The 56,387-nt window shown below is 60.9% G+C and carries 53 protein-coding genes (2 of these 53 cut by a window edge); 29 read left to right on the forward strand and 24 right to left on the reverse strand.

Translation table 11 applies throughout. The features are described from left to right. The 4 genes in view from trkA to def are tightly spaced (at most 58 nt apart) and all read right to left on the reverse strand, a layout consistent with a single transcriptional unit that may run on beyond the window. A protein-coding gene (gene trkA / locus ACYYKW_RS04225) for a Trk system potassium transporter TrkA (RefSeq protein ID WP_090287869.1) crosses the window boundary here: on the reverse strand, positions 1–84 show its beginning. 1,293 nt of this gene lie to the left of the window's left edge; the window shows 84 of its 1,377 coding nt (coding positions 1–84); the start codon lies at positions 82–84; its stop codon lies off the left edge, out of view. A 22-nt stretch (positions 85–106) separates the two neighbouring features. Then, the gene (gene rsmB / locus ACYYKW_RS04230; RefSeq protein ID WP_464989486.1) at positions 107–1,417 is read right to left on the reverse strand and encodes a 16S rRNA (cytosine(967)-C(5))-methyltransferase RsmB; all 1,311 of its coding nucleotides are present in this window, start codon (positions 1,415–1,417) and stop codon (positions 107–109) included. Then, positions 1,414–2,373 (reverse strand): methionyl-tRNA formyltransferase, encoded by a 960-nt coding sequence (gene fmt, locus ACYYKW_RS04235; protein ID WP_464989487.1) that lies wholly within the window; start codon positions 2,371–2,373, stop codon positions 1,414–1,416. Before fmt ends, rsmB begins: the two co-directional genes overlap by 4 nt. A gap of 58 nt (positions 2,374–2,431) precedes the next feature. Continuing rightward, positions 2,432–2,938 carry a peptide deformylase gene (gene def / locus ACYYKW_RS04240; protein ID WP_090287876.1) on the reverse strand — a complete coding sequence of 169 codons (507 nt, stop codon included), beginning with the start codon at positions 2,936–2,938 and terminating at the stop codon, positions 2,432–2,434. Between the two features lie 161 nt (positions 2,939–3,099). On the opposite strand from def, the gene ACYYKW_RS04245 reads away from it, so the two are divergent. The 4 genes from ACYYKW_RS04245 to ACYYKW_RS04260 all read left to right on the forward strand — a co-directional run bounded on the left by ACYYKW_RS04245 (position 3,100) and on the right by ACYYKW_RS04260 (position 6,833). Further along, a complete protein-coding gene (locus ACYYKW_RS04245) occupies positions 3,100–4,125 on the forward strand; it encodes a LysM peptidoglycan-binding domain-containing protein (protein WP_464989488.1) in 1,026 nt (341 codons plus the stop codon). 80 nt (positions 4,126–4,205) lie between these two features. Continuing rightward, positions 4,206–5,306: a DNA-processing protein DprA gene (dprA, locus tag ACYYKW_RS04250; protein WP_464989489.1), complete on the forward strand. Its 1,101-nt coding sequence runs from the start codon at positions 4,206–4,208 to the stop codon at positions 5,304–5,306. Between the two features lie 54 nt (positions 5,307–5,360). Continuing rightward, positions 5,361–5,918, forward strand: a complete 558-nt coding sequence (gene tsaC, locus ACYYKW_RS04255) for an L-threonylcarbamoyladenylate synthase type 1 TsaC (RefSeq protein WP_090287880.1) — start codon at positions 5,361–5,363, stop codon at positions 5,916–5,918. Positions 5,919–6,158: 240 nt separating this feature from the next. Further along, positions 6,159–6,833, forward strand: coding sequence for a hypothetical protein (locus tag ACYYKW_RS04260; protein WP_464989490.1), 675 nt, complete (start codon positions 6,159–6,161; stop codon positions 6,831–6,833). A 64-nt stretch (positions 6,834–6,897) separates the two neighbouring features. On the opposite strand, the gene ACYYKW_RS04265 is transcribed toward ACYYKW_RS04260, so the two are convergent. Continuing rightward, entirely contained in the window at positions 6,898–7,875 is a 978-nt protein-coding gene (locus tag ACYYKW_RS04265) for an NADPH:quinone reductase (RefSeq protein WP_093096410.1), read from the reverse strand. Between the two features lie 153 nt (positions 7,876–8,028). On the opposite strand from ACYYKW_RS04265, the gene hemF reads away from it, so the two are divergent. Both hemF and aroE read left to right on the forward strand, forming a co-directional pair. After that, positions 8,029–8,943, forward strand: coding sequence for an oxygen-dependent coproporphyrinogen oxidase (gene hemF / locus ACYYKW_RS04270; RefSeq protein ID WP_090287884.1), 915 nt, complete (start codon positions 8,029–8,031; stop codon positions 8,941–8,943). A gap of 9 nt (positions 8,944–8,952) precedes the next feature. Then, entirely contained in the window at positions 8,953–9,774 is an 822-nt protein-coding gene (gene aroE / locus ACYYKW_RS04275) for a shikimate dehydrogenase (RefSeq protein ID WP_464989491.1), read from the forward strand. Between the two features lie 115 nt (positions 9,775–9,889). On the opposite strand, the gene ACYYKW_RS04280 is transcribed toward aroE, so the two are convergent. The 3 genes from ACYYKW_RS04280 to betC all read right to left on the reverse strand — a co-directional run bounded on the left by ACYYKW_RS04280 (position 9,890) and on the right by betC (position 14,177). Next, a complete protein-coding gene (locus tag ACYYKW_RS04280) occupies positions 9,890–11,458 on the reverse strand; it encodes a SulP family inorganic anion transporter (RefSeq protein WP_464989492.1) in 1,569 nt (522 codons plus the stop codon). Positions 11,459–11,726: 268 nt separating this feature from the next. Further along, positions 11,727–12,647: a choline ABC transporter substrate-binding protein gene (gene choX / locus ACYYKW_RS04285; RefSeq protein WP_090287891.1), complete on the reverse strand. Its 921-nt coding sequence runs from the start codon at positions 12,645–12,647 to the stop codon at positions 11,727–11,729. 15 nt (positions 12,648–12,662) lie between these two features. After that, entirely contained in the window at positions 12,663–14,177 is a 1,515-nt protein-coding gene (gene betC / locus ACYYKW_RS04290; RefSeq protein WP_464989493.1) for a choline-sulfatase, read from the reverse strand. A 114-nt stretch (positions 14,178–14,291) separates the two neighbouring features. Here betC and ACYYKW_RS04295 point away from each other — a divergent pair, with 114 nt between their 5' ends. Beyond that, positions 14,292–15,242 carry a choline sulfate utilization transcriptional regulator gene (locus tag ACYYKW_RS04295; protein WP_090287895.1) on the forward strand — a complete coding sequence of 317 codons (951 nt, stop codon included), beginning with the start codon at positions 14,292–14,294 and terminating at the stop codon, positions 15,240–15,242. A 4-nt stretch (positions 15,243–15,246) separates the two neighbouring features. On the opposite strand, the gene ACYYKW_RS04300 is transcribed toward ACYYKW_RS04295, so the two are convergent. After that, on the reverse strand, positions 15,247–15,909 hold the full coding sequence (locus tag ACYYKW_RS04300) for an NAD(P)-dependent oxidoreductase (protein WP_093096382.1): 663 nt from the start codon (positions 15,907–15,909) through the stop codon (positions 15,247–15,249). Between the two features lie 80 nt (positions 15,910–15,989). On the opposite strand from ACYYKW_RS04300, the gene ACYYKW_RS04305 reads away from it, so the two are divergent. The 13 genes from ACYYKW_RS04305 (at position 15,990) to ACYYKW_RS04365 (ending at position 29,729) form a co-directional block, all read left to right on the forward strand. Next, complete coding sequence (locus ACYYKW_RS04305; RefSeq protein WP_464989494.1) at positions 15,990–16,316, forward strand: DOPA 4,5-dioxygenase family protein; 327 nt, start codon at positions 15,990–15,992, stop codon at positions 16,314–16,316. Between the two features lie 397 nt (positions 16,317–16,713). Further along, complete coding sequence (locus ACYYKW_RS04310; protein WP_093096375.1) at positions 16,714–18,021, forward strand: CitMHS family transporter; 1,308 nt, start codon at positions 16,714–16,716, stop codon at positions 18,019–18,021. A gap of 85 nt (positions 18,022–18,106) precedes the next feature. Then, positions 18,107–18,856: a TerC family protein gene (locus ACYYKW_RS04315; protein ID WP_090287902.1), complete on the forward strand. Its 750-nt coding sequence runs from the start codon at positions 18,107–18,109 to the stop codon at positions 18,854–18,856. Between the two features lie 262 nt (positions 18,857–19,118). Further along, a complete protein-coding gene (locus ACYYKW_RS04320) occupies positions 19,119–19,616 on the forward strand; it encodes a PAAR domain-containing protein (protein ID WP_093096372.1) in 498 nt (165 codons plus the stop codon). A gap of 17 nt (positions 19,617–19,633) precedes the next feature. Continuing rightward, positions 19,634–20,791 carry a DUF2515 family protein gene (locus tag ACYYKW_RS04325; protein WP_464989495.1) on the forward strand — a complete coding sequence of 386 codons (1,158 nt, stop codon included), beginning with the start codon at positions 19,634–19,636 and terminating at the stop codon, positions 20,789–20,791. Beyond that, positions 20,788–21,426 carry a hypothetical protein gene (locus ACYYKW_RS04330; protein ID WP_239007536.1) on the forward strand — a complete coding sequence of 213 codons (639 nt, stop codon included), beginning with the start codon at positions 20,788–20,790 and terminating at the stop codon, positions 21,424–21,426. Before ACYYKW_RS04325 ends, ACYYKW_RS04330 begins: the two co-directional genes overlap by 4 nt. A 300-nt stretch (positions 21,427–21,726) precedes the next feature. After that, positions 21,727–23,385 carry a Na/Pi cotransporter family protein gene (locus tag ACYYKW_RS04335; RefSeq protein WP_464989496.1) on the forward strand — a complete coding sequence of 553 codons (1,659 nt, stop codon included), beginning with the start codon at positions 21,727–21,729 and terminating at the stop codon, positions 23,383–23,385. 168 nt (positions 23,386–23,553) lie between these two features. Continuing rightward, positions 23,554–24,945 (forward strand): M16 family metallopeptidase, encoded by a 1,392-nt coding sequence (locus tag ACYYKW_RS04340; RefSeq protein WP_464989497.1) that lies wholly within the window; start codon positions 23,554–23,556, stop codon positions 24,943–24,945. 192 nt (positions 24,946–25,137) lie between these two features. Beyond that, positions 25,138–26,166, forward strand: coding sequence for a DUF5924 family protein (locus ACYYKW_RS04345; RefSeq protein ID WP_464989498.1), 1,029 nt, complete (start codon positions 25,138–25,140; stop codon positions 26,164–26,166). Positions 26,167–26,220: 54 nt separating this feature from the next. Further along, positions 26,221–27,369, forward strand: coding sequence for an ABC transporter permease (locus tag ACYYKW_RS04350; RefSeq protein ID WP_464989499.1), 1,149 nt, complete (start codon positions 26,221–26,223; stop codon positions 27,367–27,369). Continuing rightward, positions 27,366–28,169, forward strand: coding sequence for an ABC transporter ATP-binding protein (locus ACYYKW_RS04355; protein ID WP_464989500.1), 804 nt, complete (start codon positions 27,366–27,368; stop codon positions 28,167–28,169). The genes ACYYKW_RS04350 and ACYYKW_RS04355 overlap by 4 nt, the downstream gene beginning before the upstream one ends. A 1-nt stretch (position 28,170) precedes the next feature. Beyond that, positions 28,171–29,109, forward strand: a complete 939-nt coding sequence (locus ACYYKW_RS04360; RefSeq protein ID WP_090287914.1) for an MlaD family protein — start codon at positions 28,171–28,173, stop codon at positions 29,107–29,109. Then, a complete protein-coding gene (locus tag ACYYKW_RS04365; RefSeq protein WP_464989501.1) occupies positions 29,106–29,729 on the forward strand; it encodes an ABC-type transport auxiliary lipoprotein family protein in 624 nt (207 codons plus the stop codon). Before ACYYKW_RS04360 ends, ACYYKW_RS04365 begins: the two co-directional genes overlap by 4 nt. A gap of 115 nt (positions 29,730–29,844) precedes the next feature. On the opposite strand, the gene ACYYKW_RS04370 is transcribed toward ACYYKW_RS04365, so the two are convergent. From ACYYKW_RS04370 to ACYYKW_RS04390, 5 genes are all read right to left on the reverse strand, one after another. Then, a complete protein-coding gene (locus ACYYKW_RS04370; protein WP_464989502.1) occupies positions 29,845–31,074 on the reverse strand; it encodes a nucleoside recognition domain-containing protein in 1,230 nt (409 codons plus the stop codon). Between the two features lie 202 nt (positions 31,075–31,276). Then, positions 31,277–32,608, reverse strand: a complete 1,332-nt coding sequence (gltP, locus tag ACYYKW_RS04375; RefSeq protein ID WP_090287919.1) for a glutamate/aspartate:proton symporter GltP — start codon at positions 32,606–32,608, stop codon at positions 31,277–31,279. A 706-nt stretch (positions 32,609–33,314) separates the two neighbouring features. Beyond that, the gene (locus tag ACYYKW_RS04380; protein ID WP_090287921.1) at positions 33,315–33,779 is read right to left on the reverse strand and encodes an inhibitor of vertebrate lysozyme family protein; all 465 of its coding nucleotides are present in this window, start codon (positions 33,777–33,779) and stop codon (positions 33,315–33,317) included. Positions 33,780–33,781: 2 nt separating this feature from the next. After that, positions 33,782–33,946: a DUF1328 domain-containing protein gene (locus ACYYKW_RS04385; protein WP_003177151.1), complete on the reverse strand. Its 165-nt coding sequence runs from the start codon at positions 33,944–33,946 to the stop codon at positions 33,782–33,784. A 74-nt stretch (positions 33,947–34,020) separates the two neighbouring features. Further along, on the reverse strand, positions 34,021–34,308 hold the full coding sequence (locus ACYYKW_RS04390; protein ID WP_464989503.1) for a hypothetical protein: 288 nt from the start codon (positions 34,306–34,308) through the stop codon (positions 34,021–34,023). A 429-nt stretch (positions 34,309–34,737) separates the two neighbouring features. Here ACYYKW_RS04390 and algB point away from each other — a divergent pair, with 429 nt between their 5' ends. Both algB and ACYYKW_RS04400 read left to right on the forward strand, forming a co-directional pair. Further along, positions 34,738–36,084 carry a sigma-54-dependent response regulator transcription factor AlgB gene (gene algB, locus ACYYKW_RS04395; protein ID WP_093096334.1) on the forward strand — a complete coding sequence of 449 codons (1,347 nt, stop codon included), beginning with the start codon at positions 34,738–34,740 and terminating at the stop codon, positions 36,082–36,084. A 10-nt stretch (positions 36,085–36,094) separates the two neighbouring features. Then, complete coding sequence (locus ACYYKW_RS04400; protein ID WP_093096328.1) at positions 36,095–37,885, forward strand: ATP-binding protein; 1,791 nt, start codon at positions 36,095–36,097, stop codon at positions 37,883–37,885. A 27-nt stretch (positions 37,886–37,912) separates the two neighbouring features. Here ACYYKW_RS04400 and ACYYKW_RS04405 read toward each other — a convergent pair whose 3' ends face one another. The 7 genes from ACYYKW_RS04405 to ACYYKW_RS04435 form a co-directional block, all read right to left on the reverse strand. Further along, entirely contained in the window at positions 37,913–39,526 is a 1,614-nt protein-coding gene (locus ACYYKW_RS04405; RefSeq protein ID WP_464989504.1) for an EAL domain-containing protein, read from the reverse strand. A 76-nt stretch (positions 39,527–39,602) separates the two neighbouring features. Continuing rightward, entirely contained in the window at positions 39,603–40,385 is a 783-nt protein-coding gene (locus tag ACYYKW_RS04410) for an N-acetylmuramoyl-L-alanine amidase (protein ID WP_464989505.1), read from the reverse strand. Positions 40,386–40,486: 101 nt separating this feature from the next. Beyond that, a complete protein-coding gene (locus ACYYKW_RS04415) occupies positions 40,487–42,514 on the reverse strand; it encodes a GGDEF domain-containing protein (RefSeq protein ID WP_464989506.1) in 2,028 nt (675 codons plus the stop codon). After that, positions 42,511–43,389 (reverse strand): endonuclease/exonuclease/phosphatase family protein, encoded by an 879-nt coding sequence (locus ACYYKW_RS04420; protein ID WP_464989507.1) that lies wholly within the window; start codon positions 43,387–43,389, stop codon positions 42,511–42,513. The genes ACYYKW_RS04415 and ACYYKW_RS04420 overlap by 4 nt, the downstream gene beginning before the upstream one ends. A 14-nt stretch (positions 43,390–43,403) precedes the next feature. Then, the gene (locus tag ACYYKW_RS04425; RefSeq protein WP_090287938.1) at positions 43,404–44,045 is read right to left on the reverse strand and encodes a thiol:disulfide interchange protein DsbA/DsbL; all 642 of its coding nucleotides are present in this window, start codon (positions 44,043–44,045) and stop codon (positions 43,404–43,406) included. Positions 44,046–44,244: 199 nt separating this feature from the next. Next, the gene (locus ACYYKW_RS04430; protein WP_090287941.1) at positions 44,245–44,856 is read right to left on the reverse strand and encodes a c-type cytochrome; all 612 of its coding nucleotides are present in this window, start codon (positions 44,854–44,856) and stop codon (positions 44,245–44,247) included. Between the two features lie 30 nt (positions 44,857–44,886). Then, positions 44,887–45,192, reverse strand: a complete 306-nt coding sequence (locus ACYYKW_RS04435) for a c-type cytochrome (protein WP_016772347.1) — start codon at positions 45,190–45,192, stop codon at positions 44,887–44,889. A gap of 191 nt (positions 45,193–45,383) precedes the next feature. On the opposite strand from ACYYKW_RS04435, the gene yihA reads away from it, so the two are divergent. Continuing rightward, positions 45,384–46,028 carry a ribosome biogenesis GTP-binding protein YihA/YsxC gene (gene yihA, locus ACYYKW_RS04440; protein WP_056791221.1) on the forward strand — a complete coding sequence of 215 codons (645 nt, stop codon included), beginning with the start codon at positions 45,384–45,386 and terminating at the stop codon, positions 46,026–46,028. A gap of 419 nt (positions 46,029–46,447) precedes the next feature. Here the strand turns inward: yihA and polA are convergent, their stop codons facing one another. Then, positions 46,448–49,252, reverse strand: a complete 2,805-nt coding sequence (gene polA / locus ACYYKW_RS04445) for a DNA polymerase I (RefSeq protein ID WP_464989508.1) — start codon at positions 49,250–49,252, stop codon at positions 46,448–46,450. Between the two features lie 74 nt (positions 49,253–49,326). On the opposite strand from polA, the gene ACYYKW_RS04450 reads away from it, so the two are divergent. Beyond that, on the forward strand, positions 49,327–49,617 hold the full coding sequence (locus ACYYKW_RS04450; RefSeq protein WP_090287949.1) for a DUF2782 domain-containing protein: 291 nt from the start codon (positions 49,327–49,329) through the stop codon (positions 49,615–49,617). 58 nt (positions 49,618–49,675) lie between these two features. Beyond that, positions 49,676–50,629 carry a homoserine kinase gene (locus tag ACYYKW_RS04455; protein WP_464989509.1) on the forward strand — a complete coding sequence of 318 codons (954 nt, stop codon included), beginning with the start codon at positions 49,676–49,678 and terminating at the stop codon, positions 50,627–50,629. Between the two features lie 132 nt (positions 50,630–50,761). On the opposite strand, the gene znuA is transcribed toward ACYYKW_RS04455, so the two are convergent. After that, complete coding sequence (znuA, locus tag ACYYKW_RS04460) at positions 50,762–51,682, reverse strand: zinc ABC transporter substrate-binding protein ZnuA (RefSeq protein ID WP_464989510.1); 921 nt, start codon at positions 51,680–51,682, stop codon at positions 50,762–50,764. Positions 51,683–51,748: 66 nt separating this feature from the next. On the opposite strand from znuA, the gene ACYYKW_RS04465 reads away from it, so the two are divergent. The 4 genes from ACYYKW_RS04465 to ACYYKW_RS04480 are packed head-to-tail and all read left to right on the forward strand — an operon-like array spanning position 51,749 to position 54,548. Beyond that, complete coding sequence (locus ACYYKW_RS04465; RefSeq protein WP_090287953.1) at positions 51,749–52,231, forward strand: Fur family transcriptional regulator; 483 nt, start codon at positions 51,749–51,751, stop codon at positions 52,229–52,231. Continuing rightward, positions 52,231–53,016, forward strand: coding sequence for a zinc ABC transporter ATP-binding protein ZnuC (gene znuC / locus ACYYKW_RS04470; protein ID WP_093096270.1), 786 nt, complete (start codon positions 52,231–52,233; stop codon positions 53,014–53,016). The genes ACYYKW_RS04465 and znuC overlap by 1 nt, the downstream gene beginning before the upstream one ends. After that, positions 53,009–53,797 carry a zinc ABC transporter permease subunit ZnuB gene (gene znuB, locus ACYYKW_RS04475; protein ID WP_090287957.1) on the forward strand — a complete coding sequence of 263 codons (789 nt, stop codon included), beginning with the start codon at positions 53,009–53,011 and terminating at the stop codon, positions 53,795–53,797. Before znuC ends, znuB begins: the two co-directional genes overlap by 8 nt. 37 nt (positions 53,798–53,834) lie before the next feature. Further along, the gene (locus ACYYKW_RS04480) at positions 53,835–54,548 is read left to right on the forward strand and encodes a PA5502 family lipoprotein (RefSeq protein ID WP_464989511.1); all 714 of its coding nucleotides are present in this window, start codon (positions 53,835–53,837) and stop codon (positions 54,546–54,548) included. Between the two features lie 94 nt (positions 54,549–54,642). On the opposite strand, the gene katE is transcribed toward ACYYKW_RS04480, so the two are convergent. Beyond that, positions 54,643–56,387: the 3' portion of a catalase HPII gene (katE, locus tag ACYYKW_RS04485; protein WP_464989512.1), read on the reverse strand. Its footprint extends 397 nt past the window's final position; the window shows 1,745 of its 2,142 coding nt (coding positions 398–2,142); its start codon lies beyond the right edge, outside the window; it ends in the stop codon at positions 54,643–54,645.

Here is a 56,387-nt window from a genome sequence, read left to right on the forward strand (position 1 = left end):
CACGGTGATGTCGTTGGCCTCGCTGGCCAGATGTTCTGCCAGCGAACCGCCGACCTGTCCTGCACCGAGGATGATGATTTTCATCCAGTCACTCCGTTGATTCCGTTTAGCCGCGCGCGGCAGCGATCTTGATCAGCTTGGCGTAGTAGAACCCGTCATGCCCGCCTTGCTGGGCCAGCAGTTGGCGACCATGGGGCTGTTTGATGCCGGCCGCAATGGCCAGGTCCAGCTCCCGGGCTCCGGGCGTGCGCTCGAGAAACGCAGCAATCACTTCAGTATTTTCGGTCGGCAGCGTCGAGCAAGTGGCGTACAGCAGGATGCCGCCGACTTCGAGGGTTTGCCACATCGCGTCGAGCAGTTCGCCTTGCAGTTGCGCGAGGGCGGCGATGTCGTCGGCTTGCCGCGTCAGCTTGATGTCCGGATGACGGCGGATCACCCCGGTGGCCGAGCACGGTGCGTCGAGCAGAATGCGCTGGAACGGTTTGCCATCCCACCATTTCGCCGTGTCGCGGCCATCGGCGGCGATCAGCTCAGCGCTGAGGCCGAGGCGTTCAAGGTTTTCCTTCACCCGCACCAGACGCTTGGCTTCCAGATCCACCGCCACCACGCCGGCCAGCGCCGGTTCGGCTTCGAGAATATGGCAAGTCTTGCCGCCGGGCGCGCAGCAGGCGTCGAGCACGCGTTGGCCCGGCGCCAGATCGAGCAGGTCGGCGGCCAGTTGCGCGGCTTCGTCCTGCACGCTGATCCAGCCCTCGGCGAAACCCGGCAGGCTGCGTACATCAGCGGCGGCTTCGAGGACGATGCCGTCGCGGCTGTATACGCAGGGCGTTGCGGCAATCCCGGCCTCAGTCAGTAGGCCAAGATAGGCATCGCGGCTGTGATGACGGCGGTTGACCCGCAGGATCATCGGCGGATGTGCGTTGTTTGCCGCGCAAATCGCTTCCCATTGCTCAGGCCAGAACGCCTTGAGGGATTTTTGCAGCCAGCGCGGGTGAGCTGTGCGCACCACCGGGTCGCGCTCCAGTTCGGCGAAAAACGTTTCGCTTTCGCGCTGGGCATTGCGCAGCACCGCGTTGAGCAGGCCTTTGGCCCAGGGCTTTTTCAGCTTGTCGGCGCAACCCACGGTTTCGCCGATGGCGGCATGGGCTGGCACGCGGGTGTAAAGCAGTTGGTAGAGACCGACCAGCAGCAACGCCTCGACATCGGCGTCGGCGGCCTTGAACGGTTTCTGCAACAGCTTCTCTGCCAATGCCGACAGGCGTGGCTGCCAGCGCGCGGTACCGAAGGCCAGATCCTGAGTGAAACCGCGATCGCGGTCCTCGACCTTGTCCAGTTGCGTGGGCAGCGAACTGTTCAGCGAAGCCTTGCCGCTGAGCACGGCGGCAAGTGCCTTGGCGGCGGCCAGACGCGGGTTCATTGTGCGTCCACCGCAGCACCGAGCACGGTGCCGACGGCGAATTTCTCGCGACGGCTGTTGAACAGGTCACTGAAATTCAGCGCTTTGCCGCCGGGCAGTTGCAGGCGGGTCAGGCAAAGGGCCTGTTCGCCGCAGGCAACGACCAGACCGTCCTTGCTGGCGCTGAGGATTTCACCCGGCGCGCCTTTGCCTTCGGCGAGATTCGCCGCCAGCACTTTCAGCGCTTCACCGTTGAGGGTGCTGTGGGTGATCGGCCATGGATTGAAGGCACGCACCAGACGTTCCAGTTCAACCGCCGGACGGCCCCAGTCGAGGCGTGCCTCATCCTTGTTCAGCTTGTGGGCATAGGTGGCGAGTTCGTCGTTCTGTACTTCGCCTTCCAGGGTGCCGGCAGCGAGACCGGCAATTGTCTGGATCACAGCGGGCGGGCCCATTTCGGCGAGGCGGTCATGCAAAGTGCCGCCGGTGTCTTCGGCGCTGATCGGCGTGACGACCTTGAGCAGCATCGGCCCGGTGTCGAGCCCGGCTTCCATGCGCATCACCGTCACGCCGCTTTCTGCATCACCGTGTTCCACGGCACGTTGAATCGGCGCCGCACCGCGCCAGCGTGGCAGCAGCGAGGCGTGGCTGTTGATGCAGCCCAGACGCGGAATATCCAGCACCGCTTGCGGCAGGATCAGGCCGTAAGCGACTACCACCATCAGGTCCGGCTTCAGCGCAGCCAGTTCAGCCTGAGCATCGGCATTGCGCAAGGTCGGCGGCTGCAACACCTGGATATGGTTTTCCAGGGCGAGCTGTTTGACCGGGCTCGGCATCAGTTTCTGCCCGCGACCGGCCGGACGATCCGGCTGGGTGTACACCGCAACGATCTCGTACGGGCTGTTCAGCAAGGCCTTGAGGTGTTCGGCGGCGAATTCCGGGGTGCCGGCAAAAACGATGCGCAATGGCTCAGTCATGAAGGGCGTCTCATAAAATGAAAAAAGGCTTGCCGCAGCAAGCCTTTGAAGAGGGGCATCAAGCGTTCTGGCGGTGCAGCTTTTCCAGCTTCTTCTTGATCCGGTCGCGTTTGAGCGTGGACAGGTAGTCGACGAACAATTTGCCGTTGAGGTGGTCGCATTCGTGCTGGATGCACACCGCGAGCAGACCTTCGGCGATCAGCTCATAGGGCTTGCCGTCGCGGTCCAGCGCCTTGATCCTGACCTTTTGCGGGCGATCGACGTTTTCGTAGAAACCGGGTACCGAGAGGCAGCCTTCCTGGTACTGGTCCATGTCCTCGGTCAACGGTTCGAACTCGGGGTTGATGAACACCCGTGGTTCGGTCCGGTCTTCGGAAAGGTCCATGACCACGATGCGTTTGTGCACGTTGACCTGGGTCGCGGCAAGGCCGATGCCCGGCGCTTCATACATTGTTTCAAACATGTCATCGACCAACTGACGCACTTCGTCGTCCACTACAGCCACAGGCTTGGCGATAGTGCGCAGACGCGGGTCCGGGAATTCGAGGATGTTTAAAATGGCCATAGGCTTTGATTGCTGCACACGTTGAGTAAAGTCGGGTCGATGGCCTGGCAGGTCCGAAGATGCAGGCTACCGTTGTGAAGCGTAGCTTGTGCAGTTTGCCCAAGCGAGCCACGGGGGCTCTGACGGTTCACGCGAACGCATATGATAAAGGGATTCACGGCATGAGGAAAACACTACTCGCCCTGCTGCTCCTGGCTTCGGCCGGCGCTGCGCAAGGGCAAGTGCAACTCAGGGATGGTTTTCCACAGCAATACACGGTGGTTTCAGGGGATACGCTCTGGGACATTTCCGGCAAATATCTGCGCGAGCCCTGGCAATGGCCGCAACTGTGGCGGGCCAACCCGCAGATCGATAACCCCAACCTGATCTATCCCGGCGACACGCTGACGCTCAGCTACGTCAACGGCCAGCCACAACTGAGCGTCAACCGCGGCGAGTCGCGCGGCACCATCAAGCTCTCGCCACGCATTCGCACCAGCCCGGTGGCCGAGGCGATTCCGAGCATTCCGCTGAAGTCCATCAACAGTTTTCTGTTGAGCAACCGCATCGTCGACAAGGCCGAAGATTTCGACAAGGCACCGTACATCGTCGCCGGCGATGCCGAGCGCGTGCTCAGTGGCACCGGTGACCGCATCTTTGCCCGTGGCCATTTCGACCCGGAACAACCGGTGTACGGCATCTTTCGTCAAGGCAAGGTCTACACCGACCCGCAGACCCAGGAGTTTCTCGGGATCAACGCCGACGACATCGGCGGCGGCGAAATCGTCGCCACCGAGGGTGACGTCGCTACCCTCGCGCTGCAACGCACCACCCAGGAAGTGCGCCTCGGCGACCGTTTGTTCAGCGGCGAAGAGCGCTCGATCAACTCGACTTTCATGCCCAGCGCCCCCGCCCGCGACATCAACGGGGTGATCATCGACGTACCGCGCGGCGTGACGCAGATCGGCGCGATGGACGTGGTCACGTTGAACAAGGGCAAACGCGACGGCCTCGCCGAGGGCAACGTGCTGGTGGTGATGAAAACCGGCGAAACCGTGCGCGACCGCATCACCGGCCAGCCGCTGAAAATTCCCGACGAACGCGCTGGGTTGCTGATGGTGTTCCGCACCTACGACAAACTCAGCTACGGCCTGGTACTCAACGCATCGCGCTCGCTGGCGGTGCTCGACAAGGTGCGTAATCCGTAAGCTTGCTCAACAAGTTACCAACAGAGTTATCCACAGCTTGTGCCGAAAGGTTCGGGCCTTATATCGATCAAGGATGATCCATGATGTCTTCTGTCTGTACACCGGTTTCCCCAGCGGAACTGGAAGCACGCTTGCGCCTGCACCGCTTGCCGGATATCGGCCCCAAGCGCTTCGCAAAATTGCTCGAAGCCTTCGGCTCAGCCTCCAAAGCCATCAGTGCGCCGGCCAGCGCCTGGCGTTCGCTGGGTTTGCCGGCGGCGTGCGCCGAGGCGCGGCGTTGCCCCACGGTTCGCGACGGCGCCAGCCATGCAATGCGCTGGCTAGAGCGGCCGGGCCAGCATTTGCTGATGTGGGACCAGGCCGACTATCCAGCGCTGCTGGCGCAGATCCCTGATCCGCCCCCGTTGTTGTTCGTGGCCGGTGATGCGCTGATTCTGGAAAAACCACAACTGGCGATGGTCGGTAGCCGCCGCGCTTCCCGACCGGGCATGGACACCGCCGCGGCGTTTTCGCGCAGCCTCGCCGGGGCCGGTTTTGTCATCACCAGCGGGCTGGCACTGGGCATCGATGCGGCTGCCCACCAGGCGGCGCTGGACGTTGGCGGGCTGACCGTCGGGGTACTCGGGACCGGCCTGGAAAACTTTTATCCACAGCGCAATCAGCAGCTGGCCGAGGCGATGATGGCGTCCGGCAGCGCCGTGCTTTCCGAGTTTCCGCTGGACGCCGGGCCGACCCCGAGCAACTTTCCGCGGCGCAACCGGATCATCAGCGGTTTGTCGCTGGGCGTGCTGGTGGTCGAAGCCAGCGTCGCCAGTGGCTCGCTGATCACCGCTCGCCTGGCGGCGGAACAGGGGCGCGAGGTTTATGCGATTCCCGGGTCGATTCACCATCCGGGTGCTCGCGGCTGTCATCAGTTGATCCGCGATGGCGCGGTGCTGGTCGAAACCATCGAACACATCCTCGAGGCCCTGCGGGGCTGGCAGCATGTGTCGCCGTCCACTGATTCAGCGAACGCCGACCATCCTTTGCTCGCCCTGCTCCACGCCGCCCCGCACACCAGCGAAGCGCTGGCCGGCAGCAGCGGCTGGGCCTTGCCCAAAGTACTGGCGGCGCTGACCGAACTGGAAATGGACGGCCGTGCGGTGTGCGAAAACGGTCGTTGGCTGGCCAGGACACGCTAGGTTTTACCAACAAGATCGGTAAACTGCGCGAAACCTGATTGCGGAGATTTTTTCATGGTCAACAGTTGGCGTGTGCAACAAGCCGCGCGAGAGATTCGCGCCGGGGCGGTGATTGCCTATCCAACCGAAGCCGTCTGGGGGCTGGGCTGCGACCCATGGAACGAAGAGGCGGTCGACCGGCTGCTGGCGATCAAGAATCGCTCGGTGGTCAAGGGGCTGATTCTGGTCGCCGACAACATTCGCCAGTTCGACTTCCTCTTCGAAGATTTCCCGCAGGAATGGATCGACCGCATGGCCAGCACCTGGCCGGGGCCGAACACCTGGCTGGTGCCGCACCAGGGCTTGCTGCCCGAATGGGTGACAGGCATCCACGACACCGTGGCGCTGCGGGTCAGTGATCATCCGCAAGTGCGCGACCTGTGTTCACTGGTCGGGCCGCTGATTTCCACGTCGGCCAACCCGCAGGGTCGCCCGGCCGCACGCACGCGGTTACGGGTTGAGCAGTATTTCCGTGGGCAGATCGACCTGGTGCTCGGCGGGCAACTGGGTGGACGCAAGAACCCCAGCGTGATCCGCGACCTGGCGAGCGGCAAGGTCATTCGTCCCGACTGATCCGCCTCCAAACATCAAAAAATGTACGTACTCCTCGGCGTGATGACGAGGAGTACTACGCATGCCTGCGATTAGTCCTGCAACGGGGCTGCTCATCGTGTCGGAAAAGTCGCCAACTACCCGGATTGATTGACTTTTCCCACCTGATTATCAGACCGCCTGGCGTGGCGGAATCGCCAAAAGCAACCATCCTTTCCCTGCACTCGAAACACTTCGATAAGTAAAGGACGCGGAGAAAGAATGGACACTACGGATTTACAACTCACGGATTACCTGCAAACGCTTCAAGCGACGTTAAAGAGTCATCACGAAGGTTGCCGTATCGTGACGCTTGAAGCGGGATCGGATACACAGGATTTCGATCGGTTCATCGATCGGCAATTTCGGCTGCGGCTGCAGCATTACATGCTGTCCTCACGTGCGCGGCTGCTCGAAACGCAGCTGGCGATCAAGTCGCGCAGTACGCACTTTCTGCTGTACCGGCACGATCAACTGCTGGCGGTATTGCGTGCCACTCCGGCACCGTTCGAATGGGCGTCGCTGGCGCAACAACATGTGTCGCCCACGGTGGCGCTGTCACGGCATGTCGAATTCAGCCGTTTGATCTCGTACACGACCCATCAACTGCCCATCGCGGTCAACGGTCTGTTGGCCGCCGCTGCCGAGTGGGCGATCAGGAATGGCTACCAGGGTGTCACCGCACTGTGCCGGTCGCAACAGCTGCGTTTTTACCAACGCTTCGGCCTGATGCCGATCGCTTCCAATGCCTTGCACATCGACCATCGCGCACGCGGCGATTACTGGGTGTTGTCAGCCGAGTGGCGGCAGATCCTCGCGGCGGTGCAACAGCCGGATCAGGCTATGGTCAGCCATGTGGTGCAGAAGCCGATGGCGTGTCATCCGCCAGGTTTCTGAAGAGGTTCGCACGTCTCGCCAGCCATGGCGCCAAGCCCTGGCTGGCGAGACGCCGATGGGTTTGTCAGGGCAGCAGGACGGTGGAGCCGGTGGTGCGCCGCGCCGACAGTTCGGTTTGCGCTTTCGCCGCCTCGGCCAGTGGATAACGCTGGCTGACGTCTACCTTCAGTTTGCCGCTGCTGATCATCTCGAACAGCTCGTCGGCCATGCGCTGCAGGTTTTCGGCGTTGTTGGCGTAGGTCGCCAGGGTCGGCCGGGTGACATACAGCGAGCCTTTGGCAGAAAGAATGCCCAGGTTCACCCCGTCCACCGCGCCGGAAGCGTTACCGAAACTGACCACCAGGCCCCGTGGCGCAGCGCTGTCGAGGGACGTTAGCCATGTGTCCTTGCCGACACCGTCATAAACCACCGGGACTTTTTTGCCGTCGGTCAATTCCAGCACGCGCTGGGCAACGTTCTCGTGGCTGTAATCGATCGTTGCCCAGGCGCCATTGGCTTTGGCCAGTTCGGCTTTTTCTTTGGAGCTGACCGTACCGATCAGCTTCACGCCAAGCGCTTTGGCCCACTGGCAGGCCAGCGAGCCGACGCCACCGGCCGCAGCGTGAAACAGAATGGTTTCGCCACCCTTGAGTTCATAGGTCTGGCGCAGCAGATACTGCACGGTCAAGCCTTTGAGCATGACGCCGGCAGCCGTTTCGAAGCTGATGTCCTCTGGCAGGTGCACCAGATTGTCCTGGGGCAGCACGTGCAACTCGCTGTAGGCGCCGAGCGGGCCGGTGCCGTAGGCCACGCGATCGCCGACCTTGAAGCGGGTGACGTCGCTGCCCACTGCATCAACGATGCCCGCACCTTCAGCGCCCAGTCCGGACGGCAACGCCGGCGGCGGATACAGGCCGCTGCGGAAATAGGTATCGATGAAGTTCAGGCCGATGGCCTTGTTCGCCACCCGTACCTGATTCGGGCCGGGTGCGGCGGGTTCGTAATCTATATATTCGAGCACTTCGGGACCGCCGTGGGCGCGGAACTGGATACGCTTTGCCATCTGCCTGCTCTCCTTGGGGCTTTTTGTAAGCCCCCTATCCAACTCCCATGCTTGATCTTCGTCAACTGCGGCGCGCCGTTCTGCGATGGTATGCTACGCGCCCATTTGCGCCGCCCCGCCTGCCGGGGGCGCCGCCCGATTCAAGGTGAAGCCATGACGACCCGCACCGACGCCGTAAAGGCCTATCTGCTCGACCTGCAAGACCGCATCTGCGCCGCTCTGGAAACCGAAGACGGCGGCACGCGCTTCGTCGAAGACGCCTGGACCCGGCCCGCCGGCGGTGGCGGTCGTACCCGGGTGCTGGAGAACGGCGCCCTGGTCGAAAAGGGCGGGGTCAATTTTTCCCATGTCTTTGGCAGCGGTTTGCCACCCTCGGCCAGTGCTCACCGGCCGGAACTGGCCGGCCGCGGTTTTGAAGCCCTCGGCGTATCGCTGGTGATCCACCCGCACAACCCGCACGTACCGACCTCCCACGCCAACGTGCGGTTTTTTATCGCCGAGAAAGAAGGCGAAGAGCCGGTCTGGTGGTTCGGCGGCGGTTTTGACCTGACCCCGTATTACGGCAACGAAGCAGATTGCATTCATTGGCATCGCGTTGCCGAACAGGCGTGTGCGCCGTTCGGTGCTGACGTGTACCCGCGTTACAAGGCCTGGTGTGACACCTACTTTCATATCAAGCATCGTCATGAGCCGCGCGGCATTGGCGGGCTGTTTTTCGATGACCTGAACGAATGGGACTTCGACACCAGCTTCGCCTTCATGCGCGCAATCGGCGACGCCTATATCGAGGCGTATCTGCCGATCGTGCAGCGCCGCAAGAATGATCCGTTCACCGCCCAGCAGCGTGAGTTCCAGGAATTCCGTCGTGGCCGCTACGTCGAGTTCAATCTGGTGTACGACCGCGGCACGCTGTTCGGTCTGCAATCGGGTGGGCGTACCGAATCGATTCTGATGTCCCTGCCGCCCCAAGTGCGCTGGGCTTACGACTGGAAGGCCGAGCCTGGCAGCGAAGAAGCGCGCCTGACCGAGTACTTCCTGCAAGACCGCGACTGGCTCGCCGAAGCCTGAGGACCTTTGATGGATCGTTACGTCGTTTTCGGCAACCCGATCGGCCACAGCAAGTCGCCGATGATTCACCAGCTGTTCGCGCAGCAGACCGGCGAGCAGCTTGAATACCGCACCTTGCTGGCCCCACTCGATGACTTTGTCGGCTGCGCCATGGCGTTTTTTCAAGAAGGCCGCGGCGCCAACATCACTGTGCCATTCAAGGAAGACGCCTATCGCCTGGCCGATAGCCTGACCGCCCGAGCGCAACGCGCCGGTGCGGTGAATACCTTGAGCAAACTGGCCGATGGCACGCTGCTCGGTGACAACACCGATGGTGCCGGGCTGGTGCGCGATCTGACGGTGAATGCCGGCTTCAGCCTGGCGGGCAAACGCATCTTGCTGCTGGGTGCCGGTGGCGCAGTGCGCGGTGCGCTGGAGCCGCTGCTGGCGGAGAAGCCGGCGTCGCTGATCATTGCCAATCGCACCGTGGACAAGGCCGAGGTGCTGGCCGAATCGTTTGGCGATCTGGGCCCGGTGTCGGCCAGCGGTTTCGACTGGTTGCGCGAGTCGGTCGACGTGATCATCAACGCCACCTCGGCCAGCCTCACCGGTGACGTGCCGCCGATTGCCGCGAGCCTCATCGAACCGGGCAAGACCCTGTGCTACGACATGATGTACGGCAAGGAGCCCACCGCATTCTGCCGTTGGGCGAGTGAACATGGCGCCGCGCTGTCGATGGATGGTCTGGCAATGCTGGCAGAGCAGGCCGCCGAGGCGTTTTACCTGTGGCGCGGTGTGCGCCCGGACACGGCGCCGGTGCTGGCCGAACTGCGCCGCCAGCTCGCACAATGACCTTTGTAGGAGTGAGCCTGCTCGCGATAGCGGAGTATCAGTCAATACATGGGTGTCTGAAAAATCGCTATCGCGAGCAGGCTCACTCCTACAGGGGGACGCGGTGTTTGTTTGATCAGTCTTCAAAGCGGATCGGGCATTGCTCCGGCCCTTCAAGCTTCCTCAATTCCTCCACCACCTGCGGCCGCGCGCCACGCAAGGTCAGGCTGCGGTTCTGGCGCAGCAGGCGTCGCGCCTCCTGGTGCAGCATTTCCACCCCCGAATAGTCGATGAAGTTGATCTGCTGCGCTTCGATTACTACCCGTTCGCCGTGCATGCGTTGCAGGCGCACTTGCAGGTAATGGCTCGCGCCGAAAAAGATCGACCCGCCCACCCGCAGCACATCGTCTTCGCCGTCGCGCCAGTGTTGCACCCGCGGTTGCGAGGTGCGCTTGAGGTAGAAGAACAGCGAAGCCAGCACGCCGGCATAAATGGCGGTCTGCAATTCCAGCAGCAACGTGGCGAGGCAGGTCAGGGCCATGACGACGAATTCGGCGCGGCTGACCCGCAGCAATGCCCGAATGGCGCGATGGTCAATCAGGCCCCAGGCAATCAGCAGAATGCTCCCGGCCATCGCCGGGATCGGAATGTGCGCGATCAGCCCGGCGCCAAAGATCGCGAATAATGCCACCCACAGTGCCGAAAACACCCCGGCCAGCGGCGAGCAGGCGCCCGCCTCATAACTCAGGCCTGAGCGGGTAAACGAGCCGGCGGACAGCGAGCCAGAAAAAAACGCGCCGACGATATTCGACAAGCCCTGTGCACGGACTTCCCGGTTAGCATCGAGCAACTGTTGCGACCGCGCGGAAATCGAGCGCGCGATCGACAGGCTGGTGACCAGGCCAAGCATGCCGACTGCCACGGCGCTGGGTAGCAGACGCAAAATCAGATCGAGGTCCAGTGGCAAGGCACTGAACGGCGGCAAACGCCCGACGAAGGCGCTGACCAGATGCACATGGCCGAACATCGCCGGCCACAGCCAGACCAGCACACTGGCCATTACGAGGGTGATCAGCAGCGTCGGCCAGCGCGGCAGCCAGCGTTTGAGCACGATGCCGACCAGCACCGTGGCCACGCCCAGTAGCAGCGAAGGTTTATCCACAGCCCGCAGATGCTCAAGCAGATCCATCAGGCTTGCCAGCGCTGTGGTATTGGCGGGCAATTCCAGCCCCAGCAGGTTCGGCAACTGGCCGATAGCAATCACTACCGCCGCGCCGAGGGTGAAACCCAGCACGACTGAATGCGAAACGAAATTCACCAGCGCGCCGAAGCGCAACAGACCGAGCAGCCACTGGAAGATTCCGGCGAGCAAGGTCAGCAGCAGAATCAGCGTAATGTAGTCCTGCGATGCCGGCACGGCCAAGGGACTGACGCTGGCAAACAGCACAATCGAAATCGCTGCAGTCGGGCCGCAGATCAGATGCCAGGACGAACCCCACAGACAGGCAATCAGCACCGGGACAATCGCTGCATACAAACCGTACTCCGGCGGCAGGCCGGCGATCAGTGCGTAGGCAATTGACTGGGGTAACGCCAGAATCGCCCCGCTGAGCCCGACGATCAGATCCCGTCCGACGCTGGCGCGGGTTTGCCGTGGCAGCCAGGTCAGGAAAGGGAAGAGAGAGTGGCGGCTGGGGAAGGCCATGGGTCCTCGCGGTTGGGGTTTTGTTCAAGGTTATCAGGGTGTCCGGGAGAAGGCCCTCACCCTAGCCCTCTCCCAAAGGGAGAGGGGACTGACCGAGGTGTTTGGACTGGCTACATCGACCTGAGGAATCAGCGTCGAACTCATGTCTCGAATCAAACAACGATAGGCTCCCTTTCCCCCTCGCCCCCCTGGGGAGAGGGCTGGGCGGGCGGCGTTCCGATGAGGGGGCAAAGATCTCGAGCTGATCACTGATCCAGCAACCCCTCGATCAAAGCTTCGCCTTCACCGCCGCCAACGCATCCTTGCCATCTGCGGTTTTCACCCCGTCCAGCCATTTGTCCAGCACCGCCGGGTTGGCCTTGATCCACGCCTTCGCCGCCTCGGCATTGCTGATCTTCTTGTTCACCACCTCGGCCATGATGCTGTTTTCCATGTCTTGAGTGAACGCCAGGTTGGTCAGCAACTTGCCCACATTCGGGCAGGCTTCGGCGTAACCTTTGCGCGTCAGCGTGTAAACACTGCCGGTGCTTCCAAAGTACTTTTCGCCGCCCTTCAGGTAATGCATTTTCAGTTGCACGTTCATCGGGTGTGGGGTCCAGCCGAGGAAGGTGACGAACTTCTGCTTCTTCACCGCGCGCGAGACTTCTGCGAGCATCGCCTGTTCGCTGGACTCGATCAGCTTCCACTGGCCCATGTCGAAGTCATTTTTCTTGATGATTTCCTGCAGCGAAATATTTGCCGGCGCACCGGAGCCGATGCCGTAGATCTTGCGGTCGAACTTGTCGGCGTGTTTGTTCAGGTCGGCAAAATCATGCACACCGGCATCCCACACGTAATCCGGCACGGCGAGGGTGAACTCGGTGCCTTCGAGGTTCTTCGCCAGTTGCGTGACATCACCGGTGGCGACGAATTTGTCGTAGAAGCCCTGCTGAGCCGGCATCCAGTTGCCCATGAACACATCGACCTGGCCGTCCTTCAGACCGCCGAAGGTGATTGGCACGGCGAGGGTGTCGACCTTGGCCTTGTAACCCATGCCGTCGAGCAGAAACCCGGTGATAGCGTTGGTCGCCGCGATGTCGCTCCAGCCCGGATCGGCCATTTTCACCGTGTCGCAGCTTTGCTCGGCAAACGCCGAGGCGCTGCTCAATGCGATCAGGCCAACCGTCACAACTGTGGATAACTTGCCCATGGACTTCCCCTTACATTATTGGTTTTGGCAGGGTTGTGGATAACGTGCTTTGCGTTCCAGATCATCGAGGTCGATGTGGTTGCGCATGTACTGCTGACTGGCGTCCACCAGCGGCTGGTGATCCCAGCTCTTCAGCTTGCCGAGGGTCAGGGCTTGTGCGACGAAACGGCGGCGGCGCTGACTGGCGAGCACTTGGCCGTGGATTGTCGAAATGTCCCATTTGGCCCGCGCTTCGGCGAGAAAGTCTTCGAACAGTTGGCGATGTGCCGGCGACTGGCTGAGTTCTTCCAGTTCGCGCGGATCGTTGTCTACGTCGAAGAGTAGGCAAGGGTCGCTTTCGCTGTAGATGAATTTGTAGGCGCCGCGACGGATCATCATCAACGGGCTGACGGTGCCTTCGGCCATGTATTCGCCGAACACTTCATCGTGACCGCCCTGCCCTTGCAGGTGTGAAACCAGCGAGCGGCCATCCAGCGGCAGGCCCGGTTCGAGTGTGCCGCCGGCCAGTTCGACAAACGTCGGCAGCAGGTCGGCGGTCGACACCGCGGCGCTGACCCGGCCGGGATCGAACAACCCCGGTGCGCTGATCAGCAGCGGCACACGGGCAGCCATCTCGTACCAGTGCATTTTGTACCAGAGGCCTTTCTCGCCAAGCATGTCGCCATGGTCGCCGGAGAACACCACGATGGTGTCATCCAGCAAACCGGTATCTTCGAGGGTTTGCAGCAGTTTGCCGACGTTGGCGTCGATATAGCTGCACGCACCGAAGTACGCGCGGCGCGCGTCGCGAATCTTGTCCACAGGCAAGGGTTTGTCCCAAAGGTCGTAAACCTTAAGCAGGCGTTGCGAATGTGGATCGAGTTCGTGCTGGTCCGGCGTCGCTGGCAGCGGGATATCGGCATCGTCGTACAAATCCCAGTAAGCCTTGGGAATGGTGTACGGGTCGTGGGGGTGGGTCATCGAAACGGTCAGGCAGAACGGCTGTTCGCCGTCCTCGCGAATGTGATCGAACAGATATTGCTGAGCCTTGAACACCACTTCCTCATCGAAATCGAGCTGGTTGGTGCGCACGCAGGGCCCGGCCTGCAGGACCGACGACATATTGTGATACCAGGTCGGCCGTACATCCGGCTCGTCCCAGTTCACGGCCCAACCGTAATCGGCCGGGTAAATATCGCTGGTCAGGCGTTCTTCATAGCCGTGCAATTGATCCGGGCCGCAGAAATGCATCTTGCCCGACAGAGCGGTGCGATAGCCGAGGCGGCGCAGGTAGTGGGCGTAGGTCGGGATGTCAGCGGGGAAATCAGCAGCGTTGTCGTAAGCGCCGATCTTGCTCGGCAACTGGCCGCTGACCAAGGTGAAGCGCGACGGTGCACACAATGGACTGTTGCAGTAAGCGGCATCGAACACCACGCCTTGTTCGGCGAGGCGCGACAGATTCGGCAGTTTGATCGGCGACGGGCCGTAGAACGGCAATATTGGCGCGGCCATTTGATCGGCCATGATGAAAAGAATGTTCTTGCGCTTCATGTGATCGCGGCATTCCATAGTGAATATTTATGCGACATTGCTGCAATCGAGCATGGAGTCCATGCTCTGTTCGGTAAAGCCTGCGCCAGACAATGACTAGGATAAGCACAGCTTATGTATGAAGCTCTCGGGGACTTGTCGCTTGACCTGTTGCGCGCCTTCGAGGCGGCTGCTCGACATCGCAGTTTCACCGCCGCGGCGGTCGAGCTCGGCACCACGCAACCGGCAATCAGTCAGCAGATCAAAAGGTTGGAGGAACAGCTCGGCACACGCTTGTTTGATCGCATCTATCGCGGCATCGAGCTGACGGAGGTCGGCGTGATCCTGTTCGAGCAGGTCAGCCTTGGCTTGCAAAACATCGATGCCGGGTTGAGCGCGATCAGCACGCAGCAGCAACACGAGGTGCTGCAAGTCGCCACGGACTTCGCCTTCGCCGCGTATTGGCTGATGCCACGCCTGCATCGTTTCCACGAAGCCAACCCGCAGATCGATGTCAGCCTGGTGACCAGCGAGCGCAACCACAACATGCTGCGCACCGACATTGACGTGGCGGTTCTGTTTGGTGACGGGCGTTTCAAGCAGGGCGAAAGCCATTGGCTGTTCAGCGAAGAAGTGTTTCCGGTGTGCAGCCCGCTGTTGCTCAAGGGGCGCCCGCTACCGTTGCCCGCGCCGGCATTGCTGGAGTTTCCGCTGCTGCACTTGCGTGGCGAGAACAGCAGCAACTGGTTTGACTGGAGTGGCCTGTTTCGCGAGCTGGGCCTGGCCACCGCGCCGGCGCCGGGACAATTGCGTTTCGACAATTACACGCTGCTGATTCAGGCAGCGATCGGTGGCCAAGGCGTGGCGATCGGCTGGCGCCACCTTGTGGATAACTTGCTGACGCAAGGTTTGCTGTGTCGCCCGCTCGCCGAAACCACCCTGTCACGCCTTGGTTATTACGTGGTGCTGCCGCCACGCAAACGCCGAGGTGCGTTGATTCAGTTATTTGTCGATTGGCTGATGGCTGAGCAGGCCAGCAGCGCTGCGTCGTTCAACGGACTGGCACTGCCTTCGATTGCCATCTGAAGCGCTAGTCCGACGCGGCGACAAAATTCACATGCTCGCGGATATGCAGATTCAGCCTTAACTCGTCGGCAATCCCCACCGCCACGCGATTCAAGCGCTCCAGCGGCTCGGCCAGGCCCGGCTCGAGATTGCCGCCAACCTGACTGAAATGCTCAATGGTCAGCCCCGCTACCCCGTGGGGCGCGTTGACCAGTGTCCAATGCAGCGAACTGCTTTGCAGCGCCTCGCGAATTTCTTCCGCAGCGTGGCGTTGCAGGCGATCGTCGACGTCTGCCTCGTCGAGCACGGCAAAGTCACCCACCAGAAACAACCGCTCAACACTGGCCAGTTGCAAGCCATCGATCAGCGCATCCACCGCCAGCACTTGCTCGACCGGGCCGAGTACCACCGAGCGCTCGACGTGATCGCTGCTGAACGGCAACCCCGGCGCATCCAGTAGACAGATGACTGCGGTGCTGCCGGCCACGCTCTGGTTGACCCGCTCCGGGTCGAACAGATCACCGGTTTTGGTGCGCAAACCCGGACGTGGCGCCAGTGCGGTGAGATCGTCGAGAATGGCAATGACTTCGTGCTGGCGCCGCAGCAGTTCAGCCATCAGCGCGCTGCCCAGGCTACTCATGGCACCATAGAGCACCACTTTTACCGCCGGGGTTTCGGCATTCTTCATGGCTGTTTTCCTTGTTCTGGGCCCATATGGCCTGTGACGGTGGAAAACGCCGAGGGTTCGAACCGATCAGAGGATTTGCGATGCACGCGATCAAGGGTTATCACGCCCACGTCTATTTCGACGCCGATACCATCGACCAGGCGCGCGCCTTGTGCGAAGAAGCCGCGCAGACGTTTGCCTTGAAAATGGGCCGCGTCCACGAGCGCCCGGTGGGCCCGCACCCGGACTGGAGCTGCCAGTTGGCCTTCGGCCCGGAATTGCTCGGCGATGTCCTGCCGTGGCTGGCGCTCAACCGCCACGGCCTGGTGGTGTTTCTGCACCCCGATACCGGCAATGATTTGCTCGACCACAGCGACCATGCGATCTGGATGGGCGCGATGCGGGCGTTGGATTTGTCGGTTTTTTGAACAGCACCGATTGCAGCTAAAACATCAGCGGATGTGTCGGCAGTGGCAGTCGCTGCTGTGCGAGGGACGGCGCTTCAAATGCCCTTCCCCCGTGTTTATTGGCTCAGAGTCCACTTCAGCGGGCGAATGACCGTTCATTCATAGCTTTGCCCAGCGAAAGGTAGCTGAAAGCTTCCCCGATTAGGATCGCCCCACTCCCGGCAACAGACCGGTTGGCCAACGCCTGCGATGACCCGCTCGCCCCGGCCCATTTAACAACAACAATTGGTGATTCTGATGTCCTCTGCAACCCGCCTCTTCGCTGTCACTCCGCCCGTACGTTTCGCGTTTGCCGTTCTGCGCTGATCGCGCCTGATCCGCTCACCCAACTCGCCGCGCTACGCCTGGAGTATTTCCCATGCTGACTTTCCTTGGCTTCGCCATGGTCATCACGTTCATGTTCCTGATCATGACCAAGCGCCTGTCTGCGCTGATCGCGCTGATCATCATCCCGATCCTGTTCGCCCTGTTCGGCGGTTTTGCGCCGAAGATCGGCCCGATGATGCTCGAAGGCATCACCAAGCTGGCGCCGACCGGCGTGATGCTGATGTTTGCCATTCTGTATTTCGCCCTGATGATCGACTCCGGCCTGTTCGACCCGGCCGTGCGCAAGATCCTCAAACTGGTCAAGGGCGACCCGCTGAAAGTTTCGGTCGGCACCGCCGTACTGGCGCTCGTCGTTTCCCTCGATGGTGACGGCGCGACCACTTATATGATCTGCGTGGCCGCCATGCTGCCGCTGTACAGCCGCATCGGCATGAGCCCGCGGATCATGGCCGGTCTGATCATTCTCGCCGGTGGCGTGATGAACATGACCCCATGGGGCGGCCCGACTGCCCGCGCCGCGAGTGCGCTGCATGTCGATCCGTCGGATATTTTCGTGCCGATGATTCCGGCGATGGCTGCCGGTGTAGTGGCGATCCTGCTGATTGCCTATTTTTACGGCAAGCGTGAGCGTGCGCGCCTTGGTGAGCTGCATCTGGTTGGCGACGAGATCGATCACAGCGAAATCAGCGTCTCGCAATTCCCCGATGCGCGCCGGCCGAAACTGATCTGGTTCAACGCCGCGCTGACTTTCGGCCTGATGTGCACGCTGATCGGCGGCCTGCTGCCGTTGCCGGTGCTGTTCATGGTGGCGTTCAGTATCGCGATGATCGTCAACTACCCGTGCCTGCAGATGCAGAAGGATCGCGTCGCCGCGCATTCAGGCAGCGTGCTGGCAGTGGTCGGGCTGATCTTTGCGGCCGGTATCTTCACCGGTATCCTGTCCGGCACTGGCATGGTCGATGCGATGTCGAAGAGCCTGTTGGCGGTGATTCCGGAGTTCCTCGGCCCTTACCTGGCGGTGATCACGGCGCTGGTGAGCATGCCGTTCACCTTCTTCATGTCCAACGACGCGTTCTACTATGGCGTGTTGCCGGTGTTGGCCGACGCGGCCAGTCACTATGGAATCACTGCAGTGGAAATGGCCCGTGCCTCGATCGTCGGCCAGCCCGTCCACTTGCTGAGCCCGTTGGTACCGTCGACCTATCTGTTGGTGGCGCTGGCTGGTATCGATTTCGGTGATCACCAGCGTTTCACCTTGAAATGGGCGATCCTGGTGTGTATCTGCATTCTGATTGCTGCGCTGCTGTTGGGGACTTTCCCGGTGTTCAGCACTCTATAAGCCCAAGACTCACCGATTCGGGTCCTGGCTTCGCGGTTTGAAGCCCGGACCTTTTTCGGTTTAACAATTGCTCAAAGGAATACACATGGAATGGCTGACCAACCCCGAAATCTGGGTTGCCTTCTTCACCCTGACCGCCCTGGAAATCGTCCTCGGCATCGATAACATCATCATGATCTCGATTCTGGTCAGCCGCATGCCCAAGCACATGCAGCAGCGTACCCGAATCTTCGGTCTGGCTCTGGCGATGATCACGCGGATCCTGTTGCTGCTGTCGATCACCTGGGTCATGCGCCTCACCGCCGATCTGTTCGAAGTATTCGGCCAGGGCATTTCCGGCCGCGACCTGATCCTGTTCTTCGGTGGCCTGTTCCTGTTGTGGAAAAGCTCCCAGGAGATGTACCACGCGCTGGAAGGCGAAGAAGACAGCGACGACGCGCCTTCGGGCAAGGGCGGCAATTTCCTCTACACCATCATCCAGATCGCGATCATCGACATCGTCTTCTCGCTGGATTCGGTGATCACCGCCGTCGGCATGGTTTCCCATGTACCGGTCATGGTCGCGGCGATCATCGTGGCGGTGCTGGTGATGATGCTGGCCTCGGGCAAGATCAGCGAATTCATCGACAAGCACCCGTCGCTGAAAATGCTCGCGCTGTCGTTCCTGCTGGTGGTCGGTACCGTGCTGATCGCTGAGTCGTTCGACGTGCATGTACCGAAAGGCTACGTCTACTTCGCCATGGCGTTCTCGCTGGCGGTCGAAGCGATCAACATCAAGATGCGCGGCGCGATCGCCCGCAAGAAGAAGCAGCAGGACCCGGTGAAACTGCGCTAGAACACTGCATAGCTTCACGCCTTGTAGGAGTGAGCCTGCTCGCGATGGCGGTCCGTCAGTCAACAACGATGTTGAGGCTGACGACCCTATCGCGAGCAGGCTCACTCCTACATTTGTTTCTGGGTTCAGCCATTCGATTGTGGTGCTCCCACGTTTGTCCTGTGCAGCCAGGAACGCCGTTGCTACCGGGCACAACGGTTGACGCTCAAGGCTCTGGCCGTTAGCTTCCCCCGCTCGCCTCTACGACATACAAGGAACGTTCATGTCTGGAAAACCCGCCGCGCGCGTCACGGACCCGACCACTTGCCCGATTCCCGGTCACGGCACCAACCCGATTGCCAGCGGTTCGGGCGACGTCTTTTTCAACGGCCTCGCCGCTGCCCGCCTCGGCGACAAGTGCACCTGCGGACAAGCGCTCAGCGGCGCCTTTTCGTCGACAGTGTTCATCAACGGCAAGAACGCCATGACCCTCGACAGCACCGCCAGCCATGGCGGCGTCGTGGTGGGTGGCTCCGGTAACGTGATCATCGGCAGCTCGCACACCCCTGCGCCGTTCGTGCCGCCGTTGCCGATCATCGGTCAGCCCCTGGTCGAATTCAAAGCCGTCAGCGCTGGTAACGGCGAACCCATCGCCGAACAAGGCTACGAAATCGAAACCGCCGAAGGCCGCATCGTCAAAGGCCTGACCAATGCGCAGGGCATGACCCAGAGCGTCGCGACCCTGCAGCCCGATCTCGCCGTTGTACGCTGGATCGCCTGACCTTCAAGGACGAAACGATGACCGCACAATGCATCGCGCCAGACGACCTGGACATGAAAAAACTCTGGGACAGCACCTGCGAGCTGCCCACCTGCAAACGCGAGACCAGCATCACCGGCCCCAACCCGAAAACCCGCGTCGAAGTCCCGCTGCTGACCTGCAATTGCCTGTGGCGGCGCTTCCAGAAAGAAGCCGAAGAATGGGTCGCCCCCGGCGGCGTCCTCATCGCCGACCCGCAGGCACGCAACCGCAAGATCAACGCCGCGTATGCGCAGTTGTGGCTGGCGGATAACCGCTTTCAGTGGGCAGGGTTGGCGGCGTTTGCTTCGAAGCAGGTGGGGTGTGGATTGATTCACGCCACCAAACTGCAAACCGCCATTGCTGCGCAGAAAGCTGCGCAGGAGAAGGTCCGAACCGCGCCATCGGAAACCCTGTTCGAAGGCTTTGGGTTCAAGTTCAGCAGGACCAATCCCGAGGCGGAACAGGAGCTGGAAAAGGCTCGGGCGGCCAATCCGATGCCGACCGAAGACATCACCTTCGGCGATAACCCACGTTCAGTGGTTCAGCAGCAGCTGGACTATGTGTACGAGATGTTGGCGCTGGGTAATACGTCGCTGTTTCTGGACGTTTATCCGTTGCACCGGTTTTTTATGGTGCGGGGGTACAAGGAAATGGAGAAGTGTTTGAGAAGCCGGCGTGGCATTGAGAAGGATGTAATGTGGCCGATAGCGAATAAGGTGCAGTTTGGGATTGATGCGGGTGAGATTTACCGAACCTTTGAAGCGATTGATGCCGGTGAAATTGCCGAAAGCGTTCAACAGATGGCACGACACGAACAGTTGAATATCTTGCAGCCCGCAATGTATGAGGACACGCAATTTGCGACACTGATGCGCGGTACTCATGCGGGCAACTACGTATCCGTGGTGACTGGCATGTTCTCTGGTGCAGCAGAGGAAATTCAACTAACGCTTGCTAGTCAGTGCAAGGCTCCCGATAACAGACAAGTTTCATTTTCCAAGAATCCTATCGCTAATCTCGCGGACAGGGATCAGCGAATGGAGTTCGTGTTACGAGCTGCTGGCCAATTTGATGCTTTGCTCAAGAACCCAGCGACTCGTGCTCAACTGAAACAGTCAATTACGGATATTGCTAACGGGGGCGGAATAAAGTGACGATTATTTCGCGTCGACTGGCATTTGCCGGGACTGGGATAGCGCTCGTTATGGCGGTTGTTGTCGCCTACTCCATGTCCGGTGTCGACAGGATCTATGCTCATATTGGGAAGCCATACGCCGAAGTCGTCAAAGACTCCAGTTTCCCTGTTGAACGAAAAACAGCCATATATCCAAGTGACCCTCCCAAGGTCGACTCGACTTGGATAAGCAGCCCGGTCGTGATTACTTTTGATGATCCCGAGCATGGCTTTACCTTGCCCAAAACAATTTACGGCGCGGTGGGCTATACCAAGGGAAAAGTAGACGGCATAACGACGTCGCCAATGGTTGAATCGCTTCCCTTTGATAAGACAATTGCGCTCTTGGCCGAGCTGCAAACGATGTTCAGGAACGCCAACTGGACTCCTGAACCCGTTGAGGGAAATGATTGGATCAAAGTGCAGAGTGATGATGAAAGGCGACAGCTACAAGCGAAGCTTTTTGATCAGGCGGATGGGGTCATTCTTCTGGTTCCACACAAATACAGCCTGCTGATGCACATCAAGTGCTATGCGCGATGTGATGAGCGGAATGTGAAGACGGCCAGGTATTTAATCGACGTTGGCCTGAGCAGGGACCACTTCAGCGATTGATCCTGCAAAACCACAATCCTGTAGGAGTGAGCCTGCTCGCGATAGCGGTCTGTCAGTCAACGATGATGTTGAAGCTGATGGCCCTATCGCGAGCAGGCTCACTCCTACATTTGTTTGTGCTGGATTCAGAAGGTACCGACAAACCCGTTTCTCATGACACTTTTGTTTCAATCCACGCTTTAGCTGTGCAATGCTGGCGCCGAGACCGTTCGCCAACTACAGCTTAAGTATCAAGAACGTAGAAACCGCGCGGTGCCGTCCACTTGCCCCTCTGGGGCGCTGCTATCAGAGGGGGTCTGCATGCTCACCCTGCTCAATCTTCTTTCTGCCGTGGCCCTGCTGATCTGGGGCACGCACATCGTCCGAACCGGCATTCTGCGGGTGTACGGAACCAACCTGCGGCATGTGATCGGCCAGAACATGTCGAAGAAATGGCTGGCGTTCGTCGCCGGTATTCTGGTCACGGCGATGGTGCAGAGCAGCAACGCCACGGCGATGCTGGTGACTTCGTTTGTCGGTCAGGGCCTGATGGCGCTGACGCCGGCGCTGGCGACCATGCTGGGGGCCGATGTCGGTACGGCGTTGATGGCGCGGGTGCTGACGTTTGACCTGTCGTGGCTGTCGCCGTTGCTGATTTTCCTCGGGGTGATTTTCTTCCTGTCGCGCAAACAGACGCGGCTCGGGCAGATGGGCCGGGTGTCGATCGGTCTGGGGCTGATCATTCTCGCGCTGCAACTGATTGTCGAAGCGGCGGCACCGATCACACAGGCCCAAGGGGTAAAGGTAATTTTCGCTTCGCTGACCGGCGACATTTTGCTCGACGCCTTGGTCGGCGCATTGTTTGCGATGATTTCCTACTCCAGCCTCGCCGCCGTGCTGCTTACCGCCACCCTCGCCGGGGCCAGTGTGATCAGCCTGCCGGTGGCGATCGGTCTGGTGATCGGCGCCAACATCGGCAGCGGCATCCTCGCGTTCATGAGCACCAGCATGCAGAACGCTGCTGGCCGACAAGTGGCGCTGGGCAGCCTGTTGTACAAACTGATCGGCCTGCTGCTGATCATTCCGGTACTCGATCCGCTGGTGCATTGGATCGACAGCCTCGATTTCAGCCCGCAGGAAATGGTCATCGGCTTCCACCTGCTCTACAACACCGCGCGCTGCCTGATTCTGTTGCCGAGCGTCGGGCCGATGGCGCGGCTGTGTGCCTGGCTGCTGCCGGAGCGGCCGGAAGTCAACGGCACCGCCAAACCGCGACACCTCGACCCGACGGCGCTGGTCACGCCGAGCCTGGCGCTGGCCAATGCCGCGCGAGAAACCCTGCGCATCGGCGACCTGCTCGACAACATGCTTGATGCTACCCTCGATGTGTTGCGCGGCAAGCAAACGGCGGTGACCCAGGAAATGCGCCGGTTCGCCGATGACATCGAGTCGCTGTACAGCGCCATCAAGTTGTATCTGGCGCAAATGCCCCGCGAGGACCTTGGCGAGCGCGACAGTCGACGTTGGGCCGAGATCATCGAACTGGCGATCAACCTCAAGCTTGCTGCCGACCTGATCGAACGCATGCTGCGCAAGATCCAGCAGCAGAAAACCTCGCAGCGCCGCTCGTTCTCCGAAGAAGGCCTGGAGGATCTGGCCGGGTTGCACCAGCAATTGATCGCCAACCTGCGCCTGGGGCTATCGGTGTTTCTCAGCGGCGATCGCGAAAGCGCCCGCCAGTTGTTGCGCGAGAAACGCCGCTTTCGCGCACAGGAGCGGCGTCTGGCTCATGCGCATGTCAGCCGTTTGCAACGCAAGATCGTGCAGAGTATCGAAACCAGTTCGCTGCACCTTGAGCTGATCGCCGACATGAAGCGCTTGAACTCGCTGTTTTGCGGGAGCGCCTATGTGGTGCTGGAAACGGCGGATACCGGGGCTTTGGCGGTGGACGATATGACTGACATTACGCATTCGCCTTGAACGACTGGGGCTGGGGTCAGTCAGTTACAGTGGTTCAGCCTTCGCACCGCTATCGCCAGCAGGCTGGCTCCCACAGGTAAATGCAATTCAAATGTGGGAGCCAGCCTGCTGGCGATAGCGGTCTGTCTGACGACACGGATCTCCACATCAGCCGTATGGAAGCCTGTTATGCGTTGCCTGTTGTTCGTCTGTCTGTTGCTCGGTTCCCTGCCCGCCCTTGCCCTGGATCGGTTTCAGGTCGAAGGCTATGCGCTGCCCAACGGTTTGCAGTTGCTGCTCAAACCCGGCTCCGAGCGTGGTCATGTGGCGATCCGGCTGGTGGTCGGCGTCGGTCTCGATGATTTCGATTGTGACGAAAAAGAGCTGCCGCACTTGCTTGAGCATCTGCTGTTCAGCGGCATCGACGCCACCGGCGAAGGCGGACTGGAAGAACGCATGCAGGCGCTGGGCGGTGACTGGAATGCGTTCACCAGCAATGCCGACACCACGTTCGTCATCGAAGCGCCGGCGAAAAACCAGCGCAAGGTACTCGACCTGTTGCTCGATCTGCTGACCCAGACGCGCATCGACGACAACGCGATCAACGCCGCCAAGCGCGTGGTTGAACGCGAGGACGGTGGCCATTACACCAAACTGCGGCGGTTTCTCGATCGCCAGGATCTGGGGCACTCCGCCAGCAATCAACTGGCTGTCGAGCTGGGTCTGAAATGCCCGCAACGCGCCGAGGTCGAGCACCTGACCCAGGCGCAACTGGAGCAGGTCCGCAAAGCCTGGTATGCGCCAAACAACATGACACTGATCGTCGTCGGCGAACTCGACAAGCTGTTGCCGGCCTATCTCGAGCGCACCTGGGGCGCGCTCGAAGCGGTCGACCCGAGCGAGCATCGGCCACTGCCGGACATTCGCGCCAGCGCCGCCCATGAGCGCACCCTCACCCGCGGTTTTATCGGCGACAACGCCAAGCTGCACTGGCTGGTGCCGGAGCCGGTGCTCGACGATCAGTACGACCAGACCTTCGACATCCTCAAGGATTACCTCGACTGGGCGCTGTACCGGCAGATCCGCCTCAATCACGGTTTGTCCTACGGGCCGTGGGCCGAGCGCGAAGTGTTCGGCGGCGTCGGTTTCATGAGTCTCAACGCCGATCTGGATCGCGACGACGTCGACGAAGCAATTCAGGTGCTCGAAGACCTCAAGGCCGATCTGCTGAAGAACGGCCTCGACCCTAAGACCTTCGCCCGCATCAAACAGGCCTCCATCGCCCATCAGGCCTGGGCCGTGCAGGGCAACAGCGCGTTGGCCGACTATTACTGGAGCGCCCTGGCCGATTACCAGGACGGCCGCTTCGCCAATCCTGCCCGCGAACTGCAAGGCGTGACGCTGGAAGCGGCGAACAAGGCCATGCGCGAGTTGTTGTTGCAGCCGGGCTATTTGCGCATCGAGAAACCGTTGATCGGTGACGATCAGGTGCTGTGGATAAGTGCCGGTGGGTTGGGTGTGTTGCTGCTGATCGTGATTGGCTGGCGTGTGAGTAACCGCCGAAAAACCGCCGAACACTAATCCCCCCTGTAGGAGTGAGCCTGCTCGCGATAGCGGAATTACATTCAACATTGATGTTGGCTGATATGGCTATCGCGAGCAGGCTCACTCCTACAGGGGGATGTGTCGGTTTTAGTGAGCCCAAACTCGCCACATCGCCCGACGGACGCTACTCTGTCGGAGTATTTCCCCACTCTGTCGTGAACCGTCCCCATGTCGAAAATTCCCCTCCTGATCCAGCGCCTCCTCGAACTGATGAAGCGCTACCCCGGGGTCATTGCGCTGGGTGGTTTCATCTCCGGGGTCGGCAGTTTCATGCTGGTCGATCGCCAGCAGGGGCTGGCGAGCTGGATCACGGTGATCATGCTGTTGAGCTGGATCTGGCTGATGCTGGAAAACACCCTCACCGGGCTGTTCACGCGGATCTTCAAACGCGAGATTCCCCAGCCGCTGCTGCGCTACGCGACGCAGATGATCCATCAGGAAAGCCTGTTTTTCGTCCTGCCGTTTTTCTTCATCACCACCACCTGGAACAGCGGCCAGTTGTTTTTCACCGGCCTGCTCAGCGTCGCCGCCCTGATCTCCATCGTCGACCCGCTGTATTACAAATGGCTGGCGCCACGGCGCTGGGCGTTTCTGGCGTTGCACACCCTGACCCTGTTCGCCGCCCTGCTCACCGCGTTACCGGTGATCATGCACCTGACCACCGCGCAGAGTTTCAAATGGGCGCTGGGCATTTCCGTGTTGTTGTCGTTTCCGAGCCTGGCGTCGATCTTCCCGATCCGCACGCTGCGCAATGCCCTGGCGATCTTGTGCATCACCGTCGGCATTGGCGGCGTCGGCTGGGTGCTGCGCTCGTGGGTGCCGCCTGCGACGCTGTGGATGACCGATGTGGCGATCAGCACCACCTTGCAGGATCGCACCCCGGGGGCCAGCCTCGACACGGTCAGCGCCGAGCAGATCCGCAACGACGGGCTCTACGCCTACACCGCGATCAACGCGCCGCGCGGCCTCGATGAGCGGATCTACCACGTCTGGCAGTTCAACGGCAAAGAGGTCGACCGCATCGCTCTCGATATCCACGGCGGGCGCAAGGAAGGTTACCGGGCGTGGACGCACAAGCAAAACTTCCCCGGCAACCCGGCAGGCAAGTGGCAGGTGCGGGTGCTGACCGAAGACGGTCAACTGATCGGTGTGCTGCGTTTCGCCATCACCGACAGCACACCGGCCAAAGAAAAGTAATCCGGTTCGTGCTATTACGTAGGCTCTCGTAACAGCCGTACAAGCACGGAGCTTATGACCAGCAGCCCAACGCCCGGCAGCGCCCGCCTGGACACCTCGCTCAGCCCTGCCCGCCTGCGGGTCAGCGGCGACTGGACGCTCGCCCATTACACGGCGCTCAAGCACCTGAGCGAAAAGCTCCACGGCCAGTACGACGCCAATACCCCGATCGATCTCAACGACCTTGGCGCGCTCGACACCGCGGGCGCCTCGCTGCTGGTGGAGTTGCTCGGCGCCGAACGCCTCGGCAAATCCGCAGAACACCCGGATTGCACCCTGGCTGCGGCTGATCGTGCCTTGCTGCAGACGGTGTATTGCTCGCTGAGCGATTTCTGCGTGCCGCTCAAGGAACCGGAAGTCAGCGTCAGCGTGCAACTGCTCACGCGCATCGGCCGCGCCGTCGACACCGTGTGGCAAGACACCCTGCAACTGCTCGGCTTCGTCGGCCTGATCCTCGAAACGCTGGCGCGCGGGCTGCTGCGCCCCAAGCGCTGGCGCATCACGCCGATGATCGCGCACATCGAACAGACCGGCCTCGACGCCGCGCCGATCGTGGCCTTGCTGACGTTTCTGGTGGGCGCCGTGGTGGCGTTTCTCGGCGCTACGGTGCTGGCCGGTTTTGGCGCGACGATTTTCACTGTGGACCTGGTCGGCTTCTCGTTCCTGCGCGAATTCGCAGTGCTGTTGACGGCCATTCTCATGGCCGGGCGCACCGCCAGTGCGTTCACTGCGCAAATCGGCTCGATGAAAGCCAATGAAGAAATCGACGCGATCCGCACCCTCGGCCTCGACCCGATGGAGCTGCTGGTGGTGCCGCGGGTGCTGGCGATGCTGGTGGCGCTGCCGATGCTGACCTTTCTGGCGATGCTCTCGGGGATCATTGGTGGTGGCGTGGTTTGCGCGGTGTCGCTGGATATCTCGCCGGCAATGTTCCTTTCGCTGCTGCAATCGGACATAGGAGTGCAGCATTTTCTGGTCGGCATGGTGAAAGCGCCGATCTTCGCTTTCCTGATCGCTGCGATCGGTTGTCTGGAAGGCTTCAAGGTCAGCGGCAGCGCCGAATCGGTCGGTGCGCACACCACTTCCAGTGTGGTTCAGTCGATTTTCGTGGTGATCGTGCTCGACGCGGTGGCTGCGCTGTTTTTCATGGAGATGGGCTGGTGAGTCGTCAACCGCGCGCGCCTTCGGAGGCGGTGATTGAAGTACGTGGCCTGTGCAACCGCTTTGGCAGCCAGAGCGTGCACGAGAACCTCGATCTGGATGTGTACAAAGGCGAAATCCTCGCCGTGGTCGGCGGTTCCGGCACCGGCAAATCGGTGCTGCTGCGCAGCATTGTCGGGCTCAACCGGCCCAGCGAAGGTGTGGTCAAAGTGTTCGGGCAGAACCTGCCGAATCTGGCCGAACATGAACGTTCGTTGATCGAAAGGCGCTTTGGCGTGCTGTTTCAGAAAGGCGCGCTGTTTTCCTCGCTGACCGTCACCGAAAATGTCGCCCTGCCCCTCATCGAACACGCCGGCCTCAGCCGCCACGACGCCGAGCATCTTGCAGCGGTGAAGCTGGCGCTGGCCGGGCTGCCGTTGTCGGCGGCAGACAAATATCCGGCGTCGCTGTCCGGCGGCATGATCAAACGCGCGGCGCTGGCCCGCGCTTTGGCACTGGATCCGGACATTCTGTTTCTCGACGAACCCACCGCCGGCCTCGACCCGATTGGCGCGGCGGCTTTCGATCAGTTGATCCTGACCCTGCGCGATGCGCTCGGCCTCAGCGTGTTTCTGGTGACCCACGACCTCGACACGCTCTACACCATCACCGACCGCGTGGCGGTGCTGGCGCAAAAGAAAGTGCTGGTTGCCGGACCGATCGACGAAGTCTCGGAAACCGACGACGCGTGGATTCACGAATACTTTCACGGCCCACGTGGCCGCTCGGCGCTGGACGCCGCCAAACTGCTCAACGAGGTCTGACATGGAAACCCGAGCCCATCATGTGTTGATCGGCCTGTTCACGGTGATCGTGGTGGCAGGCGCCCTGCTCTTCGGTCTGTTCCTGGCCAAGTCCAGTGTCGACACCGAGTTCAAGGATTACGAAGTGGTGTTCAACGAGGCGGTCAGTGGTCTGTCCAAGGGCAGCTCGGTGCAGTACAGCGGGATCAAGGTCGGCGACGTGGTCAGCCTGCGCCTCGACCCGCAAGACCCGCGCCGGGTGCTGGCGCGCATTCGTCTGGCGGGCGACACGCCGGTGAAGGAAGACACCCAGGCCAAACTGGCGCTGACCGGGATCACCGGCACCTCGATCATCCAGCTCAGCGGCGGCACGCCCGAGAGCCCGAAACTGCGTGGGCATGACGGTCAGTTGCCGACCCTCATCGCTTCGCCCTCGCCTATCTCGCGCCTGCTCAATGACAGCAGCGATTTGATGACCGGCATCAGCGCGTTGCTGCAAAACGCCAATCACATGTTCTCCGCCGAGAACGTCGAGCGTGTGAGCAAGACCCTCGCCCATCTCGAACAGACCACCGGCACCATCAACGACCAGCGTGGCGACATCAAGCAGGCCATGCAGCAACTGGCGAGCGTCGGCAAACAGGCCGGCAGCATGCTCGAACAGACCTCGCTGCTGATGCGCAACGCCAACGGCTTGCTCAACGATCAGGGCAAGCAGGCCCTGGGCAGCGCCGAGCAGGCGATGAAGTCCCTGGAGCAAAGCAGCGTGACGATCAATGGCCTGCTCAGCAAAAACCAGAACTCGCTGGATAACGGCATGCAGGGTCTCAATGGCCTGGCGCCGGCGATCCGCGAACTGCGCGAGACCCTGACCTCGTTGCGCGCCATTTCCCAACGCCTCGAGGCCAACCCCAGCGGCTACCTGCTGGGCAGCGACAAGAACAAGGAATTCACCCCATGAAACTGACCCGAATCGCCCTCCTCTTCGCAGGTCTGACCCTGCTCGGCGCATGCTCGATTCTGCCGCAGTCAGAACCCTCGGACGTCTATCGCCTGCCCGCCGCACCGGCCCCCGCCTCGGCCAATGCGCTGACTCAGCCGTGGTCGTTGCGGTTGAACAAGTTGCAGGCCAGCGAAGCGTTGAATCGGCCGAGCATCGCGGTGATCCCACAGGGTGACGTGATCAGCAGCTACAAGGGCTCGCGCTGGAGCGATCCAGCCCCAGTGCTGCTGCGCAACCGCCTGCTCGACGGTTTTCAGCGTGACGGCCGGGTGACGTTGCTCAGTACCGATGACAGTAATTTTCAGGCGGATCTGGAACTGGGCGGCAGTTTGCAGGCCTTTCAGACCGAGTATCAGGGCGCCCAGGCCAGCGTCGTGGTGCGCGTCGATGCGTTGCTGGTGCGCGGTTATGACCAGCGGATTCTCGCCAGTCGGCGCTTTGAAGAGCGTCAGCCGTTGAGCGCTGTGCAGGTACCCGCAGTGGTGGCCGGGTTCGGTCAGGCCAATGATCGGCTTACTGCCAAAGTCGTCGCCTGGGCCGTGGAGCAAGGCCAAAAATTGGCCCACCAAAGACCTTAATCCCAACACAATCCCTGTGGGAGCGGGCTTGCCCGCGATGGCGGTGTGTCAGTCACCAGAGATTCTGGATGTGCTGCCCTCATCGCTGGCAAGCCAGCTCCCACAGGGTTTTCTATCAGCCGAAGAACCAGTAGCAGACAGCGATAGCGCCAACCACCCCGGCAAATTCCGCCAGCAACGCACACCCCACCGCATGCCGCGCGCGCTGAATCCCCACCGCGCCGAAATACACCGCCAGCACATAAAACGTCGTTTCGGTACTGCCCTGCACCGTCGCCGCCACCAGCGCCGGGAAGCTGTCAACGCCTGACGTCTGCATGGTTTCAATGAGCATCGCCCGTGCGGCGCTGCCGGAGAACGGTTTGACCATCGCTGTCGGCAACGCATCGACGAAGCGCGTGTCCCAACCGGCCCACTCGACCAGATGACGGATGCCGTCGAGACCGAAATCCAGCGCGCCCGATGCACGCAACACGCCCACCGCGCAAAGCATCGCCACCAGATATGGCAGCAAATTCTTCGCCACGTCGAAGCCTTCCTTCGCGCCTTCGACAAACGCTTCGTAGACCTTGACCTTGCGCAGTGCACCAATTACCAGAAACAGCAGGATCAGGCCAAACAGCGTGAGATTGCCGAGGATCGACGACAATCCCGCCAGCGCGGTGGCCGACATTGTCCCAAGCAAGGCCATGAAGCCGCCGAGGGCGAGCGCGCCGGGGATCAGGTAGGCCAGCACCACCGGGTCCCAGATGCGCAGACGCTGCATGAACGCCACCGAGAGGAAACCGACAATAGTCGAGCAACTGGTCGCCAGCAGGATCGGCAGGAACACCAGGGTCGGGTCGGGCGCGCCTTGCTGGGCGCGGTACATGAAGATCGTCACCGGCAGCAGGGTCAGGGAGGAGGCGTTGAGCACCAAAAACAGGATCTGTGCGTTGCTGGCGATGGTAGCGCTGGGATTGAGCTCCTGCAGCGCCTTCATGGCCTTCAGACCGATGGGCGTCGCGGCGTTGTCGAGGCCCAGACCATTGGCGGCGAAGTTCAGGGTGATCAGGCCGAGGGCAGGGTGGCCGCGTGGGACTTCCGGCATCAGCCGCAGAAAAAGCGGCCCGAGCACTTTGGCCAGCCATTCGACAATCCCGGCCTTCTCGGCGATGCGCAGAAAACCCAGCCAGAGGGTGAGGGTGCCGAACAGCAGCACCATGACTTCGACCGAAAGCTTGGCCATGGCGAAGATGCTTTCCACCATCGCTGCGAAGATCCCGGCGTTGCCGCCGATCAGCCACTGCGCCAGCGCCGACACGGCTGCCACGATGAAGAAGCCAAGCCACAGGCCATTAAGCATCAGTCAAATCCCCCGAAGAATGCCGCGAATGATAGCGGGGTGGCCAGAAACGACAAACCCCGGATTGCTCCGGGGTTTATTGGTATGGCTTACATCAATCATTGTGGGAGCGGGCTTGCCCGCGATGGCAGTGTGTCATTCAGCGAATAGGTTGAATGTGCCACCCTCATCGCTGGCAAGCCAGCTCCCACAGGGTCTGGCATTAATTTTTCGAGATTTCGCCAGCCGGCAGCTTTTCCTTGCTGCGCCAGTGCGGCAGGGAGTTCCAGTAGCGCTCGCCTTTGGCATCGTCGTACATGCCTTCCCAACGCGAGATCACCAATACCGCCAGGGCGTTACCAATCACGTTCAGTGCGGTACGGGCCATGTCCATGACACGGTCGACACCGGCGATGAACGCCAGACCTTCCAGCGGAATACCTACGCTGCCCAACGTTGCCAACAACACCACGAAGGACACGCCCGGTACGCCGGCGATGCCTTTGGAGGTGACCATCAGGGTCAGCACCAGCAGTAGTTGCTGGCTGATCGACAGGTCGATGCCGTACAGCTGGGCGATGAAAATTGCCGCGATCGACTGATACAGGGTCGAGCCGTCGAGGTTGAACGAGTAACCGGTCGGCACCACGAAGCTGCAGATGGCTTTCGGTGCACCGTAGGCTTCCATCTTCTCGATCACCCGTGGCAGCACGGTTTCCGAGGAAGCGGTGGAGTAGGCCAGCACCAGCTCATCCTTGAAGATGCGCATCAGCTTGAGCACCGAGAAGCCAAACAGTTTGGCGATCAGGCCCAGCACCACGAAGGCGAAGAAGGCGATGGCGACGTAAACCAGAATCACCAGTTTGGCCAGCGGCACCAGGGACGCGAAGCCGAAGTTGGCAACGGTCACCGCGATCAGTGCGAACACGCCGATCGGCGCATAGTTCATGATCATGTGGGTGACCTTGAACATGCTTTCCGAGACGCCCTGGAACATCTTCACCAGCGGCTCGCGCAGGTCCGACTGCAGGCTCGACAGGCCGAGACCGAACAGTACGGAGAAGAAGATGATCGGCAGCATTTCACCGCGGGCCATGGCCGCGAAGATGTTCGACGGGATCAGGTTGAGAATGGTCTCGATGAACGCATGTTCATGCTGCACTTCGGCGGCGGTCGCCTGGTACTTGGAGATATCCACCGTGCCCAGGGTGCTCATGTCGATGCCGGTGCCCGGATGGAACACGTTGGCCAACACCAGGCCGACAACGATGGCGATGGTGGTGACAATTTCGAAATAGATGATGGTTTTGAGACCGATACGCCCAAGCTTTTTGGCGTCGCCGACGCCGGCGATGCCGACGATCAGCGACGAAATGACGATCGGGATCACGATCATCTTGATCAGACGGATAAAGATATCGCCTGCCGGTTGCAGGACGTTGCTGATCCACCAGGCCTTCTCGGCGCTGAAGTGGTTGAGCAACGCACCCAGTGCAATCCCCAGAACCAGACCGATGAGGATCTGCCAGGCGAGGCTGATTTTTGCCTTCTTCATTATCTTTACCCTTACTTGCGTTTGACTCAGGCACATGCAGGAACTGGAACGCTGATCAGCGGAAAAGTCTGTGCATCTGCCTCCGTATAAGGTGCCCCGAATCGCGTGTTTACGGCTCTTCGGCAGGCGAAAAAAGGCGCAACTATTCCGATGCAAGGTTGCGCCGTCTAATGCCGTAAACGCCTACCCTATGCCGAATCGGCATGAGCTTTTTCAATTGAAACTCGCGTCCCAACCGGTTCGATTGTGACATTTCAGCCGGCATAAGTGCCGTGAACCGGCCATTCCAGCGTAGATCGGTCGATTCGCGGGGGAAAAATATCGGCAGAAATTTTGCGAAAAAGCCTACGTGAGGAGACTAGAAGTCACACTGTTTAAACGGTTTCTTTGTCGATATACGGTCGTCAGGAAACACCGCGTAATATTTACACGCGCAGTGTCGACGATCAAAAGGCTGTGAAGGGCGCGCTGATCAAGCTTTTTGCGGATGGGGAAGCTCAGCGCAAGTCCGCCGAGCCATGATTGGCCGACGAACCTGCGACGCAGCTTTTACCTGCCCTGACCCGGCCCTCGCGCAGGCACTCCCTGTACCCGTAGGTCACTCCGACCCTGCAACAGTCAGAACGTCCCGGCCCCCTGGTCATGCACCGACCCTCCTCGGGTGGGCGCAATGGAAAGCAGCAGGGCTGCTGCCTTCATGTTCGAATCAGTACCACTTCGGATCTTTCTTCAGGGTTTCCATCAGCAGATCCTGCATACCCTGGTCAGGCTTGCCGAAGAAGCGGTAAGTGGCGTGTCGCGTCGGCGACTTGTCCTGCGGCAGACCTTCCGGTACATCGACCAGCATGGCGTAGGCGTCGTCCTTGTCGAAGCTGAAGGCGACGATCAAGCGATGGTTCAGGCACTTGTCCTGATTTTCGCAGAGCGGGCCCACCAGATACTTGTCGCCGTCTTCAGTGACGGCATGCATCTGTTGCTCCGAAGTGCCGGAGAGGTTGATGACCCATTCCGGTACGCGCTCTTCCTTTTTGATCACGCTTTCCCAGGTCTCACGATACTGCTCATCGGCAGCGAGCAGTTCGTTGACCCGGGTCTGGCCGTCATTGGCCGCCATCGCCATGGCACTGCCGCCCAGAAGCAGGGCGGCGGCCAGCGTCTTCAAGACTGTCATTGTTAACCTCGGCCGCGACGGCCAAAGAAGAAGGAAGCGATGAACATCACCAGGAACACGACAAAGAGAATCTTGGCGATACCCGTGGCGGTGCCCGCGATACCACCGAAGCCCAGTACGGCGGCGATGATGGCAATGATCAAGAATGTAATTGCCCAGCTCAACATGGTGATTCTCCTTACTTTTCTATTTAGGGGTGTTACGTGTTCCGGCGCGGCGCGCCCGAATCGGTTTTAGCGAGTCAGAAAACCCAACGTTCTTCGCGAGGCAGTTGATCGAGCGGTTGTGCCTGATCGACTTCCATCATGCGCATCGTGGCGCGCTCGTCCTGAGTGCTGCTGACGGCGCTGAAATGGCTCTGCGTCGCATGCTGCATCGACACCAATGGCGCTTCCGGCTGCTGGCTGTTTTCCCAGCGCAGGTATTGCTGGCAGGCGATCAGGGTGATCAGCAGCGCCAGCACAGCGAACAGACCTTGCTGGAGATGCAGTGGCGAGAGACGCATGTGGGCGGCACGTTGGCGAGTCATCCTGGGTTCCTCACTCTTGTTCGGTTGGGGCAGTGCTGATCTGCCCGGGCTGAAACAGTTATTGCAGCCTGCATGCCAGTTTTGGATTGATTAAAAACACCTTTAAAATCAATAAGTTATAGATATATGGAAAAGCCTCAGCGACGCATCCTGCACGATGGGGTTATCCAGCGTCGTGCGGATTGCACGATTATTTCGTAGGAGATTTCGGTCTTACGGAATGAAGAGCACGCAGCAGATGTCAGAGATGTACGCAGGACAAGCCCTGCAAAACCGTGGCGGATTAAAAAATCAACAAAATCAACGTATTGGCCGTATCGGCTGGAGAGGGCTACCCTCCTATGGCTTGCATCGTTCAGAATAAACCATGCAACTTGCCCGATTTTTCCGGGACTAACCCAAGACCAATCACTATGGAGCGTAGGAAAAATGGAATCAGCCACTGAGCATCAAGGCCGCATTCTGCTGGTGGACGACGAATCCGCCATCCTGCGTACCTTCCGTTATTGCCTCGAAGACGAAGGTTATACGGTGGCCACCGCCAACAGCGCGGCTCAGGCCGAGGCATTGCTGCAACGTCAGGTGTTCGATCTGTGCTTCCTTGATTTGCGTCTGGGTGAAGACAACGGTCTGGATGTACTGGCGCAAATGCGTATCCAGGCGCCCTGGATGCGCGTGGTCATCGTCACCGCGCACTCGGCTGTCGATACCGCGGTGGATGCCATTCAGGCCGGCGCGGCGGACTATCTGGTGAAACCGTGCAGCCCCGACCAGTTGCGTCTGGCCACCGCCAAGCAACTGGAAGTGCGCCGACTGTCGGCACGCCTTGAAGCGCTGGAAGGCGAAATCCGCAAACCGAAGGACGGCCTCGACTCCCACAGCCCGGCCATGAAGGTCGTACTCGAGACGGCCCGCCAGGTTGCGAGCACTGACGCCAACATTCTGATTCTCGGCGAGTCCGGCACGGGTAAGGGCGAACTGGCCCGCGCGATTCACGGCTGGAGCAAACGCGAGAAAAAATCCTGCGTAACCATCAACTGCCCGTCGCTGACCGCCGAGTTGATGGAGAGCGAACTGTTCGGCCACAGCCGCGGCGCCTTTACCGGCGCCAGCGAAAGCACCTTGGGCCGAGTCAATCAGGCTGACGGCGGTACGCTGTTTCTCGACGAGATCGGCGATTTTCCCCTGACGTTGCAGCCGAAATTGCTGCGTTTCATTCAGGACAAGGAATACGAACGGGTAGGCGACCCGGTCACCCGCCGCGCCGACGTGCGGATTCTGGCGGCGACCAACCTTAACCTCGAAGACATGGTGCGCGACGGGCGCTTCCGTGAAGACCTGCTCTATCGCCTCAACGTCATCACGCTGCATCTGCCGCCACTGCGTGAGCGCGCCGAGGACATCCTGACTCTGGCCGACCGCTTCCTGGCGCGTTTCGTCAAAGAATATGCGCGCCCGGCGCGTGGTTTCAGTGACGAGGCCCGCGAGGCGCTGCTCGGCTACCGTTGGCCCGGCAACATCCGTGAGCTGCGCAACGTGGTTGAGCGGGCCAGTATCATTTGCCCGCAGGAACGTGTGGAAATCAGCCACCTCGGCATGGCCGAGCAACCGGCCAACAACGCGCCACGGGTCGGCGCCGCGCTGAGCCTCGACGAACTGGAAAAAGCTCATATCGGCGCCGTCCTCGCCACCGCCGGCACCCTCGACCAAGCCGCCAAGACCCTGGGTATCGACGCTTCGACCCTGTATCGCAAGCGCAAGCAGTACAACCTGTGAGCGCCCGACGATGAAACTGGCGATGAAGTTGCGGACCCGTTTGTTCCTGAGCATCTCCGCACTGATCACCGTGGCCTTGCTCGGGTTGCTGCTCGGGCTGGTCAGCGTGATGCAGATGGCCGGAACCCAGGAAGCGTTGGTGCGCAGCAACTTCGTCACCCTTGAACTGGGGCTCAAGTTACGTCAGACCTTGGGCGATCAATTGATCATCATGCTCGCGGAAAAGCCTGACCCCGTCGCGTTCGAGGCCTCCAAACAGCATTACTTCCAGTTGCTTGACGAAGGCATCGCCAAGGAGCAGCACGATGAAGAGCGCCAGTACGGCTTCAGCCAGGCCAAGGCCGACTACCTGAGTTTCCTGCAAGCCTTCGATCTGTCGCGTGACCCGAGCAACGCCGCAAGCTCCAGCGCCGATTTCCGCGAGCGCTTCAACATTCTGCGCAACGGGCTGATCACCGAACACAAACACGCACTGGATAAAATCAACGGCGTACAAAACGACGCACGCGATCGCGCCCTGTTGATCGCTGGCCTGCTCGGGCTGGTGGGGCTCGCCGTACTGATTATCGGATTTGTCACGGCCCACGGCGTGGCCCGGCGTTTTGGCGCGCCGATCGAAGCGCTGGCGCAAGCGGCGGACGAAATCGGCAAAGGCAAATACGACGTGACTCTGCCGGTGTCCTCATCGCTGGAACTGAATCAGCTGACCAAACGTTTCGGCCAGATGGCCGAGGCCTTGCGCGAGCACCAGGCGACCAACGTCGATGAGCTGCTGGCCGGGCAGCAACGCTTGCAGGCGGTCCTCGACAGCATTGATGACGGCTTGTTGATGATTGATCGCCAAGGGCAACTGGAGCACCTCAATCCGGTCGCCCAGCGGCAACTGGGTTGGGAAGACGACCGTCTCGGTCAGGGCCTGGGCACCGCCCTCGGCCGGCCTGAGCTGGATGCGCAGCTGCAACTGGTGTTGCGCGGCGGCACGCTTGAGCGCGCCCCAGACGATCTGAGCATCGAAGTCGACGGCGAATCGCGGTTACTGACCTACAGCCTGACGCCGGTCAGCCATACCCAAGGGCACATCCTTGGTGCGGTGATGGTGCTGCACGATGTCACCGAGCAGCGTGCGTTCGAACGGGTGCGCAGCGAGTTCGTCCTGCGCGCCTCCCACGAGCTGCGCACGCCGGTCACCGGCATGCACATGGCGTTCGGCCTGTTCCGCGAGCGGGCAAAATTCCCCGAAGAGTCGCGCGAAGCGGACTTGCTCGACACGGTCAACGAAGAAATGCAGCGCCTGATGCAGTTGATCAACGACCTGCTCAACTTTTCGCGCTACCAGAACGGCTTGCAGAAACTCACGCTCGCACCGTGTTCCATCGAGGACCTGTTGGAACAGGCGCAACTGCGTTTCGCCGAGGCGGCAGAGGCCAAGGGCATTGCCTTGAAGGTCGAAGTGCAGGGACCGTTGCCACGCTTGCAGGCCGATCAGGCGCAACTGGATCGGGTCCTCGACAACCTGATCGACAATGCCTTGCGTCACACCGCCCGCGACGGGCAAATTCGCTTGCAGGCGCGTCGGCATGGCGAGCGAGTGATCATCAGCGTCGAAGACAATGGCGAAGGTATCGCCTACGGGCAGCAAGGGCGAATCTTCGAACCGTTCGTGCAGGTCGGCCGCAAGAAGGGCGGCGCCGGGCTCGGGTTGGCGCTGTGCAAGGAAATCGTCCAGTTGCACGGCGGCCGAATGGGCGTGTATTCGCGGCCGGGGCAGGGCACGCAGTTTTATATGGCCTTGGCCGTTTAGGCACTGTTCGATACCGCCTGGGCGTTTTCAGGCTTCATCGTCCATGCGCCGCCCGACGAGGCGGCGACCACGGGTGATCAGTTCGATGAATTGCACCGCACTCAGCGCATGAGCGAACAGCCAGCCCTGGCCGAACTTCACCCCTTCACTGCTGAGCAATTGCGCTTGCGATTCCAGCTCGATGCCTTCGGCAATCACCTTCAGATCCAGTGCCTGGGCCATATGAATAATATGCGGCGCGACGCCGCTGCTTGCCGCGTCATGACCCAGGGCGTCGATGAACGCCTTGTCGATTTTCAGACAATCGACTGGCAGCGTTTGCAGGTAGGCGAGGCTGCAATAGCCGGTGCCGAAATCGTCTATCAGTACCTGATGGCCGACATCGCGCAAGGCTTGCAGATTTTCCCGTGCCACCACCACATCGATCAGGCCGCGCTCGGTCACTTCGAAGGCAATCTGCCGCGCCGCGACCCGGTGCAAGGTCAGCAGACGCGCCATGACCTGGCCGACGCGCGGCACCATCACGTCGCAGGCGGCGAGGTTGACCGAGATATAAAGCTGCGGATTGGCCCGCAATAAGTGACCCAGTTGCTCCAGCAAGCGTTGCAGGACGAAGTCGGTCATCTGGCGAATCTGTCCGGTATTTTCTGCCATCGGGATAAACAGGTCAGGGCTGGTCAGCGTGCCGTCCGGTCGCCGCCAGCGCAGCAGGGCTTCGGCGCCGACACAGTTGCGACTGTCGAGATCGAAAATCGGCTGATAGAGCACCTGCAACTCACCGCGCCGAATCGCGCCGTGCAGCTCGGCGTCGAGCGACTGGCGCTGGCGCACCAGCAAGAACACGCAGAAGCCAACGAAGGCGCCGAGCACCACGCACAGCGGAATCACCCACCACCATACGACCGGAATGTGCATGCCGGTGCGTGGCGCGATCAACACCAGCTGATATTCCGGGCTGTCGGTGGGCATACGGTAAATCAGGCGGGTATGTGTGACTTGCAAGGCAGCGCTGGCTTTCGGCGGCCACGGTTCGGTAGGCGGCCATATCTGCGCCTGGCCCAGCACCGGGATGGCCCGAGTGCCGTGGTCGAGTACGACCAGCAGGCTGCTGCCGGGCGACAGGTCGACCATGTCGGTGAGGTGCCCGCGCGAGGTGGCCACGCGGAAGTTGCCGCGCCCGAGCATCAGCGCCGCGCGGTTTTCATCAGGTTCTGTGGTGGTGTTCAGCCAATAGCTGTAAGTCGGGCCTGTGATGTCCGGTGCGCGAGCACTCGACAGGCCTTCCTGACGCGGGCGGTTGGAGCAAGTGCGCGAGGCGTCCATGTAGGCCGCTTCATACACGAAGCGATAGTTGAAGGTGACTTGTTGCAGGGTGGCGATCATTTCATCGTCGCAGCTGCGCAATGGCTGAGCTTCAAGATCGTCGAGGCTTTCGCGCAACTGGCCGAACAGTTGTTCCAGACGCACCAGAAAACGCTCACCCTGGGCGTTCATTTCCTGGCTTTCATTCTGCTCGACTTGACGCATCGCCACGAACATTCCGCCGGCAACCAGCAGGCTGGCACTGAGGACAGCCGCAATCATCGCCAAAAACACCGGGCGATAAAACCAGCTACGCAGCGTCTCTCGGGTAGCAGCCATCAGGGGATATCCGAAGAATTACCAATGAGTTATAGCTGCTGATTGTGAATTTGCGCTGACCGTCGGGCGGGCGTCATTATTTTGTCTGATTGAGGACCAGCAGCAGCGCCGCCGTTTGCGCGTCCGGCGTGCCGTCGAAGCGAGCAGGGCGATAGTGCATTTGAAACGCCGCGAGGACATGCCGGGTGGCGATGTCCAGTTCGCCGGTCTGCGGCGTGTCGTAGCCCACGCGCGCCAGCTGCGCCTGGAACCAGCTGATATTCGGCAGCTCGCCGCGGCTGAATATTGCTTGCTGACGCGCCACCGCTTGTTCGTTCGGCCACCGGCCAAGGCCTTCGGCGGCGAGACGCTTCCATGGAAACAATGGACCCGGATCGAGTTTGCGCAGCGGCGCGATATCGCTGTGACCGATGATGTGCTGCGGGCTGATACCGTTGCGCTTGCTGATGTCCTTGAGCAGGGCGATCAGCGATTGAATCTGTGCTTCGCTGTACGGGTACCAGAGGCGCCCGGTCGGGGTGTCCTTGAAACCGGGGTTGACGATTTCGATGCCGAGCGAACTGGAGTTGAGCCACGTACGTCCCTGCCACTGGCTTTCCCCGGCGTGCCAGGCGCGCTGGTTTTCATCCACCAGCTTGTAGACGGTGCCGCCCTTGTCGTCGCCGATCAGGTAATGGCTGCTGACTTCACCGTGGGTCAGCAGCTGCAGGGAACGTTCCAGCGAGGCCGAGGTGTAGTGCACGACAACGAACTGGATGCGGCTATCGAAGTTGGCCGAAGGGTGGCTGGTGTCGTAGCGCGGGCCGCTCGCGCAACCGGCCAAGACGAGCAACGAAGCAATAAGGGCGAAAAATTTCATGGCAGAAAGGAGTACACGGGAGACGATAATGCAACAGTGTAACGTAATGCCTTGCGTATCGACGGTCAGCGAGCGGAATTAAACAAAATGGAATAATTTGCTCAACCCAGCTCGACCCGGTTGCGACCTGCATTTTTTGCCCGATACAACGCCTGATCGGCTCGTTTCAGCACCACATCGCTATGTTCGCCGGCTCTGAATGACGCGAGGCCCATGGAAATGGTGATCGTCACACGCTCGCCTTTGAAGTGAAACGGGCAGGCTTCGACCGCCGCTCGCAATGCTTCCAGCAATTTTGCGCCGACTGCTGGCGGTGTGGCGGGCAGTAGCAGAACGAATTCCTCACCGCCAAAACGCGCGATGAAGTCAGAACCGCGCAGGCGTTTGCGCAACACCGTGGCTATGATCTTCAACACTTTGTCACCGGCCAGGTGGCCATAGCTGTCGTTGATTCGCTTGAAGTGGTCAAGGTCGAGCATCGCCAGGCTCAGGGTGTTGCCGTGCTGCTGCCATTGCTTGATTTCGTGTTCGAGGCGTTCGCTCCAGGCCGCGCGATTGGGCAGGCCGGTGAGCGGGTCGATCAGGGCTTTCTGCCGTTGTTCTTCAAGATGTTCGCGAAAGCCCAAGGCCTCCTGCTCCATGTGCGCCACCCGTTCGGACAAGCCTTTGAGCCGCGCCGCCACTTCCTGTTCGCGGGCGTCGCGCTGCTGGCGGTGCTGGTCCATGGTGCCGAGCAGGCCTTCTAAATGGTTCTCCAGCACTTGCTTGAGGTCGTCCAGGTCCGCCGCTTCCTGCACGCTGGTCTGCAAACCGTCGACCTGCTCGCGGATCTGCGTGTCCATCGCCCGCGCTGCCGAGCTGTTGTCGGCGTGGCCGTCGCTGGCGGCTTGCAGGTTGCTCTGAAATGCTTCGAGGCGTTCATTGAGTTGCTGCAGATACGCTTCGAACTCGTGCTGGCCGCTGTCGGTGATTGCCAGCATCAGTGTCGCGAGATCGTCGAGGATCGGGATCAGTTCGTACCAGTTCAGACCGTGTTTGAGCCGATCGCGCATCGCTTCGGCTTGCGGACGATGACGTTCCGGGAGGGTCAGGTCATCGAGCAGGCCGATCAGGGTGTCTTCGATGTGCCGGGCGACAGAGCTGTAGGACGGCTCCGGGGAATCCGGCAGGGCGAACAGGATGTCCTGCTCGGACTGCTCCGGGTCGATCGCAGCCAAGGCCTGGGCGATCGGCTCGGGCAAAGGCAGGCTGTCGAGCATCAGCGGCACCGAGTCGCCGGGATGAATCAGTTCGTCGGGGTTGTCTGCGCCGGGCGGCTGAACGGCAGCCGTGGCGAACACGGGCACGGGTTCGAAGGGCTTTGCTGGCGGCTCGGTGGGCGGCACGAAAGCCACCACTTGCTGCGGTTCTATTGGGGTCTGCGCTGCCGCCAGGTGCGTTTCGTCAGGCGCCGCACTGATCGTGGCAGCGGGTGCGACTGTCATCGGCGCGGTCGGTACTGGTGGCACCAGCTCGGGTTCGGACTGTGCTGCTGCCCCGGCCTGGAAGGGCGGCATAACCTCTGCGGCCGATGTGGCTGCTTCTGGCGCCGGCGTTTCCGGGTTATCGCGATTGCCGAACAAGCGTTGCAGCAAGCCCGGACGACCGGGTTCTGCCGGGGTTTCCAGCTGGCTCAACGCCTTGCCTTGCAAGCCACTCAGTTCGCTGAGCAACAACGGCATTTCCCGCGCCGAGCTGACGCGGCCGTCCAGTTGCTTGGCGAATTTCTTCAAAGGCTGCGCGACTTCACGCGGCAGCGGCAAGGCCTGTAGCTGCGTGACCAGCGACGTCAGTGCGGTGCTGACCTGTTCGATACGGGTTTCCCGGCGCTGCTCGGAGTCGAGCACGGCTTTTTCCAGGCGTGGCAGCAGGGCGGCGAGGCCGGCGTCCATGTCGTCGGTGCGCACCACGTCGCGCATCTCTTTCATGCACTGATCGACAGCCTTGTCGGTGCCTTCCGCCGCCAGGGTGCTGCGCACCAAGCCACGACGCAGCAAATCGAGGCGGGCGGCCCAGCGCCGTTCGAGCTTGTCCTGTTGTTCGATGCTTTTGAGGTATTTCTCTTTCCAGCGCTGGGCGTCGTCGCTCATTCAGGGCTTCCGCGAAGGTCAGGACTCAACGCGGGCAATGCATCGGCCGTGAGCGAACCCGGCAGACGAATCTCTACCGCGACCGGCAGGTGATCGGAAATCGGTTGTGCCAGCACTTCGACCTTTTCCAGAGTCAGGGTCGGGCTGAGCAGAATATGATCAAGGCAGCGCTGAGGACGCCAGCTGGGGAAGGTCGCTTCCACCTGCGGGGCCAGCAGGCCAAGATCGCGTAACGGCGAGTGTTGCAGCAGATCGCTGGCGTGGGTGTTCATGTCGCCCATCAGGACTTGATGCTTGTAGCCACCGATCAGCTCACGAATATAGGCCAGTTGCAGGCTGCGCGTACGCGCGCCAAGGGCCAGATGCATCATCACCACCACCAGCGCTTCCGGACCTTCGCCGAAACGCAGCAGAATTGCCCCGCGACCTTTTGGCCCGGGCAGCGGGTGATCTTCGATCGCCCACGGCTTGAGTCGACTGAGCACGCCGTTGCTGTGCTGCGCCAGTCGGCCGAGGTTGCGGTTGAGTTGTTGATACCAATAGGGGAAGGCGCCGAGCTGGGCCAGATGTTCGACCTGATTGACGTAGCCCGAACGCAGGCTGCCACCATCGGCTTCCTGCAGGGCGACCAGATCGAAGTCGCCGAGCAGATCACCGATCTTTTGCAGATTGCCCGAGCGCCCGGTGTGCGGCAGCAAATGCTGCCAGCTGCGGGTCAGATAATGCCGATAGCGCTCGGTGCTGATGCCGACCTGGATGTTGAAGCTGAGCAAGCGCAGACGCTGGTCCACGGGCAAGCCCGTGGACGCCAGGTGATGCTCGTTGACCTGCGGATCATGCAGGCCAACGCTGCGTTCAGACTTCCAGCGGCGCATGGCGAGGGCCGCGCTTAGTTGGCAGCCGCCTTGGTGGCCGCGCGCTCTTTGGCGACGAGGTCGTCAGCCAGTTTCAGCGCTTGTTCGGCACCCCCGGCCGAGCCGATGTCGAAACGATACTTGCCGTTGACGATCATGGTTGGCACGCCAGTGATTTCATACTTCTTGGCCAGCTCACGGGCCTTGACGATCTGGCCTTTGATGGCGAACGAGTCGAAGGTGGCGAGGAACTTGTCCTTGTCCACGCCTTGAGTGGCGAGGAAGTCAGCCATGTCGTTCTTGTCGGTCAGCTTCTTGTGTTCTTTCTGGATCGCGTTGAATACCGCCGCGTGAACCTTGTGCTCGACACCCATGGCTTCGAGAGTCAGGAACATCTGACCGTGAGCGTCCCAAGGGCCGCCAAACATGGCCGGGATGCGCACGAAGTTGACATCGGAAGGCAGTTTTTCAACCCATGGATTGATCACCGGCTCGAACGCGTAGCAGTGCGGGCAGCCATACCAGAACAACTCGACCACTTCGATCTTGCCAGGCACTGCAACCGGAACCGGGTTGGCCAGTTCGACATAAGGGGCGGCAGGGGCTTCAGCGGCCTGGGCGGTGACGCCGAACAGGCTGGCAGCGACGAGGGCGGCGCTGATGATCAGATTACGCATGCTTTACTCCTGAACAATTTGGGTCGCCTCGCTCGACCTGTTTTCAGACAGGTCCCGGCGGGCATGAGTGCTGTAGTGTAACGGCAGCGGCCACAAAAAAGGGCGGCCAAAGCCACCCTTTTTATACTTGCTGCGATGGATTAATCGAGCGTTAACGTTGCCGGAGATGTCCGTCTCGCTCAGCGCCCGAAACCACGCCTCAGTGCAGGCCCTGAATGTAGCTGGAGACGGCCGCAATGTCTTCGTCGCTCAGCTTGCGGGCGATGGTGCGCATGGTCATCGCGTCACCGTCATTGGCCCGACCGCCTTCTTCCTTGCGGAAGTCGGTCAGCTGTTTGGCAATGTATTGCGCGTGCTGGCCGCCCAGATGCGGGAAGCCGGCGGCAGCGTTGCCAGAACCGTTCGGCGAGTGGCAGCCGGTGCAGGCAGGCAAGCCTTTGTCCAGGTTGCCGCCACGGAACAGCGCTTCACCGCGTGCTACGAGTTTCGGATCGGCGGCGCCGACGCTGCCTTTCTGGCTGGCGAAGTAGGCGGCGAGGTCAGCCAGGTCCTGATCATTGAGGTTGGTCAGCAGACCGGTCATTTCCAGCACGACCCGCTTGCCGTCCTTGATTTCTTTCAGTTGCTTGGTCAGGTAGCGTTCGCCTTGCCCGGCCAGTTTCGGAAAGTTGGGTGCCATGCTGTTGCCGTCCGGGCCATGGCAGGCTCCGCATACGGCCGCTTTTGCCTGGCCTGCTGCGGCATCGCCAGCAGCATGGGCGAAGCCTGAAATTCCCACGGTCAACAGCAGACTCACGATCAGTTTGTTCATCAGCTAATCCAACTACGGCTAAGGGTTAAGTTATGGACCGGGTTTACTCTCGCTCATCCACAGGATGATGGCCTGGTAATCCTCGGCACTGCAGTCCATGCACAAACCACGCGGCGGCATCGCCTTGAAACCCTGGGTCACGTGTTGCACCAGCGTCCCCATACCTTTCGCCAACCTCGGCGTCCAAGCTTCCTGATCGCCTCTTGCGGGCGCCATGGGTAGTTGGCCGGAATGACAGGCACCACAAACACGGTTGTACACTGCTTCCGGATCCTGTGTAGCCTGTGCGCTGTAAAGCGGCATCAAGACTCCGGCAGCCAGCAGCCATTTCGTCATAAAACGACCTTTTCAGGGTTGAGAGCGATCTGCGTTCTAGTGCGCAATCAAGGTTTGTCGCTCTCGTGAACTTCATCCTTCGCTGGGACAAAGCACACACAAAATCTGCGGCATTATATACTGGCGTCACTGAAACGGAAGCGACACCGCGTTCCGCGCCCAATCCCGGCGCCGCCCACATCGGAAATCCCATGCAACTCAAGAATCCCATCCTCGGCCTGTGCCAACAGTCCACGTTCATGCTCAGTGCCGCCAAAGTCGATCAATGCCCTGACGACGAAGGCTTCGAAGTGGCGTTTGCCGGTCGTTCCAATGCCGGTAAATCCAGCGCATTGAACACTTTGACGCACGCCAGCCTGGCGCGGACCTCGAAAACGCCGGGTCGCACACAGCTATTGAATTTCTTCAAGCTAGACGATGATCGGCGTCTGGTCGACCTGCCGGGCTACGGTTACGCAAAAGTACCGATCCCGCTCAAGCAACACTGGCAGCGTCACCTTGAGGCTTACCTCGGTGGCCGGGAGAGTTTGAAAGGTCTGATTCTGATGATGGACATCCGCCATCCAATGACTGATTTCGACCTGCTGATGCTCGACTGGGCCGTCGCGGCCGGCATGCCGATGCACATCCTGCTGACCAAAGCCGACAAGCTCACCTACGGCGCGGCAAAAAACACGCTGCTGAAAGTACAGTCGGAAATCCGCAAAGGCTGGGGCGACTCGATCACCATCCAGCTGTTCTCCGCACCAAAACGCATGGGCCTGGAAGAGGCCTACACCGTCCTGGCCGACTGGATGGAACTGGCAGACAAAAACACCGAGGCCGCTGCCGAGTAAATTCAGAATGGGGAAAAATTGGTTGTAGTGTGGTCAGGCAAGGCAAAAGTAGCGCTAAAACGGCCGGGGTCGCGCTCGACTTTAGGGGACCTAAATGAGCATTTTTAGCGATGCTTTTAACGCAGCATGGCCGCGCTACAGCCGATTTTTTGGCAAAAAAAAGCCCCGGGATTCATTGGGGAGGTCGAATTCCGGGGTTCAAGTTCCGAACCGCTAGGGCGGGGTTCAGATATCTGCCAACACTTAACACAACATAGGAGCATCGAAGGGCTTCACCAGCCATTCAGTACCTCTGAGTGTTCAGTCGCCAGATTAGTTCAGATTTTTTTCGAAAAGTTTGGAATAGCTTCCAGCGCGTTCGGGTCTAAGCTCGTTTTCAACGGGTTTGCCGCGACCTCGGTCGCGGCAAGACACGCGCCTCAGTGCGCCTCATCCCAGTTATTGCCCACACCGACTTCAACCAGCAACGGCACATCCAGTGTTGCCGCTTCGCTCATGTGCTGACGAATCTCGGCGCTGACCTGCTCGACCAGATCTTCACGCACCTCCAGCACCAATTCATCGTGCACCTGCAGGATGACCCGGGCATCGAGCCCGGACGTCGTCAGCCAGTTATCTACCGCGACCATGGCTTTCTTGATGATGTCGGCGGCAGTGCCCTGCATCGGCGCGTTGATCGCCGTGCGCTCGGCGGCGGCGCGTTCCTGCGGCTTGTTGGAGTTGATCTCCGGAAGGTACAGGCGACGGCCGAAGAAAGTCTCGACGTAACCCTGATCCGCCGCCTGCGCGCGGGTGCGCTCCATGTACTCGCGAACCCCCGGATAACGGGCGAAATACGTGTCGATGTAGGCCTTGGCGGTCTTCGTGTCGACGCCGATGTCCTTGCCCAGTTTTTGCGCGCCCATGCCGTAGATCAGACCAAAGTTGATCGCCTTGGCGCTGCGACGCTGGTCGGAACTCACCTCCTGCAGCTCGACCTTGAACACTTCGGCAGCGGTGGCAGTGTGCACGTCCAGGTTGTTGCGGAAGGCGTTCATCAGGCCTTCGTCGCGCGACAGGTGCGCCATGATCCGCAGTTCGATCTGCGAATAGTCCGCCGCCAGCAGTTTGTAACCTTTCGGCGCCACAAAAGCCTGGCGGATGCGCCGACCCTCAGCGGTGCGTACCGGAATGTTCTGCAGGTTCGGATCGCTGGAAGACAGGCGACCGGTCGATGCCACGGCTTGATGATAGGAGGTATGGATACGTCCGGTGCGCGGGTTGATCTGCTCCGGCAGGCGATCGGTGTAGGTGCTTTTCAGCTTGCTCATCGAACGGTGCTCCATCAGCACCTTTGGCAAGCGGTGATCGTCCTCGGCGAGTTTCGCCAGCACTTCTTCGGCGGTGGACGGCTGGCCTTTGGCAGTCTTCTTCAGCACCGGCAGGCCGAGCTTTTCGTAGAGGATCACGCCCAGCTGTTTCGGCGAACCGAGATTGAATTCTTCACCGGCGATTTCGAACGCTTCGCGCTCCAGCGCGACCATCTTGTTGCCCAACTCGATGCTCTGAATACCCAACAATTCCGCGTCGACGAAGGCGCCCTGGCGCTCGATGCGCGCCAGTACCGGCACCAGCGGCATCTCGATATCGGTCAGTACGCTGGCGAGACTCGGGATAGCGTTGAGTTTCTCCACCAGCGCCTGATGCAGGCGCAAGGTGATGTCGGCGTCTTCGGCTGCGTACGGCCCGGCCTGTTCCAGCGCGATCTGGTCGAATGTCAGCTGCTTGGCGCCTTTGCCGGCAATGTCCTGAAAGCTCACGGTGGTGTGGTCCAGGTATTTCAGCGCGAGGCTGTCCATGTCGTGGCGGGTCGCGGTGGAGTTGAGCACGTAGGACTCGAGCATGGTGTCGTAGGCAATCCCGCGCACACTGATGCCTTGGTTCTGATCACCACCGATGGCGCAGTTGGCGAGGATGTTCATGTCGAACTTGGCGTGCTGGCCGACTTTCAGCTTGTCTGGATCTTCAAGAATCGGTTTCAGCGCGCGCAACACGCTGTCGCGATCCAGTTGCTCCGGCACGCCGATGTAGGAGTGGGTCAGCGGGATATAGGCGGCTTCTTTGGCTTGTACGGCAAACGACAGGCCGACCAGTTGCGCCTGCTGCGCGTCGATACCGGTGGTTTCGGTGTCGAAGGCGAACAGCTCGGCGTTGCGCAGTTTTTCCAGCCAGACGTCAAAGCGTGCCTGATCGAGGATGGTTTCGTACGCGGCTTGAGCAGGCGCAGCGGCAGCCTCGGCGGGGGCCGCGCTGAACAGATCATGCGCGGGTACAGGTTCGGCCGCCGCGCTGAGTTCCAGGCGCTTGGCGTCACGATCGAGGTCGTTGAGCCAGCTCTTGAATTCCAGCAGGGTGTACAGCTCGTACAGCTTGGCTGGGTCTTCCGGGCCCATCTGCAGATCGTCGAGGCCGATATCCAGCGGCACGTCGATCTTGATGGTCGCCAATTGGTAGGAGAGGAATGCCATCTCCTTGTGCTCTTCGAGCTTGGCCGGCAGCGTCTTGGCGCCGCGAATCGGCAGGCTCGGGACGATGTCGAGGTTGGCGTACAGCTCAGTGAGGCCGCCATTGACCCCGACCAACAGGCCGGATGCGGTTTTCGGGCCGATGCCGGGAACGCCCGGAATGTTGTCGGACGAATCGCCCATCAGCGCCAGATAATCGATGATCTGCTCCGGTGCGACGCCGAATTTCTCCTTCACGCCCTCCACATCCATCGAGCTACCGGACATGGTGTTGACCAAGGTAATGTGGCCGTCGACCAGCTGCGCCATATCCTTGTCGCCGGTCGAGATGATCACCGGACGATCCGCCGCCGCGCTGCTGCGGGCGAGGGTGCCGATGACGTCGTCGGCCTCGACGCCGTCCACGCACAGCAGCGGGAAACCGAGGGCGATCACGCTCTGGTGCAGCGGCTCGATTTGCACGCGCATGTCGTCGGGCATGCTTGGGCGGTTGGCTTTGTATTCGGCGTACATCTCATCGCGAAATGTCCCGCCCTTGGCGTCGAACACCACGGCGAACGGGCTGTCCGGGTACTGCTTGCGCAGACTCTTGAGCATGTTCAGCACGCCCTTGACCGCACCGGTCGGCAGGCCTTTGGACGTGGTCAGTGGTGGCAGCGCGTGGAAAGCGCGGTACAGGTAAGACGAACCGTCCACCAGGACGAGGGGGGCTTGGCTCATGAGCAGGATCAACCTTTTCGGCGGGTCCGGGGCTAGAATAGCGGGACCGTTGACGACAAAGGGACAAGGTTATCATGCGTACGTTAAATCGCTTGCTGCTGGTCGGTCTGATTGCTGTCTCACCGTTGGCCGCGATGGCGGCGGATGATGCGCCGGGGGGAGACCCTGAGGTCACCATCCGTACGGACGGCGACAAGACCATTCAGGAATACAGCCGGAATGGCTTCGTCTATGCGATCAAGGTCACACCCAAGAAAGGCAAACCGTATTTCCTGGTGCGCGCCGATGGTTCGGACGCCAATTACATCCGATCTGACCAGCCGGATATGCTGATTCCGTCGTGGGAAATCTTTACCTGGAAGTAAGATTCCCGACTTTTAATCGGCGTCGCCTCGCGACGCCTGAACTGAGCAGTTTTTAACCATGTCTGTGTTCACGCCCCTGGCTCGGCCCGAGCTGGAAACCTTTCTCGCCCCTTACGGGCTTGGCCGTCTACTCGATTTCCAGGGGATCGCCGCCGGCAGCGAAAACACCAATTTCTTCATCAGTCTGGAGCAGGGCGAATTTGTCCTGACCCTGGTCGAGCGCGGGCCGGTGCAGGAGATGCCGTTTTTCATCGACCTGCTCGATGTGCTGCACCAAGCCGATCTGCCGGTGCCCTATGCGCTGCGCACCACGGACGGCGTGGCCTTGCGCGAGTTGAAAGGCAAACCGGCGCTGTTGCAACCGCGTCTGGCCGGCAAGCACATCAAGGTCGCCAATGCCCAGCATTGCGCGCAGGTCGGCGAGTTGCAGGCGCATCTGCACCTGGCGACTCAGGGCGAGCGCATGATCAAGCGCAAGACCGATCGTGGCCTGGACTGGATGCTGGAGGAGGGTGGCGAATTCTTGTCGCACCTGAGCGGTGAACCGCAAGCCTTGCTGCAAAAGGCGCTGGCTGAAATCACCGTGCAGAAGGAGCGGATTCTGGCGTTGCCTCGGGCGAACATTCACGCCGATCTGTTTCGCGATAACGCCATGTTCGAAGGCACTCACCTGACCGGGCTGATCGACTTCTACAACGCCTGTTCGGGGCCGATGCTCTATGACGTAGCGATTGCCCTGAACGACTGGTGTTCGGATGAGGCAGGCGTAATCGATGGGCCGCGTGCCCGCGCGTTTCTCGGCGCCTATGCGGCGCTGCGCCCGTTCACTGCGGCGGAGGCCGAGTTGTGGCCGACGATGCTGCGCGTGGCTTGCGTGCGGTTCTGGCTGTCACGCTTGATCGCCGCCGAGCAGTTTGCCGGGCAGGACGTGTTGATTCACGATCCGCAGGAATTCGAGCAGCGGTTGGCGCAGCGGCAGCAGGTCAATACACCGTTGCCCTTTGCCCTTTAAAAGCTTCGCGAGCAGGGTTTTGTTGGTTCCTTTGGGAGCGAGCCTGCTCGCGAAGGCGGAGGTCCATTCAGCATGTATGTTGACTGACCCAGCGCTTTCGCGAGCAGGCTCGCTCCCACAAGGATTTCGGTGTCAGAGCGATTCCAGGCACCCAGCCAGATCATTGCCGAGCTTTTCCAGCACCTGCTCATAACCCTGAGCCGTCGCCGGCGTGTAACCCCCCAGCGCATCCAGCTCCGCCAGCTTCACCGGCAGGCCGGCGACCAACGTCTCCGCCAAACGCGGACGCAGCGGTGGTTCGCTGAACACACAGGTCTTGCCGACTTCCTGCAAACGCGTGCGCATCGCCGCGACATGCTGGGCGCCTGGCTGCACTTCAGCCGCTACCGCGAACACCCCGGCGTGCTTCAGTCCATAGGCGTCTTCGAAATAATCAAACGCCTCGTGAAACACGAAGTACGGCTTGCCTTCGACATTGGCCAGACGCTTCTTCAAGCGTTGATCCAAGGCATCCAGACGCTCATCGAACGCCTTGGCATTGCGCTGATAGCGCTCGGCATTGGCCGGGTCGGCAGCGCTCAGGTCGGCGGCCATTTTATCGGCGATCACCCGCGCATTCACCGGCGACAGCCACAAGTGCGCGTCCAGCGAGCCCGGGCGGTGATCGTGATCATGGTCGTCGGTTTCTTCGGCGTGGGAATGGTTGTCTTCGGCGAAATGTCGCAGTTTCAGCCCAGGCAGATCCTGCACCGCGACGCTTGGCAGCTTGCGGCCATTGAGTACGCGGGGCAGGAAACCTTCCATGTCCGGACCGATCCAGTACAACAGATCGACCGACTGCACCTTCCGTACGTCGGATGGGCGCAGCGCATAGTTATGCGGTGAGGCACCCGGTGGGAGCAGCACTTCGGGAACCGCCACACCGTCCAGCACGGCTGCGGCAATCAGCTGCAACGGCTTGATGCTGGTGAGCACTTTGACTTCGGCCTGAGCCGAACCGATCAGCAGGAAACTGGCGATAAAAGCCACAAAAACAGAAAAAAGTCGGGACACGATGACCACTCAAGGAGGCGAGAACGGGTAACATAATAACGTCTCTATCAAAACTCGTCGCCGCCCATGCCTATTACACCGATCGCCAGCCGTCCCCACGACCACTCACATTGCGTGCACAGCGCGCTCTCTGAGGCCGATACCTTGTGCGCCCAGAAAGGCCTGCGCCTGACTGCCCTGCGCCGCCGGGTGCTGGAACTGGTCTGGCAGAGTCATAAGCCGTTGGGCGCCTACGACATTCTCGCCGTGCTCAGCGAGCAGGATGGCCGCCGCGCCGCGCCACCGACTGTTTATCGGGCATTGGATTTCCTTCTGGAAAACGGTCTGGTGCACCGCATTTCGTCGCTCAACGCCTTCGTCGGTTGCGTCCACCCGGAGCACGCGCATCAGGGCCAGTTCCTGATCTGCCGGGTGTGCCACGCTGCCATTGAGCTTGAACAAAAAGTGATCAGCGACGCGATCATCAACAGCGCCAGGGATGTTGGCTTCATCGTTGAAGCGCAGACCGTCGAAGTCGTCGGCCTGTGCTCCGGTTGCCAGGGGGCTTGATGAGCAACGCGCTGATCCGTCTGGAACAGGTCGCCGTGACATTTGCCGGGCAGACCGTGCTGGACAACATCGAACTGAGCGTCGAGCCGGGGCAGATCGTCACCCTGATCGGCCCCAACGGCGCTGGCAAGACCACGCTGGTGCGCGCCGTGCTCGGCTTGCTCAAACCGGACAGCGGCAGCGTCTGGCGCAAGCCGAAACTGCGCGTTGGCTATATGCCGCAGAAACTGCATGTCGATCCAACCCTGCCGCTCTCGGTGTTGCGCTTTCTGCGCCTGGTGCCAGGTGTTGATCGTCCGCGTGCATTGGCTGCGTTGAAGGAAGTCGGCGCCGAGCATGTGATCGACAGCCCGGTGCAAAGCGTTTCCGGCGGTGAAATGCAGCGCGTATTGCTCGCTCGGGCATTGCTGCGTGAACCAGAACTGCTGGTGCTCGACGAACCGGTGCAAGGCGTCGACGTCGCCGGGCAGGCCGAGCTGTACAGCCTGATCACCCGCCTGCGCGACCGCCATGGCTGCGGTGTATTGATGGTTTCCCACGATCTGCATCTGGTCATGAGCACCACCGATCAGGTGGTTTGCCTCAATCGTCACGTCTGCTGCTCCGGCCATCCCGAGCAGGTCAGCGGCGATCCGGCATTCGTCGAGCTGTTCGGCAAGAACGCGCCGAGCCTGGCGATCTATCACCACCACCACGATCACGCTCACGACCTGCACGGTTCGGTGGTCAAAGGCCCGGTTGCCGGGCAACCCCATGTTCACGGAGACCACTGCAAGCATGGCTGATTTTCTGTTGTATGCCCTGCTTGCAGGTCTGGCATTGGCGCTGGTGGCAGGGCCGTTGGGTTCGTTCGTGGTGTGGCGGCGCATGGCTTATTTCGGCGACACCCTGTCCCACGCCGCGTTGCTCGGCGTGGCCCTGGGCTTTTTGCTGGATGTCAGCCCGACGGTGGCGGTGACGGTCGGTTGCCTGCTGCTGGCGGTGTTGCTGGTGACCTTGCAGCAGCGCCAGCCGCTGGCCTCCGACACGTTGTTGGGAATTCTTGCACCGAGCACCCTCTCGCTCGGTCTGGTGGTACTAAGCTTCATGCATGAAGTGCGGATCGACCTGATGGCCTATCTGTTCGGCGACCTGCTGGCGATCAGCCCGACCGATCTGGCGTGGATTCTCGGCGGCACGGCGGCGGTGCTGGTGTTGCTGGTGACGCTGTGGCGGCCCTTGCTGGCGGTTACCGTGCACGAAGAACTGGCGCGGGTCGAAGGGCTGCCGGTGGCCGGCCTGCGCATGGCACTCATGCTGTTGATCGCGGTAGTGATCGCAGTGGCGATGAAAATCGTCGGGGTGTTGCTGATTACTTCGCTGCTGATCATCCCGGCGGCTGCGGCACAGCGTCACGCCCGCTCGCCCGAGCAGATGGCGCTGGGCGCGAGCCTGCTGGGCATGCTCGCGGTGTGTGGCGGGCTGGCGCTGTCGTGGTTCAAGGACACCCCGGCGGGGCCGTCAATCGTTGTGACGGCCGCCGCACTGTTTCTGCTGAGTTTTGTTCTGCCCCGTCGAGGGGTGTAGACTTGCTCGCTTTTTGCGCAATTAGAGAGTCGCAGGAATGAAGCCGTTCGCCTCCCGTTATCTGCTCCTTGTCGCATTTTCCGTGCTGCTGGGCGCCTGCCAAAGTACGCCGCCGGTGGCTGAAGTCCCCGACGCGCGGGCTACGGCCATCGCACAGCTGGAGCAAAGCCTGGCCAGCAGCGAACTGGCCACCGCCGAAGACCAGTTGGCCGCTTTGCAGGCCGCAACCCCCAACGATCAGTCCCTTGAGCAATACCAGCGGCAACTGGCCGAGGCGTACCTGCGCCGCAGTCAGATCGTGCTGCAGAAGGGCGATGTCAACGCCGCAGCCACCGCGTTAAGCCGCGCCCGTGTGCTGATGCCCAAGGCGCCAGCGCTGACCGGTGGCGTCAACGGCGCCATCACCGAAGCGCGCAAGGCCGAGCTGGAAAAGGCCGAGGCTGCATTACTCGCCGCCGAAGCCCGGCCGAAAGCCAGGGTGATCGACCCGACCGCCGAAAGCACCACGGTTGCGCTGAACATCCATGATATTCACAAACTGCAGCGGCAACTCGATGCGATCGCCGCCGATGTCGTGAATTACGAGTGTGCCGTCAGCATTCAAGCGCCGCGCACGGCGGATTATCCGTGGCTGGCGACGTTGCTGAGCAAACGGGTTAAAAAGCTGAGTCCGGACTTTGATTTGCAGATCGAGAAGCAGATTGTGCGCACGGTGCCGGCGCAGATGGTTTTAAGCCCGCGCAAGCCATAAAAAGCATCGCGGGCAAGCCCGCTCCCACAAGGACAATATGACTCTGTGGGAGCGGGCTTGCCCGCGATGGCGTTGTTACTGTCAGCGAAGATTTTCAGGCGGGAATGGCTTTCGACTTAGGCTCCCGCGCCCAAACCCGGTGCTCGCCAATCGCCGCAAAGAACGGCTTGGTCAGCGCAGCCACATCCACGCCCTGCAACAACCCGGCATCCGCCTCCAGTTTGAGCAAATCCTGCAACTGCTTGGCGTCGCCGTGCAGCGCAATCGCCTTCAGGTGTTTGTAGGCCTCAAGCAGGTAATGCAACGCCACGCCGTCAGCGCTCAGTGCCTTGATCGACGCCGCGCCACCCGGCACGAACACCGCGTCGAAGGCGATCGACGGCATGCCTTCCATCGACGCATCCACCGGCAATGCCTTGCCATCCGCAGTTTTCACCGGCGCTGATGTCGGGCCGAGTACTTTGGCGTGGGCGCCTTCGGCTTTCAGCGCGTTCTTCATCGCATCGATGGCCGCGCTGTCTACGCCGTTTGCAGCGAGAATCGCCACTTTGCGCGTTTTGATATCACCCGGCAGCAGGTTGGCCTGGCTCAGCGCTGGCGAGCGTTCCAGTGAGGTCTTGCGAACCTCGACGGTGCCCTGGGTTGGCACTGGCAAACCGAGGTTTTCCGCGACGCGCTTCGCTAGCGTCAGGTCGATATTGGCGAGAATTTCGTTCACTTCCCGTGCGCGGATGAACTCGCGCTCGACCTTGCCCAGCTCGAAGCTGTAGGCGGCGATGATGTGCTCCTTCTCGTGGTCGCTCATGCTGTTGAAGAACAGCCGCGCCTGGGAGAAGTGGTCGCCGAACGACTCGCTGCGCTGGCGGATCTTGGCGGCGTCGATGCGCTCCGGATAGCTCTCGAAACCACCGTCCTGCGCGGCCGGCGGGGTTTCTTTCGGCCAGCCGCCATCGATCGAGTTTGGCTCGTAGGAGGCGCGCCCCTTGTCGATGGTGGTGCGATGCTGGGCGTCACGCTGGCCGTTGTGGAACGGCGCCACCGGGCGGTTGATCGGCAACTCGTGAAAGTTCGGCCCGCCGAGTCGGCTGATCTGCGTGTCGGTGTAGGAAAACAGCCGGCCCTGCAGCAGCGGGTCGTTGGAGAAGTCGATGCCCGGCACGATATGGCCCGGGCAGAACGCGACCTGTTCGACTTCGGCAAAGAAGTTGTCCGGGTTGCGGTTGAGGGTCATTTTGCCCAGCGGCGTGATCGGCACGATTTCTTCGGGGATGATCTTGGTCGGATCGAGAATGTCGAAATCGAAGGCGTGTTCGTTTTCCTCCTCGACGATCTGCACGCCAAGTTCCCATTCCGGGTAGTCGCCCATTTCGATCGACTCCCACAGGTCCCGACGGTGGTAGTCGGTGTCTTTACCAGCCAGCTTCTGCGCCTCGTCCCACACCAGCGAGCAGGTGCCGGCAGTCGGGCGCCAGTGGAATTTGACGAAGCGCGATTTGCCCTCGGCGTTGATCAGGCGGAAGGTGTGCACGCCGAAGCCCTGCATGCTGCGCAGGCTTTTCGGGATGGCCCGGTCGGACATCGCCCAGATCACCATGTGCGCGGATTCCGGCACCAGCGAGACGAAGTCCCAGAAGGTGTCGTGAGCCGAGCCGCCGGTAGGAATTTCATTGTGCGGTTCGGGTTTCACCGCGTGGACGAAGTCGGGAAACTTGATCGCGTCCTGAATGAAGAACACCGGCATGTTGTTGCCGACCAGGTCGAAGTTGCCTTCGTCGGTGAAAAACTTCACCGCAAACCCTCGTACGTCACGCACGGTATCGCCGGAACCGCGCGGGCCCT

Source organism: Pseudomonas sp. 15C (assembly GCF_055484735.1).

What these genes read in the sequence shown, in the direction of transcription:
- rsmB (WP_464989486.1), bottom strand. Translation starts at nt 1,417, where the DNA reads ATGAACCCGCGTCTGGCCGCCGCCAAGGCACTTGCCGCCGTGCTCAGC.
- fmt (WP_464989487.1), bottom strand. Translation starts at nt 2,373, where the DNA reads ATGACTGAGCCATTGCGCATCGTTTTTGCCGGCACCCCGGAATTCGCC.
- def (WP_090287876.1), bottom strand. Translation starts at nt 2,938, where the DNA reads ATGGCCATTTTAAACATCCTCGAATTCCCGGACCCGCGTCTGCGCACT.
- ACYYKW_RS04245 (WP_464989488.1), top strand. Translation starts at nt 3,100, where the DNA reads ATGAGGAAAACACTACTCGCCCTGCTGCTCCTGGCTTCGGCCGGCGCT.
- dprA (WP_464989489.1), top strand. Translation starts at nt 4,206, where the DNA reads ATGATGTCTTCTGTCTGTACACCGGTTTCCCCAGCGGAACTGGAAGCA.
- tsaC (WP_090287880.1), top strand. Translation starts at nt 5,361, where the DNA reads ATGGTCAACAGTTGGCGTGTGCAACAAGCCGCGCGAGAGATTCGCGCC.
- ACYYKW_RS04260 (WP_464989490.1), top strand. Translation starts at nt 6,159, where the DNA reads ATGGACACTACGGATTTACAACTCACGGATTACCTGCAAACGCTTCAA.
- ACYYKW_RS04265 (WP_093096410.1), bottom strand. Translation starts at nt 7,875, where the DNA reads ATGGCAAAGCGTATCCAGTTCCGCGCCCACGGCGGTCCCGAAGTGCTC.
- hemF (WP_090287884.1), top strand. Translation starts at nt 8,029, where the DNA reads ATGACGACCCGCACCGACGCCGTAAAGGCCTATCTGCTCGACCTGCAA.
- aroE (WP_464989491.1), top strand. Translation starts at nt 8,953, where the DNA reads ATGGATCGTTACGTCGTTTTCGGCAACCCGATCGGCCACAGCAAGTCG.
- ACYYKW_RS04280 (WP_464989492.1), bottom strand. Translation starts at nt 11,458, where the DNA reads ATGGCCTTCCCCAGCCGCCACTCTCTCTTCCCTTTCCTGACCTGGCTG.
- choX (WP_090287891.1), bottom strand. Translation starts at nt 12,647, where the DNA reads ATGGGCAAGTTATCCACAGTTGTGACGGTTGGCCTGATCGCATTGAGC.
- betC (WP_464989493.1), bottom strand. Translation starts at nt 14,177, where the DNA reads ATGAAGCGCAAGAACATTCTTTTCATCATGGCCGATCAAATGGCCGCG.
- ACYYKW_RS04295 (WP_090287895.1), top strand. Translation starts at nt 14,292, where the DNA reads ATGTATGAAGCTCTCGGGGACTTGTCGCTTGACCTGTTGCGCGCCTTC.
- ACYYKW_RS04300 (WP_093096382.1), bottom strand. Translation starts at nt 15,909, where the DNA reads ATGAAGAATGCCGAAACCCCGGCGGTAAAAGTGGTGCTCTATGGTGCC.
- ACYYKW_RS04305 (WP_464989494.1), top strand. Translation starts at nt 15,990, where the DNA reads ATGCACGCGATCAAGGGTTATCACGCCCACGTCTATTTCGACGCCGAT.
- ACYYKW_RS04310 (WP_093096375.1), top strand. Translation starts at nt 16,714, where the DNA reads ATGCTGACTTTCCTTGGCTTCGCCATGGTCATCACGTTCATGTTCCTG.
- ACYYKW_RS04315 (WP_090287902.1), top strand. Translation starts at nt 18,107, where the DNA reads ATGGAATGGCTGACCAACCCCGAAATCTGGGTTGCCTTCTTCACCCTG.
- ACYYKW_RS04320 (WP_093096372.1), top strand. Translation starts at nt 19,119, where the DNA reads ATGTCTGGAAAACCCGCCGCGCGCGTCACGGACCCGACCACTTGCCCG.
- ACYYKW_RS04325 (WP_464989495.1), top strand. Translation starts at nt 19,634, where the DNA reads ATGACCGCACAATGCATCGCGCCAGACGACCTGGACATGAAAAAACTC.
- ACYYKW_RS04335 (WP_464989496.1), top strand. Translation starts at nt 21,727, where the DNA reads ATGCTCACCCTGCTCAATCTTCTTTCTGCCGTGGCCCTGCTGATCTGG.
- ACYYKW_RS04340 (WP_464989497.1), top strand. Translation starts at nt 23,554, where the DNA reads ATGCGTTGCCTGTTGTTCGTCTGTCTGTTGCTCGGTTCCCTGCCCGCC.
- ACYYKW_RS04345 (WP_464989498.1), top strand. Translation starts at nt 25,138, where the DNA reads ATGTCGAAAATTCCCCTCCTGATCCAGCGCCTCCTCGAACTGATGAAG.
- ACYYKW_RS04350 (WP_464989499.1), top strand. Translation starts at nt 26,221, where the DNA reads ATGACCAGCAGCCCAACGCCCGGCAGCGCCCGCCTGGACACCTCGCTC.
- ACYYKW_RS04360 (WP_090287914.1), top strand. Translation starts at nt 28,171, where the DNA reads ATGGAAACCCGAGCCCATCATGTGTTGATCGGCCTGTTCACGGTGATC.
- ACYYKW_RS04365 (WP_464989501.1), top strand. Translation starts at nt 29,106, where the DNA reads ATGAAACTGACCCGAATCGCCCTCCTCTTCGCAGGTCTGACCCTGCTC.
- ACYYKW_RS04370 (WP_464989502.1), bottom strand. Translation starts at nt 31,074, where the DNA reads ATGCTTAATGGCCTGTGGCTTGGCTTCTTCATCGTGGCAGCCGTGTCG.
- gltP (WP_090287919.1), bottom strand. Translation starts at nt 32,608, where the DNA reads ATGAAGAAGGCAAAAATCAGCCTCGCCTGGCAGATCCTCATCGGTCTG.
- ACYYKW_RS04380 (WP_090287921.1), bottom strand. Translation starts at nt 33,779, where the DNA reads ATGACAGTCTTGAAGACGCTGGCCGCCGCCCTGCTTCTGGGCGGCAGT.
- ACYYKW_RS04385 (WP_003177151.1), bottom strand. Translation starts at nt 33,946, where the DNA reads ATGTTGAGCTGGGCAATTACATTCTTGATCATTGCCATCATCGCCGCC.
- ACYYKW_RS04390 (WP_464989503.1), bottom strand. Translation starts at nt 34,308, where the DNA reads ATGACTCGCCAACGTGCCGCCCACATGCGTCTCTCGCCACTGCATCTC.
- algB (WP_093096334.1), top strand. Translation starts at nt 34,738, where the DNA reads ATGGAATCAGCCACTGAGCATCAAGGCCGCATTCTGCTGGTGGACGAC.
- ACYYKW_RS04400 (WP_093096328.1), top strand. Translation starts at nt 36,095, where the DNA reads ATGAAACTGGCGATGAAGTTGCGGACCCGTTTGTTCCTGAGCATCTCC.
- ACYYKW_RS04405 (WP_464989504.1), bottom strand. Translation starts at nt 39,526, where the DNA reads ATGGCTGCTACCCGAGAGACGCTGCGTAGCTGGTTTTATCGCCCGGTG.
- ACYYKW_RS04410 (WP_464989505.1), bottom strand. Translation starts at nt 40,385, where the DNA reads ATGAAATTTTTCGCCCTTATTGCTTCGTTGCTCGTCTTGGCCGGTTGC.
- ACYYKW_RS04415 (WP_464989506.1), bottom strand. Translation starts at nt 42,514, where the DNA reads ATGAGCGACGACGCCCAGCGCTGGAAAGAGAAATACCTCAAAAGCATC.
- ACYYKW_RS04420 (WP_464989507.1), bottom strand. Translation starts at nt 43,389, where the DNA reads ATGCGCCGCTGGAAGTCTGAACGCAGCGTTGGCCTGCATGATCCGCAG.
- ACYYKW_RS04425 (WP_090287938.1), bottom strand. Translation starts at nt 44,045, where the DNA reads ATGCGTAATCTGATCATCAGCGCCGCCCTCGTCGCTGCCAGCCTGTTC.
- ACYYKW_RS04430 (WP_090287941.1), bottom strand. Translation starts at nt 44,856, where the DNA reads ATGAACAAACTGATCGTGAGTCTGCTGTTGACCGTGGGAATTTCAGGC.
- ACYYKW_RS04435 (WP_016772347.1), bottom strand. Translation starts at nt 45,192, where the DNA reads ATGACGAAATGGCTGCTGGCTGCCGGAGTCTTGATGCCGCTTTACAGC.
- yihA (WP_056791221.1), top strand. Translation starts at nt 45,384, where the DNA reads ATGCAACTCAAGAATCCCATCCTCGGCCTGTGCCAACAGTCCACGTTC.
- polA (WP_464989508.1), bottom strand. Translation starts at nt 49,252, where the DNA reads ATGAGCCAAGCCCCCCTCGTCCTGGTGGACGGTTCGTCTTACCTGTAC.
- ACYYKW_RS04450 (WP_090287949.1), top strand. Translation starts at nt 49,327, where the DNA reads ATGCGTACGTTAAATCGCTTGCTGCTGGTCGGTCTGATTGCTGTCTCA.
- ACYYKW_RS04455 (WP_464989509.1), top strand. Translation starts at nt 49,676, where the DNA reads ATGTCTGTGTTCACGCCCCTGGCTCGGCCCGAGCTGGAAACCTTTCTC.
- ACYYKW_RS04465 (WP_090287953.1), top strand. Translation starts at nt 51,749, where the DNA reads ATGCCTATTACACCGATCGCCAGCCGTCCCCACGACCACTCACATTGC.
- znuC (WP_093096270.1), top strand. Translation starts at nt 52,231, where the DNA reads ATGAGCAACGCGCTGATCCGTCTGGAACAGGTCGCCGTGACATTTGCC.
- znuB (WP_090287957.1), top strand. Translation starts at nt 53,009, where the DNA reads ATGGCTGATTTTCTGTTGTATGCCCTGCTTGCAGGTCTGGCATTGGCG.
- ACYYKW_RS04480 (WP_464989511.1), top strand. Translation starts at nt 53,835, where the DNA reads ATGAAGCCGTTCGCCTCCCGTTATCTGCTCCTTGTCGCATTTTCCGTG.